At 37.4% G+C, this 57,671-nt stretch carries 34 protein-coding genes, 1 pseudogene and 1 riboswitch (1 of these 36 running past the window's edge); of the genes and pseudogenes, 21 read left to right on the top strand and 14 right to left on the bottom strand.

Translation table 11 applies throughout. The features are described from left to right. Nucleotides 1-149 precede the first annotated feature (149 nt). From PKC55_RS10835 to PKC55_RS10870, 8 genes are all read right to left on the bottom strand, one after another. The gene (locus PKC55_RS10835; RefSeq protein ID WP_291128349.1) at nt 150-1,313 is read right to left on the bottom strand and encodes an acyltransferase family protein; all 1,164 of its coding nucleotides are present in this window, start codon (nt 1,311-1,313) and stop codon (nt 150-152) included. Nucleotides 1,314-1,346: 33 nt separating this feature from the next. Then, on the bottom strand, nt 1,347-3,422 hold the full coding sequence (locus tag PKC55_RS10840) for a glycoside hydrolase family 20 protein (RefSeq protein ID WP_324372990.1): 2,076 nt from the start codon (nt 3,420-3,422) through the stop codon (nt 1,347-1,349). A 29-nt stretch (nt 3,423-3,451) separates the two neighbouring features. Continuing rightward, nucleotides 3,452-7,060, bottom strand: a complete 3,609-nt coding sequence (locus PKC55_RS10845; RefSeq protein WP_291128148.1) for a glycosyl hydrolase — start codon at nt 7,058-7,060, stop codon at nt 3,452-3,454. Nucleotides 7,061-7,114: 54 nt separating this feature from the next. Then, nucleotides 7,115-9,409 carry a GH92 family glycosyl hydrolase gene (locus tag PKC55_RS10850; RefSeq protein WP_291128145.1) on the bottom strand — a complete coding sequence of 765 codons (2,295 nt, stop codon included), beginning with the start codon at nt 9,407-9,409 and terminating at the stop codon, nt 7,115-7,117. 76 nt (nt 9,410-9,485) lie between these two features. Beyond that, nucleotides 9,486-11,021 carry a RagB/SusD family nutrient uptake outer membrane protein gene (locus PKC55_RS10855; protein ID WP_291128142.1) on the bottom strand — a complete coding sequence of 512 codons (1,536 nt, stop codon included), beginning with the start codon at nt 11,019-11,021 and terminating at the stop codon, nt 9,486-9,488. A 33-nt stretch (nt 11,022-11,054) separates the two neighbouring features. Continuing rightward, nucleotides 11,055-14,381 carry a TonB-dependent receptor gene (locus PKC55_RS10860; RefSeq protein WP_291128139.1) on the bottom strand — a complete coding sequence of 1,109 codons (3,327 nt, stop codon included), beginning with the start codon at nt 14,379-14,381 and terminating at the stop codon, nt 11,055-11,057. A gap of 215 nt (nt 14,382-14,596) precedes the next feature. Further along, on the bottom strand, nt 14,597-15,595 hold the full coding sequence (locus tag PKC55_RS10865; protein ID WP_283687241.1) for a FecR family protein: 999 nt from the start codon (nt 15,593-15,595) through the stop codon (nt 14,597-14,599). A gap of 110 nt (nt 15,596-15,705) precedes the next feature. Further along, nucleotides 15,706-16,278 (bottom strand): RNA polymerase sigma factor, encoded by a 573-nt coding sequence (locus PKC55_RS10870; RefSeq protein WP_283687242.1) that lies wholly within the window; start codon nt 16,276-16,278, stop codon nt 15,706-15,708. Between the two features lie 498 nt (nt 16,279-16,776). On the opposite strand from PKC55_RS10870, the gene PKC55_RS10875 reads away from it, so the two are divergent. The 5 genes from PKC55_RS10875 to PKC55_RS10895 are packed head-to-tail and all read left to right on the top strand — an operon-like array spanning nt 16,777 to nt 26,472. Then, nucleotides 16,777-19,863, top strand: coding sequence for a SusC/RagA family TonB-linked outer membrane protein (locus PKC55_RS10875; RefSeq protein WP_291128136.1), 3,087 nt, complete (start codon nt 16,777-16,779; stop codon nt 19,861-19,863). 3 nt (nt 19,864-19,866) lie between these two features. Continuing rightward, on the top strand, nt 19,867-21,471 hold the full coding sequence (locus PKC55_RS10880; RefSeq protein ID WP_283687244.1) for a RagB/SusD family nutrient uptake outer membrane protein: 1,605 nt from the start codon (nt 19,867-19,869) through the stop codon (nt 21,469-21,471). Between the two features lie 11 nt (nt 21,472-21,482). Further along, nucleotides 21,483-22,592 carry an FISUMP domain-containing protein gene (locus tag PKC55_RS10885; RefSeq protein WP_291128131.1) on the top strand — a complete coding sequence of 370 codons (1,110 nt, stop codon included), beginning with the start codon at nt 21,483-21,485 and terminating at the stop codon, nt 22,590-22,592. A gap of 16 nt (nt 22,593-22,608) precedes the next feature. After that, nucleotides 22,609-24,321: a right-handed parallel beta-helix repeat-containing protein gene (locus PKC55_RS10890; protein WP_283687246.1), complete on the top strand. Its 1,713-nt coding sequence runs from the start codon at nt 22,609-22,611 to the stop codon at nt 24,319-24,321. A gap of 12 nt (nt 24,322-24,333) precedes the next feature. Further along, complete coding sequence (locus PKC55_RS10895; RefSeq protein WP_283687247.1) at nt 24,334-26,472, top strand: SusE domain-containing protein; 2,139 nt, start codon at nt 24,334-24,336, stop codon at nt 26,470-26,472. Nucleotides 26,473-26,825: 353 nt separating this feature from the next. Here PKC55_RS10895 and PKC55_RS10900 read toward each other — a convergent pair whose 3' ends face one another. Continuing rightward, complete coding sequence (locus PKC55_RS10900; protein ID WP_324373000.1) at nt 26,826-30,776, bottom strand: hybrid sensor histidine kinase/response regulator transcription factor; 3,951 nt, start codon at nt 30,774-30,776, stop codon at nt 26,826-26,828. Between the two features lie 330 nt (nt 30,777-31,106). Between PKC55_RS10900 and PKC55_RS10905 the strand changes: the two genes are divergently transcribed. The 6 genes from PKC55_RS10905 to PKC55_RS10930 all read left to right on the top strand — a co-directional run bounded on the left by PKC55_RS10905 (nt 31,107) and on the right by PKC55_RS10930 (nt 39,587). Beyond that, nucleotides 31,107-32,957, top strand: a complete 1,851-nt coding sequence (locus PKC55_RS10905) for a right-handed parallel beta-helix repeat-containing protein (protein ID WP_291128123.1) — start codon at nt 31,107-31,109, stop codon at nt 32,955-32,957. A 5-nt stretch (nt 32,958-32,962) separates the two neighbouring features. Further along, a complete protein-coding gene (locus tag PKC55_RS10910; protein ID WP_291128120.1) occupies nt 32,963-34,540 on the top strand; it encodes a beta-N-acetylhexosaminidase in 1,578 nt (525 codons plus the stop codon). A 9-nt stretch (nt 34,541-34,549) separates the two neighbouring features. After that, entirely contained in the window at nt 34,550-36,406 is a 1,857-nt protein-coding gene (locus PKC55_RS10915; protein ID WP_291128118.1) for an alpha-1,3-galactosidase-related protein, read from the top strand. A gap of 9 nt (nt 36,407-36,415) precedes the next feature. Continuing rightward, nucleotides 36,416-37,546 (top strand): glycoside hydrolase family 43 protein, encoded by a 1,131-nt coding sequence (locus PKC55_RS10920; RefSeq protein ID WP_291128115.1) that lies wholly within the window; start codon nt 36,416-36,418, stop codon nt 37,544-37,546. Then, complete coding sequence (locus PKC55_RS10925) at nt 37,546-38,748, top strand: GDSL-type esterase/lipase family protein (protein WP_324373004.1); 1,203 nt, start codon at nt 37,546-37,548, stop codon at nt 38,746-38,748. Before PKC55_RS10920 ends, PKC55_RS10925 begins: the two co-directional genes overlap by 1 nt. Before the next feature lie 422 nt (nt 38,749-39,170). Further along, nucleotides 39,171-39,587: an NUDIX hydrolase gene (locus PKC55_RS10930; RefSeq protein WP_291128109.1), complete on the top strand. Its 417-nt coding sequence runs from the start codon at nt 39,171-39,173 to the stop codon at nt 39,585-39,587. A gap of 64 nt (nt 39,588-39,651) precedes the next feature. Here PKC55_RS10930 and PKC55_RS10935 read toward each other — a convergent pair whose 3' ends face one another. Then, on the bottom strand, nt 39,652-40,005 hold the full coding sequence (locus PKC55_RS10935; RefSeq protein ID WP_324373007.1) for a winged helix-turn-helix transcriptional regulator: 354 nt from the start codon (nt 40,003-40,005) through the stop codon (nt 39,652-39,654). Between the two features lie 78 nt (nt 40,006-40,083). Between PKC55_RS10935 and PKC55_RS10940 the strand changes: the two genes are divergently transcribed. Beyond that, entirely contained in the window at nt 40,084-40,629 is a 546-nt protein-coding gene (locus tag PKC55_RS10940; RefSeq protein WP_324373010.1) for an NAD(P)H-dependent oxidoreductase, read from the top strand. A gap of 135 nt (nt 40,630-40,764) precedes the next feature. On the opposite strand, the gene PKC55_RS10945 is transcribed toward PKC55_RS10940, so the two are convergent. From PKC55_RS10945 to PKC55_RS10955, 3 genes are all read right to left on the bottom strand, one after another. Beyond that, nucleotides 40,765-41,988 (bottom strand): GNAT family N-acetyltransferase, encoded by a 1,224-nt coding sequence (locus tag PKC55_RS10945; protein WP_291124981.1) that lies wholly within the window; start codon nt 41,986-41,988, stop codon nt 40,765-40,767. A gap of 136 nt (nt 41,989-42,124) precedes the next feature. Further along, complete coding sequence (locus tag PKC55_RS10950) at nt 42,125-42,997, bottom strand: endonuclease/exonuclease/phosphatase family protein (RefSeq protein ID WP_291124978.1); 873 nt, start codon at nt 42,995-42,997, stop codon at nt 42,125-42,127. A gap of 199 nt (nt 42,998-43,196) precedes the next feature. Next, nucleotides 43,197-44,498 carry a cobyrinic acid a,c-diamide synthase CobB gene (locus PKC55_RS10955; RefSeq protein ID WP_324373013.1) on the bottom strand — a complete coding sequence of 434 codons (1,302 nt, stop codon included), beginning with the start codon at nt 44,496-44,498 and terminating at the stop codon, nt 43,197-43,199. A gap of 110 nt (nt 44,499-44,608) precedes the next feature. After that, nucleotides 44,609-44,804: riboswitch (cobalamin riboswitch) on the top strand. A 49-nt stretch (nt 44,805-44,853) separates the two neighbouring features. On the opposite strand from PKC55_RS10955, the gene PKC55_RS10960 reads away from it, so the two are divergent. The 9 genes and pseudogenes from PKC55_RS10960 to cobM all read left to right on the top strand — a co-directional run bounded on the left by PKC55_RS10960 (nt 44,854) and on the right by cobM (nt 57,448). Further along, nucleotides 44,854-47,049: a TonB-dependent receptor gene (locus PKC55_RS10960; RefSeq protein WP_291126637.1), complete on the top strand. Its 2,196-nt coding sequence runs from the start codon at nt 44,854-44,856 to the stop codon at nt 47,047-47,049. Between the two features lie 8 nt (nt 47,050-47,057). Then, nucleotides 47,058-48,188 carry an ABC transporter substrate-binding protein gene (locus tag PKC55_RS10965; RefSeq protein WP_291126639.1) on the top strand — a complete coding sequence of 377 codons (1,131 nt, stop codon included), beginning with the start codon at nt 47,058-47,060 and terminating at the stop codon, nt 48,186-48,188. After that, complete coding sequence (locus PKC55_RS10970; RefSeq protein WP_291126641.1) at nt 48,185-49,120, top strand: sirohydrochlorin cobaltochelatase; 936 nt, start codon at nt 48,185-48,187, stop codon at nt 49,118-49,120. The genes PKC55_RS10965 and PKC55_RS10970 overlap by 4 nt, the downstream gene beginning before the upstream one ends. Before the next feature lie 220 nt (nt 49,121-49,340). Next, nucleotides 49,341-49,616: pseudogene (locus PKC55_RS18220) on the top strand (TonB-dependent receptor plug domain-containing protein); the annotation flags it as partial. A 99-nt stretch (nt 49,617-49,715) separates the two neighbouring features. Continuing rightward, nucleotides 49,716-51,515: a TonB-dependent receptor gene (locus PKC55_RS10975; RefSeq protein ID WP_414647294.1), complete on the top strand. Its 1,800-nt coding sequence runs from the start codon at nt 49,716-49,718 to the stop codon at nt 51,513-51,515. Between the two features lie 2 nt (nt 51,516-51,517). Further along, nucleotides 51,518-53,020, top strand: a complete 1,503-nt coding sequence (locus PKC55_RS10980; RefSeq protein WP_291126645.1) for a PepSY domain-containing protein — start codon at nt 51,518-51,520, stop codon at nt 53,018-53,020. 1 nt (nt 53,021) lies between these two features. Beyond that, the gene (gene cobJ, locus PKC55_RS10985) at nt 53,022-54,431 is read left to right on the top strand and encodes a precorrin-3B C(17)-methyltransferase (protein ID WP_291126647.1); all 1,410 of its coding nucleotides are present in this window, start codon (nt 53,022-53,024) and stop codon (nt 54,429-54,431) included. Nucleotides 54,432-54,441: 10 nt separating this feature from the next. Next, nucleotides 54,442-55,665: a precorrin-6y C5,15-methyltransferase (decarboxylating) subunit CbiE gene (gene cbiE, locus PKC55_RS10990; RefSeq protein ID WP_291126649.1), complete on the top strand. Its 1,224-nt coding sequence runs from the start codon at nt 54,442-54,444 to the stop codon at nt 55,663-55,665. Then, nucleotides 55,631-57,448, top strand: coding sequence for a precorrin-4 C(11)-methyltransferase (gene cobM, locus PKC55_RS10995; RefSeq protein WP_291126650.1), 1,818 nt, complete (start codon nt 55,631-55,633; stop codon nt 57,446-57,448). The genes cbiE and cobM overlap by 35 nt, the downstream gene beginning before the upstream one ends. A gap of 7 nt (nt 57,449-57,455) precedes the next feature. On the opposite strand, the gene cbiD is transcribed toward cobM, so the two are convergent. Further along, nucleotides 57,456-57,671 carry the 3' portion of a cobalt-precorrin-5B (C(1))-methyltransferase CbiD gene (gene cbiD, locus PKC55_RS11000; RefSeq protein ID WP_291126651.1) on the bottom strand. It continues 1,608 nt past the right edge of the window, so only the last 216 of its 1,824 coding nucleotides appear in the window; its start codon lies beyond the right edge, outside the window; it ends in the stop codon at nt 57,456-57,458.

The following is a 57,671-nucleotide window of genomic DNA, read 5'->3' on the forward strand; positions in this document are numbered from 1 at the left end:
AGTCAAAAAAGGCTTAGCCGTGGGACTTGAAAATCGAAAGAAAACATCCCACGTCATCAGTATCTAAATCATGGACAAAGAAGCTGAGACTCAAATTTTGTGACAGCTTCTTTGTCTTTAATATTAATATATATCAACAAGATCAAATATCAGAGCTTTATATATATATTCTTTCTATACAAAAAATGCGCCAATCCCCAACAAACCGCAATGAATAGTAAAGCCAAAGAAAATGAAGCCAGATAAGGGTCTATATTCCTTGCTAGAATTGCATATAACCAACTTTTAAAACCAAATCCAGTATTATTCAAAGGAATAGAATCAACTAAAACAGAGACTATACCCGCAAATAAATAGATTGCAAGAGGATTAACTCCGAACGATTGAAAGAAAAGACTCCACGATTTATATTCTTTCACATCAATAATCCAGATCAACAATGATAGCAACAGTGCTCCCGATCCGCATGTAGTAAGGACAAAGGTGGGTGACCAGATTTTTTTATTAATCGGACAACCATAGTTGAACAAAAAGCCCAAAAACAGAAGTATAGTTCCACATAAAAACAGATTTAACATGCGGTCTTTGTTGTCTTTGATTGTTATCAACATTTTACCACATAAGAAACCGATCAATACATGGCAAACAGATGGAATAGTACTCAAAATACCTTCGGGTTCTATTCCGTGCTCTGTATACATGTGTTGTTCACCCAAAATATAGCGATCTATTATTCCTAAAATATTACTTTCGTCGGGCTGAAATCCATTCCCAAAAATAAGAATCAAGAAATAGCAGACAAGGCCTATGGCAATTATGTATGGAATGTACCTATGCTTAACGAATATAATAATCAAAGATGCCACTCCATAGCAAAGAGCTAATCGTTGCATTACCCCCAATATGCGAAGATGTTCAAAGTTCGTTACCGAAAGTTCCAGAAGATGAAAGAATGGCAAACCTGTGCTTTTCAATTGAAAAAAAGTGGAAACAGATAGCCCAAGCCATGCTAAAAATAATCCGACAAAGAAAATAAGAAATGTTCGTTTCAATATTTTGCTAATAACCTGTTTAGTAGGTTCAAAATCGAATTTACGCAGCGAGGCATAACAAGATATTCCCATTATAAACATAAAAAAAGGGAAAACCAGATCGGTTGGCGTTAGCCCATTCCAATCTGCATGCCTCAATGGAGCATAAACGTATTCCCATGATCCGGGATTGTTTACCATAATCATACCGGCAATGGTTATCCCCCTCATTACATCTAAGGATAAAAGTCGATTATTTAAGTTTACAAGTTTTGTTGACATTGATTTACAACTTGATTTAGTTATTGAAATAGATTATCTTACAACGATTTCATCGGTAAAGATAAATCCTACTTTTGTATTGCTTTTGTCCGGATTAGCAACATACCGTATATATCGAGCTTCTACATTTCCTTTCCATGCAAATTCTTTCAGAAAGAAACCTACCTGTGTAAATGGTATATCATTTGTAATATTAGAAAGCAATGTGAAGTTTTGACTGTCTACCGAAGTGTATATTTCCACATCTTTGGGCATCCAACACCAACCAAAGACATCTTGCATGAAAGTAGCTTGTATTGAATGAACGGTCTGCGTAGTTTGCAAATCGATAACAACATCTATCCCATTGTTTATAAAACCTTGCCATCGGTTATTATCACACGACCATCCCCCTTGTAAACCATTTACTAATGCATCTTTTCCTCCTGCCGGATACTCATCCGAGAATGGCTGTTTATATTCAACAGGCTTTCCTATGGCCAGATGTTTCAGCGTATCATAATATTCTTTGCGCTCACCTACTTCATCCTTCAGATCAAAGGGATTATAGCCCTTGTCTTTCAGGTACTCGACTGCATTCAATGCATTTTCTTTAAATCGGCTGAACAATTTTCTATCCGGTTGTGTCCAGCCAGTTTCAGCGATGGCTAATGCTCTCGGCCAGATCATCATTTCGGCGATATTTTCTGTTGGTATATATTCCGTCCACACATTCGCTTGTACACCCAATATATGTTTCTTCTCTTCGACATTCACAGAGTCTGGTACAGGATTGTAAGAGTAAACCTTCTCAATAGGTGTATATCCTGCCCAGGATAGCACATGCGATTCAGGGGCATCCTGATAGAAGTTGAAATAGCAATATTTTATAGGGGTCATAATGGCATCATGCCCCGCTTGTACAGCTTTTATACCATATTCTTCGCCACGCCATGACATCACTGTTGCATTTGGGGCTAATCCTCCCTGCATTATTTCATCCCATCCCAAAAGTCTGCGCCCGTTTTTGTTTAAGAAGGTTTCGATATGATGAATCATATAGCTTTGCAATTCATCTACATCTTTCAAACCTTTTTTTTCCATTAAATCTGCGCATTTAGAACAGGATTTCCAACCCTTTTTCTCTGCTTCATCTCCACCTATATGAATGTATTCGGAAGGAAACAAAGCCATTATTTCGGTCAATACATCCTCTAAGAAGATAAATGTTTTTGGATTACCTATACAAAAATCGCTATTGACATAAGCTTTTCCGGTACATGACAGTTGAGGAAATACAGCCAATACTTCTTCACTGTGCCCCGGCATCTCTATTTCGGGAATCACTGTAATATATTTGCTCGAAGCGTATGCTACAATTTCTTTTACATCTTCCTGAGTATAATAACCTCCGTAGGCGTTTGGGCTTTTTTCACAATATTGCCGTTCTTTATCAGACCACTCCACAAGATTTTCGTATGGGCGCCATGCTGCCTGCTGTGTAAGTTGAGGATATTTTTTTATCTCTACACGCCACCCCGTACCATCGACCAAATGCCAATGAAAACGATTCATCTTGTAATAAGCCATCAGATCCAATTGTTTCTTCAGAAAATCTTTAGAGAAGAAATGACGAGATACATCTATCATTAATCCGCGATGCTTGAGATACGGTGCATCCTGGATTGTTAGTGCCGGAATATTCTGAACTCCGTATTGTTCCGCAAGTTGAAGTAGAGATTGCAAACCATAGAAGATTCCCACGCTTGCTGACGCCTCAATTTTGATACCCGAAGGGCTGACTGTCAAATGGTAAGCCTCAGTAATATTCCCTTTGTTCTCTGTAATAATCAATTGTAGATCTCCCTGTTTTGTATTATTGGTCTCATTACTCAACCGAAGAGGAGATTGCTTCACAAAATCGAGAATCAGCTTTTTCTCTTTTCCTTCAAGATTTGTATAAATGGGCGTAGCTGATGTCATACAAAATTTCCCTTTATGAAGGATAATTTCCTGAGGGAAGGGTATAATCTTAATAGAGCCTGTATCTTCTATTTCAGCTCCATAACAAGTATAAAGACTGATATTCATCAGTGCGAAAATAAAAAAGAACAATTTATATTTATTCATGATTAATTGTTTTTTATAGTAATATACAACTAGTTATATATCTTTATTTTTACGGGGCCTATTAGTCCGGCTTCGGGAGTACTGCGATATGGAGTCGGTATAGTTTGGTAATGATTAGCCAAGGTACTATAGACCAATATCTCAACTTTATTAATACCCGGTAACAAGTAAGGTGTAATATCCACTTGATAAGGAGGACTCATCAATATTCCAGCCGACTGACTATTTATCTTAACTTCACAAGTCGCAATCACATCTGTGAGATCTAGCATAGCTTTCATATTCCCAGACAAAGAGTCTAGTAAAAAATCCGTTCTGTAATACATTCCCCCCGAATAATATTTCAAAGCTCCGGTTTTAGACCAATCTCCTATTTTCATAAGTCCCTTTGCAGTTCGTAATTTAATTGGTTCGCACAACACAGCTGTCCCTTGATATCCTGTTTTCCGTTCGACCGAAAACGCAACACACCCTACTTCCTTTTGTATATGAGGTAAGGTAACCCGATAAATATTACTTCCTTGCATGTCTTGTTTAAGTAACCGGATATTCTCTTTAGGGATAGTTACTCCATCAATCCATACTTTCAGGTCGCAACCAGCTATCTTAAATTCCATTTCATAGAGACCGGGAACAGAACGAAAACGGTAATTCCAACGCTTATATTTACCTCTATAAGGATCATATATCAAATGCTTTGTGTTCAGCCAGCGCATAGAAACGGAAGATAAATAAGATGAATCTTTCGTTGGCAAGACGACTGTATCCGGAAATAATATCACAGCACTTCTATCTCTAAAGTCGTGGAGGGCACCTCTTTCCATTCTGTAATTTATTTGCTTAGTATCAGCATATGCAATCAATAATTTATGCCAACCTTTCGCAAGTATGAAGCGATCATCCACCTTTTTCTCATCTATCAAAATCGTATATGGTCTTGTTCCGTCTATCTGAATTTTATATATGCCATTGTGGGGTGCATAAATGTACGTCTGATAAATCTGATGACCTCCGCTGTTTAATATAAAAAAGCGGTCGTCAACTTTCCCTTTCAGCCCGTGCATACCCTGCGAACCGGGGTTATCCCAAACTCCATATTGCCATGAGAAATTATAAAGGACGCTCTCTTTTTCTTTTGTCTGATGAATCGCATCTGTTATAGAAATATCTTTTGACACAGTGTCGAGAAAAGCCTGTGGCCCATAACCATAGATGTCTTCCGGCCAGTGGGAATCGTCGAAATCCGATTTGACCCAATCGGTCTTTGTATTTGTAGCTGGACTATTACGAAAAGACCTTGCTTCAGCACTAATCAACTCTTCAGATGCAGGTAAACGAAAATCCCCCCACTTATTATTCATCGTAGGTAACAGTTCTACCTCCCATTTTCCATCCAATAAAATCTCAGAGGTTAATTGATCTTCTTTCTGCACTTTATTTGCAAGTATAGGTTCTCCATGATAGAAGACGAATAAGTATGAATTTTCAGGCTCTTTTTCTAGCAATAAATAGGTTCCATCTTTTGTTTGACGAACAACGGGATAATCTTGCATATTGCCTGTGTGGGCATCCCAAAGTTCAACTTTTCCTGTTGCCCTAAAAAAACATTCTGTATTTCTAGGGACATCCATTACCATGTATATATCACGGTCTCCAACTTTGCGATGAAGTACTTTTCCTTTATTTCCATTTGGTTTGAAATCCGGAACAATCAATGACTGCACAACAGAATTTAAAGAGTCCATATCAGACAGATACAAACCTACTCCATTCGCTGAATTTGTCTGTTTACGAGCAGTTTTTCCTTCATATGCTTGAGCCGATGTAAGACCGAATATCTCTTTTACAATAGCATCAACTTCGTTGCTGTTTTCTCCAGACAGAGTGCTTGCTTTAGGCAGTTTTCCTGTAGCTAACACAATACCTCCGGCACGGTAATGCTCTAATATCTTCAAGAGTGAACTGTGATGTATTGCCTCCATATCCGCCAATATTATTACTTTATATTTTTCATCGGCAATAGATATAGATTGTTTTTCGATAGTAGCTTTCTGCAAAAACGAATAGTTGACAAAATCGTAATCGAGTCCTCCGTCACTCATTTTTTGAGCTAAATCAAATACTTGCTTAGGAGTCGAGGTCGAATATGCTTGCATCGATTCGGTAGGGTACATGAGTGCTATATCACACACATGGTGTCCTTGACTCATAAGATAACTCAACCGTTGGGTGTATTCGAGCCATTTTTTCATATGAGGCCAATAAGGCATCCTGAAATGAAAACAGGGCGGCGCCCACTCCCACCAGCCTCCATGGGTAGAATAATAAAGACCATGCATGCATACAAGATTGCCACCTGCCATAAAGTGATGATCAATCTGATGGGTAAGCCATGAGCCCGAACTCCCCCACCCCATACTATGGAATGCTTCGAGCCAGGTGCGAGGACGTTTGTTAAGATGAGCTATCGAACTCGAGACCTTTGTAGACATAAAACTCGACCCCCTTGCCGGAGCATCGTTACCCGGTGCTGTATACCAACTGTTTGCTCTGAAATAATCAACATATGCTAAAGGGTTTATACCTCTTTCCAAGTTATCGCAACCGTATATTAATCCTCTTTCGGCATGCCAGTTATATATTGGTTTGAAGTATCGGTCTTCTGCCAAATCCATTAAAACGTCGCAATAATCGATACGTACCTTAGGTGTTATATCGCCTATATTTTCTTTTAAAGCCGGTAGATAGAGCAGAATATCATATCCTTTTCTTTTCTCAAACTCGTTTCTGAAATCTTCCGACCACGAACCAATTTCGATAGGATACGACAATTCGTCCTGAAAGAAATAATTCATTCCTGCCTTTGCCGCATCTCCCACTTTCTTCTCAAAATCAGCAAAGTATACATCAACGAGTTCTTTCCCATAATCGGGGTGTAATGCATAACTGTTACTTGTAGTTATAATATATACTTTACAGGACTTTCCGTTCGGAGTTCTCCACAGCAATCTGCCCTCGTTAATATATTTACTCAAATCTATTTTTCCCGGATAGGCAACAACTGCGAGTATATTTGGTGGAATTTTACAATTAAGGGTACTATCCTCTTTTATCGCTATGGATTGTATTTCGAGTTTCCCTTTATAATTTTTAAATTTGGAATCTTCTACTAGTTTATCAGGATAATATCCGTTGCCGATCCACCCTATTGTATAGTCGTCTAGTCCCACGCCGAGACCTTTTTTGGCACATTCTTGGGTAAACCATTTCCATATTTGCCACCATTTTTCCGAAAAGATCTTAGGCTCTCCCGGTTCGGTTTTGCCGAACAAGCCGAAACCATTCTTATGAGCCTTAATGTCTACTTCAGGATCTTGATGGATATAACTTACAGCAAACCCGTCTATAGCAGCCGAAGAGAGTATATCGAGCTGGTCTTTGAGTCTTTCTGTATTCAATACGTCGCCATTCCACCAATAGAAAGGAACATTTCCATATCCTTTTGGTGGAGACTTGAATTCCCCAAGCACATCAATATCAGGTCTCTGCGAAGGGTATCCTTTATACTTCTGTGTTTGTGATTTGATCTGAAGAATACAGATTGAAGCAAAAAGAAGTAATATTATTCGAGTCTTCATGGTCATAATATTCTTAATACTAAAAGAATGAAATATCATTTTATAGAGCAAAATTCATTGTATTGACTGAGGCCTATCGGTTGTTTTTACACCAAATATTTCAGATGGAATGCTTCCCATTTCAAATATAAGCTCACCGCCTGCAATAATATCTGCATGATTAATATATGACTTCGTATAAGCCTTTCCATTAAGTGAAACTTTCTGTATATATATATTCTGAAGGCTATTATTATTCGCCTTAATGACAAATGTTTTTCCATTTCCCAGATCAATGGTAGCTCTTTCTATTAGCGGACTACCGAATACATAGGTGCCTCCGGCCGGAGCAAGGGGATAAAATCCTAAAGCAGACATAATGTACCATGCCGACATTTGTCCAATATCTTCATTTCCACAAATACCATCAGGACGATCGTGGTAGAGAGTTGTCATTATTTTACGGACTTTTTCTGCTGTTTTCCATGGCTGACCTACATACGAGAACAGATATGGAATGTGATGGCTTGGTTCGTTCCCGTGTGCATATTGTCCTATAAGTCCGGTTATATCCATCGAAGCACTGGGTCCCATATCTCCCTCGATGACAAATAATGAGTCAAGCTTTTGTATAAATTCATTTTCGCCTCCGAATAAGTTAACTAGCCCTTCTACATTTTGGGGAACTAACCATGTATACTGCCATGCGTTGCCTTCGGTATAATCGTTCTCTTTATGCGCCGATAAAAACGGATTTAACGGCTCTTCTCTAAATTTACCTTCAGACATAATGCCTCTCATAAATCCTATTTTTTTGTCAAAATATCGAGCAAAAGAATTACTTCTTTTCAAAAAATAATCATAGTCGTCTTTCATATCCCTTTCTTTTGCAACTTGAGCCAATGCCCAGTCTGCAAGAGCATATTCCAAACCTTTTGCAACAGATTCTTTCATCTTGTCGCAAGGTAAATAGCCTAATTCTTTGTATTCTTTCAATCCTCTTTCGTCTAATAGAGCCGATGTTTTCATAGCATTATAGGCTAGGTTTTTGTCAAACCCTACTATCCCTTTGAGATATGCATCTGCTATAACCGGAATGGCTGGATTACCAACCATAGCATCAGTTTCGTTTCCTACCAAATGCCAAACAGGCAGTTTCCCCTGTTCTTTATAAATCTGAAGCATAGTATTAATTATATCCGGCATCATTTCGGGATGAATAATTGTCATCAACGGATGAGCAGTACGGTAGGTATCCCAGAGAGAGAAAGTTGTATAGTTGGTAAAACCTGTTGAATAATGATTTTTAAGATCGGCTCCAAAGTAGCCCCCATCAACATCACAAAAAACAGATGGAGCTATCATAGTATGATAAAGTCCGGTATAAAAATTGCGTATGACGGTCGAATCGTTCGTCTTTATATTTATTTTATTTAACTCTTTATTCCATGCTCTATTGGCTTCATCTTTAACCTTGACGAAATCCCATCCGGGTAGTTCTGCCTGTAAGTTTCTTTTAGCACCCTCTATACTGACCGGAGAAATAGCAACTTTCACTAATATTTCTTTCTTTTTCGTAGAGGATGCAAAGAATACTTGTCCATATACTTTCCTTGCGGTTAAAGAGATTCCATCTTTTGCAGAAACAGAGTCTGATAGGGAGAATTTGTTGATTGGCTCTGAAAACACAGCGGTAAAATAGACTCGTTGATCTTTTGCCCATCCTGTAGAAAGACGATAGCCCGAAATAACCGTATCGTTTTCTTGTATTAAATATCCTTCAGTGGGGCTATCCCAGTCTATGCCCGCTTCGAGATTTATGATAACACGAGGATCTGATGCAGCCTTGTTCTTAAATATATATTTATGAAAACCAACTCTTCTCGTGGCTGTGAGTTCAACATCAATATCGTATCTATTGAGATGCACAGCATAATACCCGGGAGTTGCCGTTTCTGTACTTCTGTTAAATAAAGAATACATGCCCGAAGATTGATCGCCATGTATCCCTTCTCTTAATTTTACATATCCTGTAACCGGCATCAATACAATATCTCCTAGATCTCCTGTACCAACTCCACTAAGATGCATATGAGCAAAACCGAGAATTGTGGAATCGGAAATATGGTAGCCTGAACACCAATCCCAACCATGAGAAATATTTGTAGGGCCTAACTGAACAGCGCCAAATGGGACATTAGCCCCCATAAAAACATGTCCATGAGCACCTGTTCCTATATATGGATCAACATATTTCGTGAGGTTATACTCTTCGGTATAAGTGCTTTGACTTTTACAAGAGGCCTCCATTATAAATAAAAAGCATATCAATACCAATATCTTGGTATAAATACATATATCTGACTTCATGGAATATTGTTTTTGATTTTAAACAGGAGGGTTCTCTTATGGAAGCCCTCCTGTTTTGAGTATGATCCTATAACTCTTACTGAGGTTCGGATCCTGGGTTTTGTGTAAGATTTTTATTTATTCTTAGTTCCCTATATGGTATAGGTAATATAAGATTCTCTTTTTTGACATTATATGCTCTTGACGAAACATCCTTATCTATCGATTTGATATATGCTCCATCCGCTGTCATAACATCTATTGCTTTGCCTGTACGTACCAAATCGAACCAACGGTGATTTTCAAAAGCCAATTCATGCTTACGTTCATTGGCTACAACATCTGCTGTAACAACCGATACAGAAGGTAATCCGGCGCGTGTCCGTACTCTGTTTACGAATGGAACAGCTTCCGCTCCGCGATTTTGATCGACAAGGCATTCTGCCATCAACAGTAACGCATCTGAATAGCGATAAACCGGCCAGTTATCGTCAGTATTGAAAATATTGGTATGTGTGTGACGATATTTGTTTACGAAAGGAAGTGCAGTTTCATAATTATTTATGCGTGGGTCTCCTACTTTGAATACATTTGCAACTACCAATGCATCGTTCTCTATTGTCCCTACTGCGATGGCCACAGATGGGTCGAGACGCAAATCATTTGGTTCGTATGAATCGATCATGGCTTGTGTAGGTACATTCCATCCTCCGGTGGATGTTGTATTGCTGAACTCCACACCAGTAATGAGTTCCCCTTCTTTTGTGCGAGGCATAAAGAGATAAAGCCAGTTACTTTCCTGTCCTTGATTTCCCATCTGATACTGTACAGAAAATATGTGCTCAACGCTATTTTTCTTTGATGTATCGAACACATCTGCATAATGAGGCAATAAGTCGTATCCCATTTTGTTTATGACATCATCTAATTGACTTTCAGCAGTTGAGTAATCCGGGCTTGGTTTGGTCATTAATACATATGCATACAGCATTTTTGCCGCCCCTTTTGTTGCAGAGCCGTCTTGTGGAAATTCAACTGTTTCGAGTTTGTCTATTGCGTCTTTTACATCATCGATAATAACCGCATAAACTTCCTCTGGTGTAGATTGTACGGGAAAAGCCTGATCAGCAGTTTTTACTTCAGTTAATTGTATTGGTATGCGAGCATAACACTGAACCAGTTCGAAGTAAGCCCAAGCTCGCATAAATTTGGCTTGTCCGATTATGCGGTTCTTGAAAGTATCCGACAAATCAGTGGCGTCTAAACGTGCTAATATTGTATTTGCTTGGGCTATTGTATTGTAACATCCGCTCCATAGTTCCGAAACCGTATAATTCTGACTCGTAACTAAAAAGTTAGCAACATCTTCACGGAATGAATTACTATCCATTCGTTCATTGTTGTTGCGTGTATAATGGGTATTGTCAGATCGCATTTCGCCAACAATGTAGCCAATGTTTATAATTGTGCGCATGCTTGCATATGCAGCATTTATAGCCTGATTGAAGTGGTCTTCTGTTTTATAAAACGATGCTTCTGTAGAACTACTTTCGGGATTGAGGTTCAAAAAACTCTCATTGCATGAGTAGAATAGCAACATTACAGATAGGCATGCTATATATATTTTATTCATAATCAATAATTTTGAATACTAATTTGTATATTATTAAAAAGTAATATCTAAGCCGATAGTAAATGTTCTTGGAATAGGATATGTAGTCATATCAACACCCATTCCACTCCAGCTAAGACCCTTTCCGGCCTCATTATTGTTTATTTCGGGGTTTAGTCCAGGATAACCGGTTACAGTGAATAATTGTTGTCCTGAGAAGTATATACGAGCCTTTGATATATATTTGTTCGGTTTGAACGGAATTGTATATCCTAATGTAACATTTCGTAAGGTCATATACGATGCATCATATACCCATCCACTATGTTTTAGACGGAATATCTCAGTTGTACCAGTTAGTGTTCTAGGCACTTTACCATTTCCTGGATTTTCGAGCGAACGCCAACGATTTTTAACTTCACGATCTACATTGAATACACCATCAAGATTGAACGAATTGTCGGAAGAACCTAAAAACACATCACCCCCAAGTTGACCGCTGATCAATACTCTTAAATCAAAATTTTTCCACGAAAACTCATTTGTAATACCATACAGAACATCCGGATTTGGATTACCTATGATTGTTCTGTCATTTTCGTCTATATAACCATTTTTGTCAACATCCTTCATTCGGGCAGTACCAACCTCCGATGACCAGTGTTTAGGTTGAGTATCAAATTCTTCTTGAGTCATATAAACTCCGTCGAAAACATATCCGTAGAATACACCGATCGGTTGTCCTACTTGTAATCTATTCCAGTCGGCATAACGTTCGTCCCCTCCTATAGGTGTATTGTTGGTACTTAATTTTACAACTTTATTACGGGGTATTGTTATATTGAGGTTTGTTTTCCAGTTGAAATCTCCTACTATATTTCTAGATTCTAGCGTAAACTCATGTCCCCATGTATCGAATCGGCCAACGTTAGCCGAAATATCGCTGAACCCGGACGACCAAGGGATATCTATCTGATATAGCAATCCGTCTGTAATCTTGCTATAATAATCGTACATGAAGAAAATACGGTCATTGAGAAATCCGACATCAACACCCAAATCTAATTGTTTTGTTTCTTCCCATGTAAGGTCATTGTTGCCTATGTTGCCTAATGATTTTCCGGGTGCTAGTGTTCCACCGAGTACATAGTTATTTTTATTCAATGTAGCTATATAACTGTAGTCTCCAATATTGTTATTACCTGTGACACCATAGCTAGCTCTTAACTTCAGATAGTTCATTACTTTGGTCACCGGTTTCATAAAGGATTCTTCCGAGGCAATCCATCCTCCCGAAACTGAAGGGAATGTAGCATATTTGTTCCCTTCTCCGAATCTGGAACAGCCATCCTTACGAATTGTAGCTTGAAGTAGGTAACGGTCTTTATATGTATAATTGGCACGTCCGATAAGTGAGGCCACAGTCCATTCGGTGGTCGAACTCGAACCTTTTGTTGTGGCTGCGGCATCGAGCCAAGGTACCTCATCGTCAGCAAAATCAGTTCCGGTGATAGTGCTGAATTCCGAATTTACTTTTTGGGCGGAATATCCGAGCAAGAGACTAATCGCATGATTTCCGAATGTTTTGTCGTAAGACAGCATATTCTCTATTGTCCAGTTATAGTATGTTCCAGTATCATAAGAGCCTTCAGCCTTTACTGGAGGTGGTGTAAACAACCCACCACCAACAAGAGATGATGCCCATTGGCGATTTCGAGAGTAGCCTATATCGGTTCCAGCCTGAAATTTGTATTTCAATCCGTTCCATATATCAATGTTCGCATAAGCGTTGCTTATCAAGGTTATGGTTCTCGTATTGTTTAATCGTCCGTCCAGATAGCGAAGCCAGTTTGGCTGTCCAAACATTCCCGGCGATTCGAGTGATACCTTCAGACTTCCATCTTTATTATAAGGACTTTGGCATGGGTCAGCTATCAAAGAAGCACTTAGAATCTCGCGGTATCCATCAGTGTTTTGGTTATTGTATATTTGAAATACAGGGGCTACATTAAAGCCTAGTTTAACTTTTTCGTGCAATGTGAATTCATTGTTGACACGTAGGTTGTAGCGTTCGAAATTAGAGTTTCTCACTACTCCTTCTTGCTTGAAGTATCCACCTATTACAGCTGTGGTCATAAAATCATTTCCGCCGGATACACTTAAACTATAACTCTGAATAGGAGCCGATCTTAATAATAACTTATACCAATTGGTACCTTCTCCGTACTGCTCGGGATGCTGATACATTTCAGGCACAGGGTCTGTTGATCCTTCGTATTTAATTTGATCTTCATAAAACTCCTTCTTGAACTGGGCAAACTCTCGGGCATTCATGACATTCATTTCCTGTAATCCATTAACAGATTGAACGCCGTAATTTGCGTGTAGAGTAACTTGTGTTTTTCCCTTCTTCCCTTTTTTAGTAGTAATGAGTATTACTCCATTTGCTGCTCGAGATCCATATAAAGCCGTAGCAGAAGCATCTTTGAGTACCGAGAAAGTTTCTATTTCATCGGGGTTTATATTATTTAATCCTGTTGATATTGGAATTCCATCTACAACAAATAATGGTTCACTTGCATTACTGATAGATGCAGCGCCACGTATACGAAATGCCATACCTTGTCCGGGAGCTCCGGATGTTTGATTAATTTGCACACCGGCTACCTGACCTTGAAGTTTTTGTCCTATTTGGGCTACCGGTATATCAGTCAAGGCATCTCCTTTTATCGTATTGATGGCACCTGTTATGTCTCTTTTCTTTTGGGTTCCATATGTTACCACAACTACTTCATCCAGATACTTTGTGTCTTCATGCAAAATAATATCAAATTTGGTTTGATCATTTATCGGAAGTACTTTTTCTGTAAAACCCAGAAAGTTAACTTTTATAGAATTACCAGTTGTAACAGATAGGTTAAACGCTCCGTTTTCATCAGTAGCAACCCCATTCGTTGTACCTTCGACAACAACACTAGCACCAATAATCGGTTCTCCTTTAGCATCTCTTACAGTTCCGCTGATGGATTTCTTTTGTTGTTGTTGAATCTGCTGTTTCAACTCTTCTTTCTTGTTAGAATCAGCTGGATAAATCAGAATAAATTTTCCATCTATTTCATACGCCAAACCCTTGCCTTTAAGGGCAATGTCTAAAATATCACTTATAGTACGATCTTTAACTGAAAGCGTTACTCGACTCTCATTATCAAGTTCATTGTTATTGTATAAAAAAGAGAAGTCGCTCTGCTTTTTAATCTCATAGAAAAGATTCTTCAGTTTGACATTCTCAAGTTTTAAACTCATTCTCATATTTTGAGAATAGCTGTTTGATGCTGATAATGAAAACACAATTGCAACTGTAAGAAATAGAGTCAGTTTCATAATTCTAAAAAGTCTTTTGTGGTAAAAAAGAGGTGCAAAAAATGTTTTTCTAAAATAATTTTTCATACTTTAGCATTAGTTTTAGTTAATAATTTTGAGATAACTTTATTGCGAAAACTTACTGAATCGGGAAATGGAGCTAACATTTTCCGATTCTTTTTTACATTTATGAGGTATTCATGCTCTTTAGTGTTTTTATTATTAGTTATTAGATCTTAGATTTCGTATATTTCTATTACATTTCCAGCTTGTCTATAATCGAATTTCCGATGTTTTTTGAATAAATCGAGAATTTGTTGAATACTCTCACCTCTGTCGAAGACTCCCGAGAACAGCTCCTTTTGGAGTTCGGATGATTTTATGTCAATCCTAATATTAAAGCCTCTTTCAAGTTTTTTTACAATATCGGAAAACGTTTCGGCATCAAAGTAGTAACTACCATTCCGCCATGTGGCATACATAGAAGCATCAACTTCATTTATATTGACCGATCCGGATAGTCTATCAAATATATATTGCTGATTCGGAGACAATATTATAGACTGTTCGTTTAGTAAAGAATCTGTTTTCTCAACTTTCACTAAACCTTCCAATAAAGTTGTGATTATCTTATTATCATCAGAATATGCCTTAACATTGAAATGAGTACCCAGCACTTTTACATTAATACTATTAGTTTTTACTACGAAAGGTTGTTGTTTGTTTTTTGCTACATCAAAATATGCCTCACCCTCTAATACCACCACTCGTTCTTTTCCTGAAAAGGAGTTTGGATATCTCAAGACCGATCCGGAGTTCAATTCTACAATGCTGCCATCACTGAGCGTTATTTTTGATTTTGAGCCATATTCACATTTAGTTTCTACATAGGATATATTTTCATCTGTAGATTTTATTGTTGAAAATAAACTTAGACCACCAATGATGATAAGAAGTGCAATTGAAGCGGCAGATATATATTGCCATATTTTTGTCTTTCTCTTATATGAATATTTAGAAACTCTGTTCTGAATAATATTAAATATTCTTTCTTTAGAATCATGAGCATGCTCAAATGATCCGTTATATCTTATCTTTTGTAATTTTTCAAAAATAGCATAGTTTCTTTCGTCTTCTGAAAGCCAGTTATCAACTAACATCTTTTCTTGATTAGTTGCCGTCTTATTTATTACAGCCACTATCGCAGGCAATATTTCAGGATTGTCTTTTATCATTGTATCGTGGGTTTATATTAATATAGAGTAAAAAAAAAAGAAAGACATCTAAGCCTTTCCTTGAAAAAAGTATCTTTTTATAGAAAAAATATATAAAAGGGAGAAATTACTTATATAATAGCTAGAAAAACAATCAGTTTTTTCTTCAAGATATAAGCAAGTTTTTTAATAGCTATTACGATTTGTGCATTTACGGTTTTTTCCGAAATGGATAAAATCTCAGCTATTTCTCGGTATTTCAAGCCTTCTTCTTTGGCCATCAGAAATATCAGTTTACATCGTTCGGGTAATTCATTTATTGCACTCTGTATAGCCAAAACGAGTTCTTCATTAATATAAATCTCTTCGGGAGTCAAATCACTCGAGGCCATCCCCAAAGGGATATCATCGATAATTAAGGATTCGATATTCTTTGATTTGTTGATATAATAGAGAGCTCTATTGCGGGTTATAGTAAAAAGATATGCGACAATATTCTCTATATTCAATAATTCTAATCTGTTTTGCCATATACTAAAAAAAACATCAGAAATGATTTCCTCTTTAGTTTCATTATTTTTTATAAAATAACTGGCAAAACGATATATCTGAATATAGAACTTATCATAGAATAAACGAAAGGCATAAGGGTCATTCTCAGATATCTTTTCCAGAATAGCATTGAGTTCATTAGAGTTATTCATGCTAAAATTGTTTAAGCCTCACAAAAGAAAAGTCAAACGTATAAATTTTTTTGCATAAAATTGATTAATTACGATAGAAGAACTTCAAAATTTCTTTTATTCATCTAATTTCATTAAAACGAAGTATGGAGTGATCCGAAAAATATAAAAAATTAGAGCTTTTATTATATGAGGTACTGTTTGGCTTATAAAGAGTATATATTGTTGGTAATATATTTAAATAAATTGGCGGATGAATTCAACTACTGATTCGCATTAATAAATTAAATAATCGAAATATTAACAATATAAAAATCGTTATCGCTTAAATCTATCATAGGATATATATATGTTTACACTACATATACATTTGTTCTTTTCCCCACCAATGTCTATTTGCAGATTTGTAATGTATAAAATAAAAACAACCATATAAAATAATATTTCACGTAATACCTACTTTAGCAGTTGAAATCACTCGAAATGATTTGTTAACTATAAATTTAAAACGATGGACAAATGAAAATTCACATCAACAGGCATTTACAGATTTGGTGGATTCTATTGTTTATAGGACTGTTCCATGCACAATTAGCATCAGCCCAAACGGGATCTACAATCCTTGTACAAGGAAAGGTTTTGGATGTAGAGAATATAGAGATTATTGGAGCCGTTGTCAAAATTCAGAACAGACAAATAGGCACAACTACGGATGAAAAAGGAAAATTCTCCATAAATGCCCATATAGGCGAAACTTTGGAGATATCATTTATGGGCTACAAAAAACAGATAGTCAAAGTCACATCATCTCAACCACTAACTATTGTTTTAGAAGAAAACAGCATCGAACTGGGCAATGTTGTAGTCGTTGGATACGGAACAACAAGCAAAGAAAAATTGACAGGTGCAGTTGCCAATGTATCTACCGCCGACTTCAAAAATCGGCCTATAACAGATGTATCATTAGCTCTTCAGGGCAAAGTTACAGGAGTACAAGTAACACAAAATTCGGGACAGCCGGGTTCGGATGGTGGTACAATCACAATCCGAGGCATAGGTACTCTAAACAATTCTTCGCCATTAGTCATCATCGATGGATTCGAATCTTCATTCGATAAAGTAGACCCTAAAGATATTGAGTCTATGACGGTACTAAAAGATGCCGCTTCGGCAGCCATCTATGGAAACAAGGCTGCAAACGGTGTTATCCTTATTACTACAAAAAAAGGTAAAAGCGGAGGAATGTCGATCGAATACAATGGCTACCTTGCTGTTCAGGATGTTACCCGCTACCCTTCCCTGCTCGGCTCTGTCGATTTTCTGGAATTATATAATGAAGCCCGAATCAATTCGGGAATGCAAAAATTATATAGCGACGAGTATATAAACAATTTCCGACGAGGTGATGATTTGGCTGCATATCCTGATCGCAATTGGGCTGATTTTTATTTCAAACCTGCTGCTCAACAAAATCACTATTTGAAACTAAATGGCGGAACAGAAAAATTGACATACACCCTATCGCTTGGTTATTTAGATCAGAACGGAATATTACAGGGAACAGATTACAAAAAATATTCTTTCAGGTCGAATGTAAACACATCCTTCCTAAACGATAAGTTAAAAATAGCCGCTAACATATCAGGTTATGTAGGCGATCAAACCGATTTGGTCGATGGAACAGAATCGACATTGGCTCGTGTGGTTCAAATGCACCCTACCGTTGTAGCCAAAATGGAAGGATATGGATGGACTTCATGGTTTTATAATGATGCCGTGCGCGAAGCCGGAGGTAAGAAAGGATTGGATAAAAAAAGCTTTACCGGAAATCTGAATGCAATACTTCAAATAACTAAACAACTGAAACTGGAAGGAGCTGTTAGTTACGACTACAATATGGAATTCGGACAAACTTATGCTCCAAATATTAGCTTGTATACAATAGAGACCGGATCGAATGGCGAGCAGACAATCGGTAAAAATTCATCGCGCGAATCGATGATAAGAGAGAGTACCTATCGATATGGCACAACATCGAGCTATGCAACCCTTTCTTACTGGCTGAATGTAAACGACGACCACCACTTCAAGTTATTGGGAGGAGCACAGCAATCAGAGTGGGAAGGCAAATATTATCAAACACAGCGTAGTCGCTTAACAGCCAACCTGCCAACCCTCGAAGTAGGAGATCCTGCCACACAGAAAAATAGTGCGTGGGCTTCCACTGTCAGATCGTTGTCTCTATTTGGGAGATTTAACTATGATTATAAAGATAAGTACTTATTCGAAGCCAACATGCGTTACGACGGATCTTCCAAATTTGCAATAGATAATAAGTGGGGGCTATTTCCTTCTTTTTCCGCCGGATGGCGTATATCGGAAGAACCTTTCCTCAAAAAAGGCCTACCTTGGGTAAACGAACTCAAAGTACGTGTATCATGGGGGCAACTGGGAAATGAGAAAATATGGAGTTCTTATGCCGGAATAGATATTCTATCGGTAGGAACAGCTAATTATATATGGAATAAACAAAGTGTAACAGGATCGGCAGTATCATACATTGCTAACAAAGACCTGACATGGGAAACGACAACACAGAAGAATGTAGGATTAGATTTCACTATCCTCGACTCATTTTCGGTGTCGGCCGACTTCTATATTAAGCAAACAGACAATATTCTAATGCAATTACCGGTATCCAGTACTTTTGGATTTACTGAAGATCCTTGGCAGAATGCAGGTAAAATGCGCAATGTGGGATATGAATTCACATTGGGATATAACAAAGAACTATTCAAAGGGTTCGATTTTAATGCAAATGCGACTTTGTCATTCAATAAAAATAAAATATTGGATCTGAAAGGTATGAGCCCTATCCTCAACGATACAAAAGGTATTTTGTTACAAGAAGGCTTACCCATCAATACTCTATATGGTTACGAAGTGGAAGGTATCTATCAGAACGAAGAAGAGATTCATAATCAGCTGAAAACTTTCGACCGATACGGAAACCCTGTCAACTCATACTCAGGACTTGTAGCCGCTCCGGGCGACATCCGCTTCAAAGATCAAAATGGAGATGGCATTATAGACAAAGACAACGACCGTGTTGCTCTTGGTGATCCATCACCCGACTGCTTGTTCTCGTTCTCTACAGGAGCCAGATACAAAGGATTCGACTTCACTATCTTCCTGCAAGGCGTATTGGGTGGCGAGGGTTGGAGCTCAGGCGAACTGGTTTCGCCATTTTTCAACAACTACAATAGTGCAGGATGGATGATAAATCGATGGACTCCCGAAAAGCCGAACAATACCTATCAGCGGGTATTTATAGATAGCCAACGATCGGCCATCAAGTCGGCGTACTATGTAGAAGATATGTCTTATTTGCGTTGCAAAAATATAGAACTAGGTTATACTATACCAAGTTCTCTGCTAAATAAGATAAGCATTACAGGAGCCAGAGTGTTTGTCAGTGGACAAAATATGTTCACCCTCACCAAGTATAAGGGATTTGATCCCGAAAGAGCAGGGATAGACGCAACCAATATCTACTCCTACCCTTTAGTTAAGACATTTACAGCAGGTATAAACGTAACATTCTAAGTCATGAAAAAGAACTCATTAAAATATATTGTAGCAGTATTGCTTCTTTTGTCGGCAAGTTCTTGTTCCGATTACCTGAATACTGTCCCTACCGACAAAGCATCTCCGGATACATTCTTGAAAGATATAGATCAGGCTAAAAGCTTGTTGGCTGGTATTTATTATTGCTTATACGACGAAAGCCCGAGCTATATAACGCCCTACACATGGGAAAATATGTCGGATAACTCATTCAATCCCAATACATGGGAGTTCTCTGCCGAATTTGCCAAAGGCACGCAAACAGCAACAAGCTGGTGGGCCGAATATAAATGGACAAGGGACTGGCAAGCTATTTCGCGCAGCAACTCGTTGCTTCGAGGTCTGGCATCGAACAAAACACTGTCGCAAACAGACAAAAATTCGATTATGGCCGAATCCCGATTCCTAAGAGCCTTATTCTATTACGACTTGATTTGCTTTTATGGAAGAGTTCCTCTTCTGGACGAAAATTCACCGATGGAAAATCAGCCTCGCGAGGAAATATCTAAAGTATTGGCATTTATGAACGATGATATAGATTTTGCAATCGACAATCTAAAACACTCATTTGGAGGCGAATCAGCATCTAAAGGCGCAGCTTATATGCTGAAGCTACGCATTGCTCAATATGAAAACAACAATCTGGCAGTAATAGATGCAGCTAAAGAAATTAAGAAATTAGGGTATACTTTATATCCCAATTTCTCAAAATTATTTCTAGAAGAAGGTACAACGGATACATCTAACAAAGAGATCATCTTGAAGATAAATTATGCAACCGACCTTCGTTCCAGTTATATGACAATGCTTTGGTATCACTGGAATTCTTTTCAGACGACTTTGCCTATGGTAGAGTGTTTCTTCACCGCCAATGGACTTCCGATCAAGACACTGGAAGCGGACGGCGGCGGTTCTATACCTAAAGATGCGTCTTATGATCCCGATCATCCTTTTAGCAATCGTGACCCTCGCCTGCATATGTCCATTCTTTGTCCCGGATCGGAATATCGATTAGACGCCGAATCTCGTTACCAGGCAAATTGGGTACCTGCCAGTTGGGCTAATATATCGGGATTCCGTCCTAAGAAAGGAGCCAACGAAAAACTGGCTAATACACAAAACGATGGTTGTGACAAAATAATAATGCGATATGGCGAAGTGCTATTGGCATGGGCCGAAGCCGAAAACGAACTAAACGGACCGGCCAATGTATATCCGTTGATAGACGAATTGCGGAACCGTGTGGGGATGATTACGCTATCGGAGTCTCTGCCAAATCTGACTAAGGAAACAATGCGTGCTTTGATAAGAAACGAACGCCGTGTCGAACTTTTTCACGAAGGACAACGCTGGCTCGATATTCGCCGTTGGAAGATTGCCGAAAAAGTAATGGTAGATGCCATTGGCTTAGATGTGTCTAAACTAAAATGGTACTGGAATGGAAATGTTACCTCCGATTGGAAATACGAATCTATAATTATCGACAAACGATCTTTTAATAAGGATAGGGACTACCTTTGGCCAATCCCTCAAAAAGAGATAAATGCCAACCCTATGATCAAAAATGATCAGAATCCGAATTATTAATATGTGATGATATGAAAAAGATAATACAATATACAGCAATATTCGCACTGATACTACTTACTGCCTGCGAACAAAAAGTAGAGAATGTGAATCCTACATGGGCACGGGCAATCTATCCGAACGAAGGAGCAACTGTAAAAATCGATTTTTTCAAGCCCGATGCACTTCAGACTTTTACTTGGGAGACAAGACCCAATTCTACTTACAAGATATATTTCGATACGGATATGCATTTTCAGAATCCTTATGTTTTCGACGTAGGATCCAAAGATTCATTGAAAGTAACAAATCAGGAGTTTCTGAATGTATTACGAGAGGTATGGCCCGATTTTACAAGTATCAAAAGATTTTTTTGGAAAGTAGAACAAAACACCAACGGAGAAGTATTTACCACATGGCGATACTTTAATGCAATACTGGCAGTAGAAAGTTTTGTAGACAAACGGGATGGTGAAGAATATGAAGCCCGACAGTTCGTCTTGAACGATGGATCGTTGATGACCATCATGGCCGAAAACCTACGGGCAAAAAAATATTCGGATGGGACACCTCTTCCTCTTCCATACAAGGGGGCTTATACCAGCGATCCGATATACAATGCTAAGGCCGGAGGATATTATTCGTGGGCGACAACCGTTCGCATATCATGGGATGAAGCTAAAGCAGCAACACTCAATAAAGAAAATATACAAGGAGTATGCCCCGATGGTTGGCATGTACCTTCGTTGGCCGAGTTTGATAAACTACGAAGATATTTAGGAACCGAATCGGGAGGGAATCTGGTAAAAGATCCATCTTATTGGAAAACGACAGCCAACATAACCAATATTACAAAGCTAAACATTATAGCATCTGGCTACTATTGGCACGAAGGCGTCGGGTTTATAACACAGGGGCTGGACGATGGAAACCCTTTCACCGGATTCTGGAGTTCTACGCCATACCTCAAAGGACAGCAATTTGCATGGGGTGAAGCGGCATTGGATGAGGATAAGAATAAAGCAACGCTAATGTCTATGTACGATGATGTAGAAGGCATTTATCTGCAAGGCTATTCAGCTATTCCAGGTGTAGAAAACCGTTGCTACCCGATAAGATGTATTATGGATGAAATAAAGTAACCTAAAAAAGAGCAAGATGAATATTTACAGACTAATATATGTATGCTGGTTATTAGCACTACCCTTGTTTGCAACAGGGTGTCATGATTCTTCGGTCGATAATCCTGATCCCCAGGAAATAGATAATAGCTTCTATCCAAAGCGGTTCTACATCGATCCCGAAAACGGAGCTTATTATAATACCGGACATTCGCCATCGCAACCTTGGGAAAGCGTAGACCGCATTCTCGAACGGACATGGACACCGGGAGATACAATATTGATAAAAAGAGGAACCGTATATAATGGTACGATTACCCTAAAAGGAAATGGAACACAAGAAGCTCCTATTGTTATCATGTCATATGGAGACGAGAAGCTGCCTCTACCCGAAATAAACGGAGGTGGCACTAAAGACGAAACAATCCTGATACGCAATGTGCAATACTGGGAATTGCATAACCTGAAAATAACCAATAAGGGGACGCAACCTCGTGCCAAAAGCGTTGGTATCCGCATTGTTGCCGATAATATACCAAATGGAATAATGAATCACATACATATAAAAGGGTGTACTGTACAGGATGTATACGGTACTAAGACACACCATCTGGAAGGAGGCGGAGCAGGTATTTTTTATTACAATGTATTGGAAGGTAATATTCCCAGCAGCTTTAATGATATTGTAATAGAAAATTGCCATATCAAAGATTGTCAGCGTGATGGATTGACAGGATATGTATCAACCGGTGATCGTAGCAAAAGAAAAGCAAATACGAATTTCATTTTTAGAGGTAATCTATTCGAAGGTATTCCCGGCGACCAGATTATTGTAAACAGTTGCGACAAGGCAATTGTAGAAAACAACATCGTACGCAATTGTGCCGAAGGAGGATGGTCACCCGAAGGGGCTTCGTTCCGAGCCGAAGCATCAGCCGGATTGTGGTGTATCCATAGCGACGAAACAGTGTTCCGCTACAATATAGTACAAGACCACAAAGCCACATGGGACGGACAAGCATTCGACTGTGACCAAAACTGCCAGAATACACTTTTCGAATATAATATCTCATACAACAACGTGGGTGGATTCTTCTTGCTTTGTCCTGCCGATGGTGCTTTCGATAAAGGTTATGCTACCCATAAGGGTACTATTGTACGATATAATATAAGTATCAATGACGGCACGCGCGACTATGTAAAAGAAAATGGGTTGACCATATCGTCTGCCATCGATGTAGTAGGACGTGTAGATGGTACATATTTCTACAACAATACAATAATTAAAACAAAATCGGCAACACAAAATGCCGATAATAGTGCCATTACTTTCGACAATTATACCAACATCCCTAATTCGTTAGTATTTGCCAACAATATATTTTACAACACAACAGGTATAGCCAATGAGTTTTGTAAACTAAACGTAGGTTCTCTGAGCTCGAATAAAGGAGTCATTTTTCAGAACAATTGTGTATATGGATATTCTACACCTATACCGGGTACAGGCTCTTACAACAGTGGAAATATAACTATCGATCCTAACTTTGTTAAACTAGTTACCGACTTTGTTAACTCGAACAATCTGGTAGATAAAGATCAAATATTGAATGGGCTGAAATTGGCTACCGGCTCCCCTGCTATCGCCACCGGAACCACCGTTTCGGACGGAGGATTTTATCCCGTAACGAATGATTTCTGGGGTGTTGCTGTCGGATCAAGTAAAAATATGGGAGCATATAACCACTAAAAAGACAATATCATGAATAAAATGATAAGAAATGCAATTTTGGCAGTTACCGGTATTCTCATAGTATTGGTAAGCTGCAATACCGAAAACGATTTTTATGAAGTTGGGCGACAACCTGTTTTTCTCAAATACCCTTCAAAGGATACCACATGGGTATTAAATTACCAAAAGCCCGACTCGCTCTATCGTTTTTCGTGGGAGTCGAAGCGAAACTATATTGAATACAACCTTGTATTCAGCCTGAGCGAAGATATGAGTACTCAGAAAGTAGAAGTAGCAGCAGGAATTAAAACAGACTTCTATCTCACAACCATGCAAGTAGATTCTATACTAAGTTCGATGAATATTGGTATAGGAGAACAACATACAGTCTACTGGTCTATAGATGTTGTAGATCAGGAAGCCGGCTGGTGTGACGAGATCAGGAAGTTGACGATAACCCGTTGCGATTTACCTACAAATGTAATCATGTTGGATAGTCCCTCCAGTTTGGCTGAACTGACATTAGACAAGGCTAATCCAGAGAATCTTATAACATTTAGTTGGACTTGCCAAACAGAAGTGAAAGATTATGTTCTGGAAATGAGTTTCGATAGCAATTTCGATAATGTGATACAAATAGAAAATGGATCAGAAAAATCACATGAATTCTCAAATAAATATTTCGATGACATGCTCAAAAATCATGGAGTAGCACTAGGTCAGAGTATTCCGCTCTATTGGAGAGTTAAAGGAACAGGGAATTTGAACAATCCAATTGAAAATAGTGCCGAAAGAGAGATTTCGATAAGACGTTTTGCCCGCGATCCGGCTCAGGTGACTTTGACAACGCCTGCTGAAGGCAGTACAGTATTACTTGCTTTAGAGAGTGCTTCAGATATGTTCCAGTTTAAATGGTCATGTGATACCACAGGAGTAAGCTACAAAGTGAAAGTATATGACAAAGAGTTGAATGTATCGGTGGAATTCGATGCCGGAAGCAATAAATCATATTCAATTTCACAAATAGATTTTGATCAACTATTAGAACAAAAATTTGAAATGGTTGCATCACAAAAAAAGAAAATGTATTGGGAGGTTATTCCAAACGATCCTTTACGCGCTGTTTCGAAACATACCGGAACTTTTACTGTAAGACGCTTTTTGGCGGTAACGGCTGCTCCTAAAATCAAATTGACAGCATTACCTACTGATGCAACGGCCTATACTCTCAATGTATCGACACCGACAACAAACCTTACTACAGTTAATTGGGATTGTTCGGCAACCGGAGTTACGTATGCCATAGAATACAGTTTGAACGCTGATATGACGCACTCGAAAGTGAAGGAACTAACAACGAACAAAACAGTCGGTTTCACTCACAGTCTGCTTGACGATATGCTATCGGACTTAGGAGCTTCGTATTGGACCAAAACTGTTTATTGGCGAATAGTAACAACTGTAGCTGTAATGACCGAACCATCGGACATACATAACATGAAATTGACAGGTATGATAAAACCATTGGTAGACAAACGAGACGCCTCTTTTCCACAAACATATCCGGTGACGAAAATAGGGAATAACTTCTGGATGGGAGCAAACTTGCGAGCTACCAAATACAGCGATGGCACAGCCTTCACTACTGTAGATTTGGCTTCGAAAACCTATACGGGAGGTGCTGTAACAGATGCGAATGTGATTGGGCAATATTATACATGGCCTACAGCACTGCGTACGTGGCAGTCGGCAGGTTCGAGCGAGAACAGTATTATACAAGGTGTGTGCCCTGATGGATGGCATGTATCCACACTTGCAGACTGGAATGCCTTGATAAGCACTTTGTCTCCGAATCCGGCCAAGAAAGTGAAATCGACACAGTATTGGAATAATCAATGGGAAGTGACAAATAGTAGCGGTTTGAATTTAGTTCCCGGAGGGGTATTCTGGCATGGCAATGTAGGTGCCCCCGACAACGCCGACAGTGGAGGCAAATCCGGATATTGGACAACGACTGTAGGCTCTTCTACGACAGCCTACATGGTAGAGGTATTTGATTGGAATTCGGATGACATTGTTCCATGGCACTATCTGTCTCGTCCATGGAGCGAAGGAGATGGCACAGCTTCGAAAATGGTGAATGTGCGTTGTGTAAGGAATACGAATTAACGATCTTATAAATAATAGAAGATCCGTTTTCTTCAATCTTTTTTGCAATAAGGATTGAAAGAAAACGGATTTTTTTTATCTATACTAAAAGGCTTTTTTGATAGCGATACGAAAAAAAGTAACAATAAAAAACATGCTGAAAAGTGTCACTTTTGTCACCTTTTTTATATTCGTCTTTTAGTTCTGTTATCTTGTAAGTGATAAACTGGCTGATAATAAGGGAGGTAATTTAAACTACATCAGGGTTACATGAAAGTGTACTTTTCGGGCGAACGATTCTTTTCTCCTACAAAAAGAAAGAGATTCTTCGCTACGATTAGAAGGATACAGATAATAGAATAACTAATAACTGTTTACTGCTGTTTACGGAACTCGCTAGGAGAAACACTGTAGAACTCCTTAAATTGACGGCTGAAATGATTCGGATTGCAATACCCCAGTTTGTATGATATTTCAGATGAGGTTAGATCGGTGGACAAGAGCAGATGCTTAGCATTGGTCATCTTAATATTCAGTATAAACTGAGAGGGCGTTTGATCTATCAACCGCTTGATATTCAGATATAATTGAGTACGGCTAATGTTTGTATGCTGTACTAGTTGATGAACCGAAAGATCGGGGTCGGTGAGGTTTTCATTTATATATTCGGTCAGCTCCTTTATAAATATCTCGTCTGCATTATTAACCTCTGTCTTATCGATAGTTAATTGATTAAGACCCGAATAATAATCGCGAAGAACATTTTTTCTTCTCAATATATTATCGAGTCGCAATATCAATTCCTGAATATTAATTGGCTTTTGCAAGAATGCATCCGCTCCCGATTGAAATCCCTTCATCCTGGCCTCGCCGGATAGCTCGGATGTGATTAGAAATACTGGTATATGCTGAGTCTTCGGATTGCTCTTCACCTGACGGCAGAAGTCATATCCATCCATTTCGGGCATATATATATCGCTGATAATAAGATCCATATTCTGAGATTTCAATAACAACAGAGCCTCTTTGGCGGTGGATGCTATCAATACATGAAAATAGTCTTGTAATTTCTTTCGAAGCATTTTTCGTGTATCGCTATCATTATCAACTATTAGTATCTGAAATTTCGTAGAGCTGTTTTCATTGAACAGGTTAGTTTGTTCCTCTATATACATCGTATTATCTATAATCTGATCCAGAATATTATTTCCGTTAGACGACGTGCTAATCTCCATTTTATCATCTTGGCTAATAGGGATCCTCACTCTGAATATATTCCCCTCGTTTTCTACAGCCAATACCGACAGTTCTATATTCAGCAGTTTGGCAATACTATTTACAATAGCCAGACCTATACCGCTATTGGGATAAGTACTGGAAGTATCTGTACGATAATAGGGCTCAAAGATGATGGATTTTTGCTCATTGGAGAGACAAGCTCCACTATTGAAAATATCGATAACTACAACGTTTTCTTCTCTTTGTATTTTCAGATAGCACCTTCCTCCTTGCTGAGTATGTTTGAATGTATTACTCAACAAATTGCCGACCAACATTTCCACCTTGTCGGCATCAAACATCATAGGGAGAGAGTCTATTTCGGTTACAAATTGATGATCTATTTCCTTATGTTTATATAGCGGAGTAAAGGCCTCATAAATACCTTCGACAAAAGTTATTATATCGTATTTCTTTATCTTTATCGAAGCATGCTGAGACTCCATATTGCGGAAATCCATCAATTGATTGATCAGATATTCGAGACGTTTTACATTCCGCTTGAAGATATTGCTGTCGCTATCCGGCTCGTTACTAATAGGTATTATTTCGTTTTGGAGTGTCGAGATAATGGCTAACGGTGTTTTGAATTCATGAGAAATATAAGTAAAGAAGTCTAACTTCAAAGAGTTCAATCTGGTCAATTCGTCTTGTTTGCGTTTAGCTTTGTTGATAATTTCTTTCGTTTGCCGCTGCCTCTTAACAAATCCACTTATAAGCCATAAAATACCAGATAATAGGATGATGTATAATACAATCATATGCCAACTAAGCAGGAATGGAGGCCTTACATTTATTTCTATTTCCTTTGTAGCCAAAGTTTCTCCATCTTCTGTTATTAATTTTATATGAAGGATATATTTTCCTGTTGAAAGACCGGTAAAAGTAATTTCGTTTGATGCCGGATTTACCTCATACCAATCACTGTCAAGATTTTTGAGCATGTATACACACTTGTAGGGAATGCCCTGATCAGGAGTGAAGTCGATGCTGGAAACGAGGAATGAAATAAAATTTTGATGGTTATTGAGAGTTATTTTCTTCGTGTTATTTATATGCTTTTCCAATATATCCGATTCTCCGGGTATAACCGAGTTTTTGAATAGACGGAAGTCTGAAATATAAAGCTCGGGGGGCTGTTTGTCTTGTATAACTATATCTTGAGGACGAAAATTAATTAACCCATCTGTCGTGCCAAAGTAGATAACTCCATCTTTGTCAATATAAGAAGACCGTACATTAAATTCATTCTCTCCCAATCCCCATGCCAAATTTATTCTTCTTACTTTTTTCTCTGGCGTAATTCGAAATATTTCATTACCTGAGGTCAACCACAGATTTTGACTACGATCTCCTTGAATGTTGGAAATACTATTATAGAGCATCTTTTTGTCTGAAATATAAGTGGTGAGAGTGTCATTGTCAAATAACAAAATTTCCCCTTTGGCCGTACCAATCCACAAACGACCTTGCCGGTCTACATAGCTACACTGAAACTGATTGTCCTGATATTGTGGATAATTGAATTTTTCGACTTTACCCGATTTTATGTCGAAACGAAAAAATGAGTACAGGTCTGTTATATAAATATAATTTCTATATTGGTAAATATCCGAAAATGCATAATCTTGGGATGTAGCACCTACTATATTGGAGAAAATATTTTTACCATACATATATACGTCTACACCTTTGTTGCTGGCAACAATCAGGCTATCGCTATTGAGTGAATATAGGGCATATACTTTGCTACCGACAAGCGATGTCTGATCGTTTTGCTGATTGATATAATGAGTTATATTTCCACCCGATCCAATTTTGTATAACCCTGTGGATAGCGATCCGGCCCAAACATTATCCATCCCATCCAATTCAAGAGAAACAATGTTGTCATTTATTTGAGCATTACTATGGTTTATATGCTTTATCAGTTCTCCTTTTGCATCCAGAAGACTTATTCCCATGCAATTGGTTCCTACCCAAAGACGATTGCTTTTATCTTTTACGATACCATTGGCTGTGACGACCCCCGTCTTTTTACTGAAGTCGGCAAGATTACTGAACTGTATATTGGAGTTTAGTTCTTTGATATAAAAGAATCCTGTAAAAAAGGTTCCGAGAACCATATTCTGATCTTTCGTCTTATATATATTTGTTATAGTTGTGGTCAAGGTTATATTATAGCTATTCTCAAGCATATAGTTTTTGAAATAGTTGTTGCTATAGTCATACACAGCTATGCCGCTATTGTGCCCAATCCACAGGCGGTCGTATCTATCCTCATTTATACTGCCGATATTCTCTACTTCGTTGATATTATAGGCCGACATCAAGTTTTCTTTTCTGAAATCATCAAAAGCTCGATTATACCGATAAAGCCCATCTTTTACAGTACCAATCCATATCGTTCCTTTCGAATCGGGGTATAAGCAGATTCCTATCAATGGAGAATGGTCGGAACTCGTAAGTTTATAGGATTTTATAATATTGAATTTTGTGTCTATTTTATAAACCATTTCGCGATGTAATGCCCACATACTACCAAATTTGTCTACACTCATTATATGGTATGGCACATTCTTCTTTATCAGACTCAGCTTCCCATCATCGAAACTATAAATAGAACCATTGGCTACAAGTATAACCTGATCGTTGTACCGAAAAATAGATGATGTATATTCTATATCCTTTTCTTCACATGTTATACGCGAAAATGTTCCTAAATCATAATTATATGCTTCTACATATCCTTGGGTTCCAATTAGCATTTCCTTACCTGTATCATACAGCGAATAGATATACGAACCCGAATATCGCTGAATAGTAGTAAGATGATTACTATCGTATATATTCAAGCCTTTGGCTGTTCCTATCCATATCCGCTTATAGATATCATCTGATATAGTGGTCACATTATTATTGACTATGCCATCATTTTTGCTAATATGGATATAGTTCTTTATCACGTCATCTACCTGAGCCGATAAGCAAATAGTGAGACAGAAAAAGAAGAGCGTAATGCAATTTCGGAAAATTATGATCTTCATGTAAGTAGGTTAAATGAACAAAAATGCATTCTTACTTATAACCCGACTAAAAATCGGAAAAGAGAATTAAAAACAGATATTGTATGTACAAAATCTTAGGTACTAAAGATAGAATATAGATTCGGAATACATAAAACACATTTATATATATTTGTTTAGAGTAGGTGCATATTTGTTTAATTTACACATACCCCTATATTACACTTAGTTTTATATATACTTTTTATACTCATAGGTATAGAGTATAGGGCGTTATGTAAATACATTTGTTTCCGAAGCTTAGAGAAAACTCAAGTATACATTATAAAAAACCTTAGAGTAGATATAATCATGAATAACAAAAAAAACAGGATTGTCCTGACCGTTTTTTTTCTTTTAGCCGGCATATCTATCCATGTAAGTAGCCATACTATAAAGGTTTCGGAATATGGTATTCGACCCAATAATAAAGAAAACTCAATCCCTCTTTTAAAAAGACTTTTAGAAGATAACAAAAATCACAAATCACTAACATTGATATTCGAAAGGGGACGATACAATTTCTATGCAGACCCAGTCAACCAGAGTAATGACAAAGCTACAATTGCATTCGATTTGGAGCTGATGAAAAATGTTACGATAGACGGAGACAGTGCCGATTTTATCTTTCATGGAAAAGTAATGCCTTTCTATATCTATAAGTCCAGTAATATCCATCTAAAGAATTTCAATATAGATTGGGACCGTCCATACAACTCTCAAGCTAAGATAATAAAAACTACAGACGAATATATGGATGTGATTATTGACAAAAAGGAATATCCTTACGAAATAGTGAATGATTCTATCTGGTTCTTGGGCGAAGGATGGCGCAACGGAATTGTACCTCAATACACCAATCTGTATGATGAAGATACTAAAAATATTATTTATCAAACTCGCGACCGTCCCTTGGGAAATGATCTATACAATGCCAAAGTTAGCTGCTTAGGTGAAAATGTGGTTCGCTTCCATTTCAAACCCTTGATAAAGCCCAAAAACGGAACGATAGTTGTGTTTTTCCACGGCACATATATTACAAATGGAATAGAGGTGAAAGAAAGTATCGACACCAAGCTGGAAAACATAAACATATACCACACTCTGAGCTGCGGTGTACATGGATATAAGAGCGAAAATATCAGCCTGCTAAATGTGCACATCATAAATAATGAAACGAAAGGCAGAGCCTTTAGTACCATAGCCGATGCAACGCACTTCAACGGATGCAAAGGCCATATACTCTTCGATAATTGCTCGGTGAGTGGTGCGGGTGACGACTTTATGAACATACACGGAATGTATGCAAAAGTATCTAAAATACTAGACAGTAAGACTGTCATGGTTGCCCCTAATGGAAGATATATAGGCTTCGACCTCAAAGCGAATGCATGGGCTTTAGATTCTGCTACAATGCAGCGTAATTATAAGCTAAGAGTGATGACACAGCATCCTCAATATGATGAAAAAAACAAACTGGAAGGCTACATTCTTACATTCGACCGCTCCATAATAGGCAAAGTAAAAACAGGTGATCTTCTGGAAAATAAAGACCGCACCCCTACCCTTACTGTTCGCAATTGCAAAATGCTAAAAAAGAATCGTGCACGATCGATTTTAGTAACAACACCGGCGAATATACTCATCGAAAATAATTACTTCAGTTCTGCCGGAGCTGCCATTCTCATCGAAGGAGATACAGATTTGTGGTTCGAATCGGGTGCTGTAAAGAATGTGGTGATCCGAAACAATGTATTCGAGGATTGTTATACATCGGGCAATAATATTCTAGACAATCCATGGGGATGGGGCGAAGCCGTTATATCTATAACTCCTTCAGTTCGTCCATCCGGAGATGATTTTCCTGCATATCATCATAATATACGTATCGAGAAGAATATTTTTAGACATTACGACTATTCTATTCTATTTGCCCGTTCGGTCAATAACCTTAGCTTTATTAACAATGAATTAATAAAGACAAGTACTTACCCTCAATTCTATCGGAAAACAAACTTGTACCTCGATGGCTGTCGCAAAGTAAAGGTTGGAGGCAATAGATTCTCTAACGATTTTCCGGGGAAAAATATTACGATAAAACACATGCGTCTTACGGATATTTCTCAATTCGGAACTAAATTGACAATAACAGAAGATAAATAAATGATATGAAAAGAATATTACTTTCAATTCTATTTCTTTTAACCATGGTGATGGCTAAAGCAACAGATGTAGACATAATTCCCTATCCGCAATCTATAAAAATGAAAGATGGCATTTGCAATTTAGCTCTTGGCTTTAATATTAAAGGAGAAAAGCAAAATCAAGATTATCTGAAGAATTTACTCATCTCAGATTTTGCTCTATCACCCAATACCATAGGAATTGCTATAGAGCTAAAGATAAGTGATAAAATAGATAGGAATAACGAGGCATATCGGCTAACGATATCTCCAAAGAAAATCAAGATCGAAGCTTCTACTCGAAATGGTATCTTCTATGGTATCCAAACTCTGAGACAATTGATAAAGAATAAGCAATGTCCATGTTTAGTTATCGACGATAAGCCTGCGTTCCAATGGCGTTGCTACATGCTTGACGAAGCCAGGTATTTTCAGGGAAAAGAAACCGTAAAGCAATTACTGGACGAAATGGCCTTACTCAAACTCAACAAATTCCATTGGCATCTGACCAACGATTCAGGTTGGCGTATCGAGATAAAAAAATATCCTCTTCTGACCGAAATAGGATCTGTACGCGATAGTTCGCAAGTAAACAATAATGGCAAAAAATGGGCTAGCGAAATTTTTGATGGCAAAGTTCATAAAGGCTTTTATACTCAGGAAAACATAAAAGAAGTCGTCGATTATGCGAAGAAGCTATACATCACTATTATCCCCGAGATCAGCATGCCGGGCCATGCTTCGGCGGCAGTTGCAGCTTACCCTTGGTTGGGCACATTGAATGAAAAGATAAAAGTTCCCGAAAAATTTGGAGTCCTACAAACCGTATTCAACCCTGCTGATAGCCGAGTAATCGGTTTTTTACACGATGTTTTGAAAGAGGTCTCCGCCCTATTCCCCTCAGATGTAATCCATATAGGAGGTGACGAAGTGAAATATGATCAATGGATAAACTCGCCGAAAGTGACCCGATATATGAAAGAATATAACTTAACCACATATAGCGATGTACAAGTAAAATTTACGAACGACATATCCAATTTCATAGCTGATTCGTTGGGCAAACGTATGATGGGCTGGAATGAAATATTAGGAGCTAATGTACACGATTGGTCTACAGCCGAAAATGCCAAAACAGAGCTATCACCACAAGCTATCATTCATTTCTGGAAAGGAACTCCCGAAAATCTGTATGAAGCAATCAGAAGAGGCTATCAGTTGGTCAACTCTAATCACGAATATACATATCTGGATTACACCTACGAACTGATAGACCTGCCCAAAGCATACAGCTTTAACCCAGCGCCGGATACTTTTACAGCGAAACAAAAAGAGCAGATATTAGGATTAGGCTGCCAAATGTGGGGAGAGTGGACTCCATCAAAAAAGGAAGTGGAATATCAAACTTATCCACGTATAGCTGCATATGCCGAAGTTGGCTGGACTAGCAACGATAGAAAGAACTATGATCGGTTCGAAAAAGGATTAGATTTTTTTATTAGCAGATGGCATAATAAGGGGTATAATATCGCTCCATTATCTGAAGTAAATTCGAAAAAATAAATATAAGGTATGAATAAGGTTTTAGCGTTAATAATTTGCGTTTGCGCGAGTCTGGCTGCTTCTTGCTCACAAAGGGTAACTGTTGTAAAAATACCACTCGATGGCAGAAATGATTACACGTCTATTGTTTTAGAGGTTCTGCAACAAAATAAAACAGGGAATCTGCTTCTTGAATTCGAAAAAGGAGTGTATAATTTCTATCCCGAAAAGGCAAAAGGAATGTTTGTCAGCGTTTCGAATAACGACAATGGATACAAAAAGATTGCCTTCTATCTCAATGAAATGAAAAATGTCGAAATCAGAGGAAATGGCACTGAATTTTTGTTTCATGGATCAATTGTGCCATTCTACATCAATAGATGCTCTGATGTGTCTGTTTCGGGTATTAATATCGATTACAATACTTCATTTATACTCGAAGGTAAGGTTGTGGCAAACAATCCGATCAACAAAAGTATCGATATAAAATTAAGAGAAGATATCAAATATGAAGTAAAAGGAACACGAATGTTTTACAACGGTTACGATTGGTCTCAACCATTAGGGCAAAATATTGTCTTCGACCCGACAACAAACGCTCCCTACTACTATACATCTAAATATTTACATCTCGACTGGAAAAGAGAACTCATAGCCCAGGATTTAGGCAATCATACTATCCGTCTCTCTGGTTTTGAAGCGGCCGAAGTACCACCAATTGGTTCAATCTACATAGATAAAGGCCCATACAAGAAAAACAGAATAGTGCCGGGCATAATATTGCATTCATCATCTGCCATCAACTTATTCAATATAAATATTTATATGGCAGGAGCAATGGCTCTGATTGGAGAGAATACTGAAAATGTGACACTGAAACAATTCAATGTAAAACTGCGTGAAGGCTCGGGGCGTTATATATCAGCATCGGCTGATGCTACACACTTTGTGAATTGCCGTGGAACCATCCGGTTCGACGATTGCATCTTCGAGAATATGCTGGATGATGCCACCAATGTGCATGGAACATATATGATCGTAAACGAATTTCTGGCGGACGATTGCATTGCCCTACAATTCGGACACTTGCAGCAAGAAGGATTCTCATTTGCTTCAATTGGCGATACACTACAATTGGTGGATCGTACGAGTCTATTACCGGTGAGCCGATTCGTTGTAAAGGAAGTAAAAATTATAAATGATGACTATTGGACAATCCGATGTGAAACGCCATTGCCCTCAGTAGACAAATCTATGCATCTGGCCGTAGAAAATCTAACAAATACAGCATCTTTAGTGATGCAACGCTGCACAGTGAAAAATAACAGGGCGCGAAGCATATTAATATCTACGCCAAAACCGGTTTTGATAGAAGACAACTATTTTGATTCGATGATGGCAGGAATCCTTATTGCGGGTGATGCCAACTCTTGGTTCGAATCGGGATATGTAACTGATATCGTCATCCGAAACAACACATTCGTGAATATGGGCAAAGGTGGTGAGGCGCCACAATCGGTATTGCAAATTTCGCCGGAAATATCGAAATCCGAAAGGTCTAAAGGCTACTATCATGGTAAAATTGTATTCGAGAACAATCTGATAAAAACATTCGATTCGCAGGTTATATATGCCCTGAGTGTGAACGAACTTATAATAAAAAACAATAAGTTTGTAGAAACTAACGATTACAAACCGATCTTTGAAGGTTTATCATTTATAGACGTTCAAAACTGTAATAGTGTAGCTATTGAAGGCAATTCATTCGAAGGTAATCGAGATGTAGAGGTAAGTGCTTCGAAATGTAAAAACGTTGTTCTGAAGAAGCAAAAAGGTTTCAAAAAAGATATTGTGAATAAACCCAATACGTTCTTTTACCAACAATAATAACTAATTATGAAGAAAACCATATATACAATCACGATTGCTGCTTTAATATTATTTTCGGCATGCTCAACTAAATCTGTAACTAACAAACACTTCACCCCCGGCGCAATATGGCTGGACAACAACAATATACATATCAATGCGCACGGAGGAGGTGTTCTATTCGATAATGGTGTATATTATTGGTTTGGAGAGCATAAAACCGAAGGAGAAAATGGTAATTTGGCAAATGTAGGAGTACATTGCTATTCATCTACGGATTTGTATAATTGGACAGACGAGGGCATAGCTTTGGCTGTAATGCCTTCCTCGTCGGGCAGTGATATAGAGGAAGGTTGTATTCTCGAAAGACCCAAAGTAATAAAAAACAAAAAGACAGGAAAATATATAATGTGGTTTCATCTCGAGCCTAAAGGAAAAGGATATAAAGGTGCTCTGAGTGGTGTTGCTATAAGCGATAATGTAACAGGGCCGTATACTTATATAAAAGCTGTACGCCCTAATGCGGGTCATTATCCATTGAATGTTCTGGATATACATAAATTGGACAGTCCAGCTCTCAATCTGAGTTTCGATGGAGGAAGCTTACCCGGAAATGTCGATACGCTCAATATATTAGGAAGAGATATGAAAGAAGGACAGATGGCTCGCGATATGACTTTATTTGTTGACGATGATGGCAAAGCATATCATATTTACTCTTCGGAAGAAAACAGCACTTTACATATTGCCGAACTATCGGATGATTATTTGTCTCATACAGGTAAATATGGAAGATTCTTTGCAGGACGCTTCATGGAGGCTCCGGCAATGTTTAAGCACAAAGGCAAATATTATCTGATGATGTCGGGATGCACAGGTTGGAACCCCAATCAAGCACGTTCGGCCGTATCAGACAATATATTCGGAGAGTGGAAGGAATTGGGTGATCCTTGTATAGGAGATACAACACAAACGACCTTCCATTCGCAAAGCACCTATATTCTACTAGTTCAGGGCAAGCCTGACACCTATATCTATATGGGTGATAGATGGAATCCAAAAAACGCGATAGATGGAAGATATATATGGTTACCCATTACATTTGACGGAGACCGTTTCACTATCAGATGGAATGATAAATGGAAAATAGAAGAGTAATGAAATACCTATATCAAGTTTTTATAGTTGCCTTATTGTTGTTGGCATTACCGCAAACAATAGATGCTCAGGACAAAGTAAAGATTGGTGTACTGACCAATGGAGAAGGCAGTAATATTAATTGGACAACCTCCTTGCCCGAATTTGATGTAGTTGATGCCAGCGTCAAAAGTTTCCTTGTTAGTCAACAAGGTTGGGAATTGGACAGAAGGCTTCTGCGAGAGAAACCCGAATTCTGTATTCTATACGGGGGACTGCCTGATATACTTTTGCAGCTTTCGGTGAAAGATATATCGGGAGCATACAAATATTTATGCTCTGAGATGATAAAGAACAATATTAAGCCAATTATAATAGCTACGCTTCCTGTAAGAAATCATTTAGCTATCAACTCCTATATATATCAACTGAACAGAGAATTACAATCTTATGCAGCGCAAAACGAAATATATTATTATTCGGCAGACAAGGGGCTGACTCATGAAGGAGAATTACTCCCGGAAATTTCAGATGATGGATTTATACTTAATAATAGCGGTCTCTCACTATTCGTTAATAATATAGCTGCATTTATAGATGATGTTATTGCACTGAAAGAAAACAGGCTTGTACCTCTGTCTACCGCACACAACCTAACCAGTAGTGCTATTGACAATATAATGAAAAACTCTCATTCAGAAATAAAAATTGTGATGCTAGGAAATTCCCTTACAGCAGGCGGAGGAAATTGGAATACCCGACTGAATAGAAAGGATACTCATAATGCCGGTCAAGGAGGATATACAACAGGACAGATGCTATGGCATATGGATAGAACCGTTATTGATACGCACCCCAAAATATGTTTTGTGATGGCAGGCATAAATGATTTGTTCAACAATATAGCACCCGATGTTATATATCAAAATCAAATACAGATCATTAATAACTTAATAAAAAGCGGAATAAAACCTGTGATACTACTAACGCTTTATACACACAATAATCTATCTTTGGCTCAAAAGATAGATTATATCAACAATAGGATAATTAGCTATTGCGAGAAAGAGAGTATCGACGTAATCAATTTGAATCCCCTCTTAGCTTCGGAACAAAGCTTAAAGGCTGAATATACAACAGACGGCACACATCTCACCGAGGCTGCATATCTCATATGGTCAAAAGAGTTGGTATGCTATCTTGCAATCAAAGGCATAAAGTAATTGTAAAACATCACTAGCTAATAAAAGCTTCAATATGTTCTTCTCCTTTGACCATGTTTATGGCAAACGGAAGAAGTATATCTAACCGCTTCATTGTTTATTTTTTATATTATTTACTGCTATTAAAGTTTTGTAGCCGATAATATTTTCAAAATCTTTTCCGAGCATAATCATACCACCTTTAGTACCAATAAAGAAGATCGCAACCATATTGGTTCTGCTGAACATGTCAAAATAATAGCTAATTTTGTAAGAACAATAAAAACATTGAAACCCGAAATACGTTATTTCTGTGATCCTGTTATGGGTGATATTGACAAAGGATAGTACATGGGATCGGATGTTCCGAAATAGGCAAACAGTCCTGAAGGCAATAAATTATAATTTCATCTCAGAAATAAAACAAAAAGGGTTAGAGAAATATGTGTAAAATAAAATTTATTCGTACTGTAGGGCTTCTTGTTATAAAAAATAACAAGCTACTCCTAGCATATAGTAATAATAAAAGAGCATGGTATTTGCCCGGAGGAAAAATTGAGACGGATGAATTACCTCAACAATCTTTACTGAGAGAGATATGGGAAGAACTAACCCTCAGAATAGATGTTAAGTTGCTAAAATTCTATTGCCATATTACTGCGCCTGCATATGGTGAAGACGAAAATCTGATAATGGAGCAAGATTGTTATTTATACGAATTACACGAAAATATATCGCCGAATAATGAGATCGGAGCTATCAAGTTTTTTGATAGTTATAGCTATGAACAGGAACCGGCACAAGTTATAGGTGTGCTTCAGATATTTAAAAGACTAAAGGCTGATGGATTAGTAAGCTAAAGAGAAGTTCTTATCAGAAAATACTGTTATTATAAAGAGATGAATGTACTAAATACAATATATTCTAATCGACAGCCTCGCACTTTTCTCTGACTACGGTATGTCCCCAGTTGTTAATCGCTTCGAGAGCAGGCATGAAGGTATGTCCAAATGGAGTGAGTTTGTATATAACTTTTATTGGAGGCTTTTCTCCATATACAGTTCTTGATATCAATCCCACTTCTTCCAGTTGTTTCAATTGGAGGCTCAATGTCATCTCGGTTATATCCGGCATTTCCTTTCGCAATTGGCTATAACGCTTTTCTCCATCTTTTAAGTAATATAATATCACTACTTTCCACTTTCCTCCAATCATATCCATTGCCAAACTGACTGTGCAATGATACATTTTTCCATTAAATTCAATATTCTTTGCCATATCTCCAACCTATCCATTATGATAGTTATTGCAAAGGTAAATCACTATAATTAGTTTTGCAACTAAAATTATTATAGTATGGCATTACTTATTTTAGCTCATCCCAATTTTAATAAATCGATAGCAAATAAAACTATTGTAGAACGATTGCAAAAAAGTAATTTGGATATAGAAATTCGAAACTTGCACGCTCTTTATCCTGACTTTAGTATTGATGTGCAAGCCGAACAGGACGCTTTGTTGAGGCACAATACAGTCGTGTTTCAGTATCCATTTTACTGGTACAATATGCCTGCAATCTTAAAGCAGTGGTTTGACTATGTGTTTGTTCATCAGTTTGCTTATGGTTCACAAGGCGACAAACTGAAAGGAAAGAATTTTGTACCGAGTTTTACGGTAGGTGCATTTGAAGACCAGTATAGAACACTTGAAAAGCATCATTTCCGAGTTTTAGAATTTTGTAAAAATATGGAACAGACAGCATATTTTGCACAAATGAATTACATTGACCCTGTATATTTTCATGGAACATCCGGTGTGTCCGGTTATGGTGAGTATGAAATAAAAGACAGGGCTGAAAGACATGCGGAAAAACTAATAGCTCTATTGTCTGAAATGCAGTAAAAAAGTTTAGCAACTCTATATGCAAAATAGAGAATGAATCTTGTCAGGTCTATTGCTTAAATCACATCTCATAGTGTAATAGAAAGCAAGTCAAGTAAGAGATATAAAGCTTCAATTATTATTATAGAAAAGTAATTAAAAATAATCAGAAAAATACGGTTGATTATCTGGTATTATTTGTTCTAGGACTTCAACGATATCATTATCTGCCTGAAGTCGTTCAATCCGATGCAGATATGAAGGACTACGATACGACATAAGCATAGTTGTCAATGTTTGAATATCGAGATATACGGGCTTACCTACAGCTTCACTTGTATGAGTAAGCCTGCCTTTATCATTTTTAACTAAGCCAAACGCTCCCCTATTCCATTCTGCGATCGAATCGGAAACTACAAAATGGAAAGGAGTAAATACATCCAGGTTTTTAAACGGAAAATTATTAAGAAATTCAATCACATCAACTATTCTAGCCATATAATAAGGTTCGATTGTCTCTTGTATCTGTCCATCATCCAAAAAGAAGTGAAGTGGATCATTCTTGTATATATTTCCTTGTACCTCTTCTATCATTGAGTAATGAGCATAAACAAAATTCCATAGGCCTATTCTTGCTTCTTGATTTAGATATATAATATCTTTGATATGAAATATATCTTCTTCTATCCAATATAAGATATATCCTTGCGGAATGTCATCTTTATCATAATAAACAGCCGCGGTTCTTTCCTCTTCATTTTCCCATCTCCAATATTCCTCCCACTCTTGTGTAGCTCGTATTAAAGCCCCGTGGTTGCTCCGTGCAAATTTATCATAGACAGAGATTACATCAGGATGGTTAACAGATAATCTTTCAGCAAAGCCTTTTACCGCAATGTTTTTGGGTATCTGGCTATCTTTTATTGTAAAAGTCAAATGATCGGACATTATCTCCCACCCTTTACGCCGATAATAAGGAATAGAATAGGGACAGAGATAAGAGATCCATTGTCCTTTATTTTTCATTATTTGTAGACCTGATTTTATGAGATCATTCATCAAACCAAGGTTTGCATATTCAGGATATGTACCTACTCCTGTTAAACCTCCCATTGAAAATATTTTTCCATGAATATTTACTTGACAAGGATAAATACATAATTGAGAGACTAGCTGATCATCATTAAACCATCCAATAACATCTGCATTCTTGAGAATGGGACGTTTAGACTTTACAATCTCGCCATCCTTATATCCACTTTGTAGGATATCGTTGTTGGTTACCTGAAATACATAACGCAACAGTTCATTAAATTGGTCTATATATTCTAAGCCAAAAGGTTTTAAGATTAAACGCTCCCTTATTTTGTTTCTTTCCATAACTGGAATTATGTTATTTATACAAAGATCTTAAGTCTTCTTATTTAACAGGATACAGAAAAAAAATGTTTACATTATATCTACACTTGTAAGAGCACAGAAATAAATATTCCGATCTCTTTCCTTTAAACTTAGCCTAATTAGCCCATTCTGCATTTACTAATATCGGAAAATGATCTGATGGAAATTTACCGATATTATAAGTATCAGTTAACATTCCCCATCTTTTTGTCTTAAAGTGCTTACTGAAATAGATATGATCCAATATTTCGTTGTTGCTTATAATAGCTCTATCTAAATTGTCTAATTCTTGAAGAGGCTTTCCCCAAGCATTATATGACGAGTTATTGGCATACGGTTGTTCAACATCATAATAGGTATCTCTTAAGACTCCCGAGTTATTAAGAAGCTGAGCCCAAGAACTATCCATTCCTCCATTTAGGTCTCCCATAAATATCACGGGATTATCCCCTACTATTTCTTTGATTTTAGTCAATATCAATTTACTACTTTCGTTGCGTGCATAATCTTTTTCATAATCATAATGAGCACTGAAAACGAAGAAGCTCTTACCTGATTTGATATCCTGTAATTCAACCCATGTACAAATACGATTGCAACAAGGAGCATCCCAACTTTTAGAAGGCACATCAGGGGTTGCAGACAACCAGAAGTCTCCATTACTCAGTAATCTGTATTTGTCTGTTTTGTAAAATATTACGGAATGCTCCCCTTGTCCGTTACCGTCTCTTCCCTCCCCGTAATAATCATAACCGGGTAGAGCAACTTTCATATCCTTTAATTGATTCGGTAAAGCTTCCTGAGTTCCAAAGAAATCAAAATCGTGATACTGTACTAACTTTGCAATATATGGAAAGCGATCTTTCCACATATTACCCACATCGGATGAATTGTCATTTCTAACATTATACGTTCCGACATTAAATTTTTGTGCATTTAGAGTAAGGGCAGTCATGAATAATACTGCACTAATAAAAATTTGTTTCATTATTAAATTAATTTGAGAATTAAAGGTAATAAGTAAATATAATTTCTTGATGATATATTCTCAGATTATAACTTTCTATAACGGTTTATGCAATAGAACTGATAAAAAAACTTATATATCGATACATATGATAAACTATGTTATTATGAGTTGTAACCAATCATCAGAGTTGGTGCACTTGATACAAACTACACTTTTATCACTTAAATAAATGTAACAAATCCTCCATCTCAGCCCAATATATATGAGTATATCCTGCAATTACATTTTTGTAGCGTAATAGCTTTGTATCCACTGGAACCTCCTTTGCATTATACTGCTGTGTTATACTTTCCATGTTATTTTCAATATGTGAATAATGAAATTCGTGTCCTCTAACAGCTATACAATTATATTCAAATTGACGGTATCCTAATTTAAGTTTCATGTTTTCCATTGAAGCCTTTTGCTTGAAAATATCTACCATTGGATATTCTATCCCATCCTTATCTGCGATAGATGAAGACAGATACATCATTCCACCACATTCTGCAAGAATATTACCTCCATTTTCCGCATAATCCATAATAGCCTTATGTAGCAGTTTATTTTCGCTTAGCTGTTTTGCATATAATTCAGGATATCCTCCCGGGAAATAAACAAAATCTGACTTTGGCAAATATTTGTCTGTTAAAGGACTAAAGAAGGTCACCTCTCCTATTTTTCTTAAATATTCTATATTTTCATGATACATAAAATTGAAGGCTTCGTCGGCTGCAACTGCTATTTTCAGATCCCGAGAAGCATGTTCGTTAATTTGCTGCGGTTCTGAATTTCCTAACTCAACTTGCGTATGTGATAACAATATATCAATATCAATATGTTTTTCCACAATTGATGCGGCAATATTAGCAAAGTCATCTAAAAGAAAATCTTGATCGATACTTAATCCTAAATGACGTGAAGGCACACTGAGATTTTCATTTTTAGGCAGATAACCTAGTGGAACTATACCAACATCGTGGCAAGCATCCGAGAGAAATTTATAATGGCTTTCGGATCCTACATAGTTAAAAATTACTCCTATAACATTTATCTTTTCATAAAACTTTTTGAATCCATACAATAATGGAGCTGCTGAATATGCCATAGATTTGGCATTTATAACCATAACAACAGGGATATCCAATAATCCTGCAATTTCGGCACTACTTCCTTTCATTTTGTTATATCCGTCAAATAGCCCCATCACTCCTTCAGTAATGCAAGCATCACTTCCTGATGCGTATTTTGAGTACAGATATCTGACGTGATTCTCTGATGATAAGAATAAATCCAGATTGACAGATTTATTGCCAGAAGCCATATCGTGATATTTCGTATCTATATAATCAGGTCCGCACTTAAATGGTTGTACCTTAAGACCTCTATTCTTTAATGCTCTTAATAAGCCTAAAGTAACTGTTGTTTTTCCTGAACCTGAGCTTGGCGCAGCTATGAGAAAACTGGAAATCACTTTCATGAGTAATCTGGTTTTATTTTCAGCAAAAGTATAAAAAGCCATCAATGAAATGAATTTTACCAAGAAAATATATTTTTTAAGAATTCTTTTTAATCCTATTTTTTTTCAATTACCTTTGAAGCCGCTTAGGTGATGTATTCAGACATTCGTCTGTTGCATAAAAGGGAATTCGGTCAGAATCCGAAACAGTGCCCGCTACTGTGAATTCCATAAAATTTTGAGTATCACCACTGCCACTGTCACAATGATGGGAAGGCCTCTCAAAATGGAACAAGTCAGGAAACCTGCCTAGCATAAATTAATAGATATTCCCGGGGTCAGGAATATAATTAACTAACATTATACTTCTTTTTTAATGAAACTAAGAATTATGCTAACAGCATTGCTATGCTGTATTGCAAGTATTTCGTTCGCTCAGTTGAGCTTGCGCGGAAGAGTCGTTGATGAAAATGAAAAGCCGATCGCTGGTGCCAGCGTATGGATTGAGTACACAACCATTGGAACATCCACAGATTTGAAGGGTGAGTTTAGTCTTGAAAAAATCCCGGAAGGTAATAATCTTCTAAGAATTAGTGCACTGGATTATAATGGAGCTCGTGAGACAATAAACAGATCTAATGACAACATCCTTATTCGGATGAAACATTCTCCTCTTAAACTGAATGAAGTAGTAGTAACAGGTACCGGCACAATCAACAAACTTAAAAGCTCACCCGTTGCAATAGATGTTATTTCTCAGAGAGAACTCCAAAACACGAATATTCCTACATTCGAAAACGCTATGATTGCTCTGAATCCTTCCATGTCATTTACTCCTAATGCAATGGGATCGTACATGCAACTGAATGGATTAAGCAATAGATATATACTTGTGTTAGTTGATGGTAAAAAACTTGGTGGCGATGTCGGAGGTAACGTAGACTTAAACCGCATTGATATGGGAAATATCAAGCGGATAGAAGTTCTGAAAGGAGCTGCTTCTTCTTTGTATGGTTCGGATGCAATAGCGGGAGTTATTAATATTATAACCAATAAACCAAAAGACTTAGTGAATTTTTCAACCGAGACACGCTTCTCAGAGTATGGACAATTTACTCAAAATGCTAACCTATATCTGAATGTAGGGGGCTTCTCTTCGTCTACTTCTTTTCAGCGGAATCAGGCTGACGGATGGCAACTAAATAAAAAGGAAATAATAAACGATAAAGAAATAGATACGGATAAACAAGCTATGTTACGCTTCTATTCCGATGTTTTTAGCCAACGTTTTGGTTATAAGGCGACAAAAGAATTGAGCATGTATGTAGAGGGAAGCCTTTTCGACAAAAAATTTAAACGCCCCGTAAGTGCTTATGGGTTCGATATGAAATACGTCGACTATTCGTTTGGTGCCGGTGCAAAGTATTTACTGAAAAATAATGGTTTGATTACATTAGACTGGAATACCGACCGTTTCGAATATTTTAAAGCTTACCTGAAAGAAACCAAAGACAAAAACGGTGTCACATTTATGCCCGGAGATGAAGAATTTGTGAGAAGGCAGAAGTACAATAATATAAATCTGAAAGGTACATTCAACGCCGGAAAGTTCAATAAAGTAACTGTCGGTTCGGAGTACAAGGTAGACAACCTATATGCTCCGGCAGATAGCATCGGAGGTTCCAGAAATGTTTATACATTGGCTTTTTATGCTCAGGATGAAATAAATCTTTTCGGAAAGCTGAATATTGTTCCCGGAGTCAGATATATATATAATGAAACCTTCAAAAACAGGGTTACACCTAAAGTCAGCGCAATGTATACTCTTCATGATTTCAATTTCAGAGTATCATATGCTACAGGTTTCAAAACTCCTGAATTGAAGCAGCTATTCATGAAAACTGAAGTTACGAGCAAAGGTAAAACCACTTTAAGTGTAGGGAATAAAGATCTGAAGCCTGAAAGTTCAAACTATTACTCTGTCAATGCTGAATATATAAAAGATTTCCTTTCATTGACTGTTACAGGCTATATTAACAATCTGAAAAATAAGATCGATACATATGAAATCGAATTAACACCCGAAGAAATAGCTGAAGGATATAATAAGAAATCATCGTATCATAATATCGGAAGATCTCGTATTCAAGGCGTAGACTTTACTTTTAATTCATACCTTGGTTATAACCTTACTTTAGGAGGAGGGTATAGTTATGTGAATGCCAAAGACCTCGATACAGGAAAGCGTCTTCAACGTATAAGTCGTCATACAGGAAATGTTAACCTGAATTGGTTTAAAGATTTCGGGTTATTCAAGTCAAATTTTAATTTAAACGGACGCCTGCAAAGCCGTAGATATTATGACGATGGTGATGATGCACGTGCTTATCAATTGTGGAACTTTGCTACACGTCATACATTCAAGAGTATAAATGGCCTTGTATTTGAACCGGGTTTAGGTATTGAAAATATCTTTGACTTTGTAGATGATAAACCTTTCAACCGCAATTATGCGACTTTATCTCCCGGACGTACATTTTATGCCAGCCTGAAAATTAAGTTTAGTAAGTAAGACTGTTTATGAAATCTTCAAACTTATTATATCTCTTTGTTTTCTGCTCAACTCTTTATTCCTGTTCTTCGATCGGGAATAAGGAGAATGAAAATGTTGAAAAATATCAGCTAAGACATGCTCGTGGATTCAATGTAGAACAATATGAAGATTACAAATTGGTAACCGTACGTGACCCTTGGGATACTGTGCGCACTCTCTATCGATATATATTAATTGATCGTGATAAAGAAATTCCGAAGAACCTGCCTGAAGGAACTATAGTAAAAGTACCATTGCAAACTGTGATCGCTTTTTCTACGATTCAATGTAGTATGTTGCAAGAAATAGATGAACAGCATCGTATAACAGGGGTCTGTCAGGCCAAATATATAGACCTGCCTTATATCCAAGAACGATTGAAAGCCGGAAAGATTATAGATTTGGGAAGTATGCACAAACCGGATGTTGAACAATTAATCAATCTGATGCCATCTGCACTTATTGTATCAGCGATGGAAACCGGCATGGGCTATTTGGATAAGTTAAGAATTCCTATCATTGCTACTACTGACTATATGGAAGATACTGCTCTCGGTCGTGCCGAATGGATACGCTACCATGCATTGTTTTACGGAAAAGAAGCGCTAGCCGACTCGCTTTTCCAAGAAACAGAACGCAGATACAATGAAATAAAAGATAGGGTAAAGAATTCATCTAATAAACCAACAGTATTCAACGACCTGAAATTTGGTAAAACATGGCGGATTGCTGGAGGAAAAAGCTATCTGGCAAATCTGATACGTGATGCCGGAGGCGAATACGTTTGGAATGATGATAATTCAACCGGATCGACACGCTTGTCTGCCGAAATGGTACTCGACAAAGCAGGATTGGCTGATATCTGGCTGTTGAAGTACAACCGAGAAGAAGATTTCACATATAATAGGCTGAAACAAGAAGATAAAATATATGCCCAGTTTGGTGCTTTTAATAAAAAACAGATATGGGGATGTAATACCGGCAAAGTCCATTATTTTGAGGATTTGCCGATTCATCCCGATTCTATATTGAAAGACATGGCAAAAATATTTCATCCGAATTTATTCACAGATAATAAATTAAGCTATTTCAAATCATTAGATGAAGAGATATTATGAAAAGGATTTTACTATATATTATGATACTATTTACCACTGTTGCAACATTTGCACATAGTGGAGGTAGTTACAAGCATTCTGATATTTTTAAAAGTATGCAGGCAGACGATAAAGCAGCTATTCTCATAGTTCACTTTGGTACTACTCATGACGATACTCGTGAACTGACAATAGAAGCATTAAATAATCAGGTGAAACAAGTTTTCCCTTCTATTGAAGTAAGAGAAGCATATTCTTCACGTATTGTTATCAAAAGGCTTTCGGAACGTGGTACCTATAAAGTGAATCCATTAGAAGCTTTAAAACAACTTCATACTGATGGATACACACATATATTAATACAATCTTCCACTGTTATCGATGGAGTGGAAATGGAATCTTTGTACAAAAATGTAGAAGAAGTGAGCGGACTGTTTAAGGATGTACGTATAGGTATGCCATTGCTTTATTCTCCACAAGACTACGAAGATGTTATAAAGGTCTTAACCGCAGATAATAAAAAAGATGTGGCATATATATGGGTCGGACATGGAACTTATGATGCTACTACAGCCCAATATGCGATGCTCGATTATATGCTTAAAGCCAAGGGACATACAAACTGCTTTGTAGGAACTGTAGAAGGCTATCCCGAATTTGATGATGTTTTAGCACAATTAAAGGCTTCGGGCTTGAAAGAGGTTGTTCTCATGCCATTTATGTTTGTAGCTGGAGAACATGCAAAAAATGATATTGCCGGAGATTGGGTCGAAAATCTCAAAAAAGAAGGTCTATCTGTAACCGAAAATCTTCAGGGGCTAGGAGAAAACCCTAAAATCAGGGAAATATATTTATCTCATCTACAATTTATAACTACTCATCGTAAAATCGATATAATGGAAAAAAAATCCATATATGAAAAAACGGGAGAAAAGATAACACCTGAATACTAAAGGTTTATCTATAGAACACTTAAAAAGCTAATATTTTTTACTAATATTTATGAAACGTATACTTTATATAATAATTATCATAATGGTTTCCGTAAATACTTTTGCTCAGAACAAAAGTATGACCGATACTGTATATTCTATCAAAGAAGTTGAGATACTCGGAGCATCCAAAAAGAAAGTAGAGATAGGAAAACTGAATGTTCCTTTACAATATCTACCAATGTCAGTAAGTACAGTTTCTTACAAAGATCTCGAAATAAGAGGAATCTCAAATATTGAAGATGCTGTGAAATTTTTACCCGGTGTAAGAATGAACACCAGCTATGGAGCCTTCCAGACGCTCTATGTACGTGGTATGACTTATACACCTATTATGATTGATGGGGTTAGAGATGAGCGTACTATGATAAATTCGTATCCCTTTTCTGATCTTACCAATGTAGAATCTATGGAACTTTTGAAAGGGCCAGCTTCTGTATTGTATGGGCACTCTGTATTGGGAGGAGTATTGAATATTGTAAGAAAATCTCCTACACCCCAAACTGTAGTTAATATGAAAATGTCGTATGGCAGTTGGAACAACAAGCAGGCAAATATGGATTTCGGAGGTAACCTTGTCGGTCCGCTGAATTACCGTGCAAATTTTAATTATGGCGATCAGAATGGATGGCGTGCTACAGGTAACAAGCGGCTCTCCGGATATTTAGCTCTTGGTGCAGATATCGATGCGACAAGCAGGATTGATGTAAGAGGTAGTTTTCATCGCGACTGGTATGGTACTGAAACAGGACTTCCTCCTGTAATGATGGCCGATGTATATAACGCAGACGGTACTCTTTACTTGAAGGCAGGGCAAGAAATCCCCAGATTAAATGAAAAGAAGAGATATAATAATGAATCTGATTTTCTTAAAAACAACGGATGGGATATATCTGGAAAGTATGAGAAAAAATTTAGCAAGTATATGAAACTAACAAATTATTTATCATACAAGTACGATGACATAAATTATCTGGGAACAGAAGAGCTCAGCTATCTGTATAGTATGGATCCTGTATATAAACATTATATAGATAAGGGGACTTACAAGATGTATATAAATCTCGACTCTGTTCAGCTTACATATCCTTTGCGTTTTTCTCATATAGCTAAAACTTTAGGTAATCAACTAGAATTATCCGGTGATTTTTATACAGGGAATATCAAACACAATTTCTTAGGAGGCTATTCATTTTCTCAACTGTTTCGCAATTCATATACAGGATACAATAATGCTCCGGAAAACGATAAATTCAATAGCGAATATGATATCTATGGCCCCGGAATATATTCTGTTATAGCTGTAAATAACCCTCAGAGCATGGGGTATATGAAATCAAAGTTTAGTAAAGCAATTATAACCAAAGATTATACACACGGAATCTATTTTCAGGATTTAATAGAGTTTCACGAAAAATTCAAATTATTGCTGGCTGCAAGATATGATATGTACAAATATATGCGTACAGGGGCAAATACTTATGATGGCATACGTGAATATCACAAATCAGGGCAAACTCCATATAGTATTGCGACCAATTCTGCATTTACATACCGTGCCGGAATGGTATTTCTACCTATATCTGAGCTTTCTATTTATACATCGGTAGCATCATATTTTCGTCCTTCTCGTACATTCCCTGCTGCAAATACAATTTATCTGAACAAAAATGGTAGTGAAATAGATATTGAAAGCGGAAAAGGGATCTTCGATCCGGAAAAAGGTTATCAGTTTGAAGCAGGTACCCGATATACTTATAAAAGCATTTTACAGGCATCAGCCAGTGTTTTCTACATTCGTAAGAATGATATTGTTAGAAGTTTCGGGCGGTTAAGTGTCGGCTCAGATGCAAACGGAACTCCTGTAATGAAGTCAATCATTGGACAGGTAGGAAGTGAAGAATCCAAGGGATTCGATATTGAAGTGGCTATTACGCCAACTCATTTTTCTTCTTTCAGTTTGGGATATTCTTATACAGATACAAAAACTCTTGATATACAACCCAACAAGTATGTAAGCATCGATACTCAGAATATAACATTGGTTCCTCACAATACATTTTATGCATACGGAAGTATTGTTCTTCCGAAAGGAATTTTCAGAGGTTTGTCATACAATCTGAGCGTATCTTTTATGGATAAGGTATATACGAATTATGCTAAAAGTATGTCTTTCTCATCGTACTGGCTGACAGATATGGGTATTTCTTATCCTTTAAAAAACGGTATAAGACTTTCGGGAAATGTAAATAATGTATTTGATAAGAAGTATAGTAATCAGGCTGTCTATGGTACACAACGTGTTCCGGGCATGCCTCGCAATTTTATGCTATCATTGGCATATAGCCTTAGATAATTATGTTGAAAAGAATATTATACTCTACACACAGAATACTGGGGACTATTCTCAGTATTCTGTTCGTTGTTTGGTTCCTGTCCGGATTTGTCATGATTTATCATACATTTCCTCGTGTATCCAATATCGATAGATATGCACATATGGATATCCTACCCCGGAATATTCTATCTCCAGATTCACTTGTAAAATGTTTACCTGAAGGAACAACATTCACCAAACTATCGCTAAGATCGTATGCCGGAAAAGCTTTTTTTGAAAGCATATCGAAAGAAGGCACTGCCCAAATATCTGCGGATAGTGCAGCCGTATCGAATAAGATAAAAATAACTCCATCTTTTCCTCAGATAGAAGAGTATGCTAAAAAATGGTGTAATGCAGATATTGTAAAAGTAGATACTCTTCGCGAACTTGAACAATGGATTCCTTTTAGCTATCTAAAGAAAGATTTTCCTATTTATAAGTTCTATTTTGGAAGTCTAGATAAACATCAACTTTATATCTCTTCGCAAACAGGAGACGCATTGCAATTTACGAATAAAGATAATCGTTTCTGGTCATGGCTGGGTGCAATCCCACATTGGGTATACTTTACTTCATTAAGGCAAAATACAAAACTCTGGACTAATGTTATAACTTGTTTATCCGGCATAGGCTGTTTGGTCTGCATTGCAGGTATAATTATAGGTATACGTTCGTACATCATACAGTATCGTAAAAAAAATAAATGGGAAAGCCCATATCGAAAATTTGCATATAAATGGCATCATATCATGGGCTTTGTTTTCGGGATATTTGTTTTCACATTTACCTTTAGTGGAATGATGTCTTTAAACGATGTTCCTGATTGGATTGCGAAAGTGCACAATCCATCTATTGAGGAAAATATGCTTCTACCCCACCCTGTTATTCTTCAAGACTACAAACTGAATGTTCAAAAAGTTGTAGAGGCTTATTCAAGAGAGATAAAGAGTGTAGAATGGGCTTATTTCGGACAAAAACCATTATACAAGGTTATCGTAGGAAAGAAACTGTTAACAATAGATGCTTCGGAAGATAGTCTTAAACTTTTAAATCTTAAAGAAGTAGATATAAAAGATTATATAGTTCAGACGCACAGTGAGCCGATGAAAATATCATTAATGAGCAAATATGATAACTATTATGTTGGCTTAACAGACCATCTACCATTACCCATATACAAAGTGGAGGTGGCTGATGCTGATCACAGTACTTATTATATTAATCCTAAAAATGGGAATATTCGATATTTTAATACCAACAGTAAGGTTCACAAATGGACTTATCAGGCATTGCATAGTTACAAAACCGGATTCTTTGCAAAACATCCTATTCTGTGGAACATTACAATGTGGATAACATTGATAGGCGGTACATTCGTTTCTATTACAGGGGTATGGCTAGGAATAAAATATATTATAAGAAAAGTAAGGAAGTTGAGGAAATCTCTTTGTATCAAAGAAAAAGAAGAAAAATCATTTTAATATGTCGACAGGAAAAATAATAGTTGCAGGGATAGGTCCAGGGTCGAAGGAAGATATAACCCCGGCTGTATTGGATGCCATTCGTATATCGGATGTGATTGTAGGTTATAAATACTATTTTCAGTTTATAGAAGATATTATTAAGCCCGACAGCCTCTGTATCGATACAGGTATGAAAAAAGAAAAGGAACGAGCTAAAGAAGCTTTCCGATATGCAGAGCAAGGTAAAACGGTCTGTGTAATCAGTTCGGGAGATGCAGGCATTTACGGAATGGCTCCTCTTGTTTATGAGATGAAGAAAGAGAAACAAAGCCCGATAGAGATTGAAGTCTTGCCGGGTATTAGTGCTTTCCAAAAAGCCGCCGCTTTATTAGGAGCTCCTATAGGACACGATTTCTGCATCATTTCACTATCCGACCTAATGACGCCCTGGGATAGGATAGAAAAAAGAATTATAGCCGCAGCTTCTGCTGACTTTGTTACAGCAATCTATAATCCTAAGAGTAATGGACGCTACTGGCAGATAAACCGCCTGATAGAATTATTCAGAAAGGAGCGTTCGCTCGAAACACCAATTGGCTATATCCGTCAGGCCGGACGTGACGAACAGCAGATTAATGTGACAACTCTGGGTGAGTTTGATTCCCAAGAAATAGATATGTTTACCATTGTCATTATCGGTAATTCTCAGTCTTATATTTTCGGTGAAAATCATATTGTAACACCCCGTGGATATTACAGAGAAGAAAAGAACGAAGATGTAGGCATCGGACAGGATATAATGATACGTAGTTTCCGTACTATTGAAGGTGAATTGAAGAATAAGAACATCTCATTAGATAAGAAATGGGCTTTACTTCATGCTATTCATACGACAGCTGATTTTGATATGGAAAATATCCTATATACGGATGTAAGAGCGGTTGAAAAGCTTCATTCTGAATTTGTAAATGGTAACGTAAAGACTATTATTACTGATGTTACGATGGTTGCCTCGGGGATTCGCAAAGGGGCTTTGGAGCGATTGAGTATAGATGTAAAATGTTATCTGCATGACGAACGAGTGGCTGAATTGGCTAAGCTGAAAGGTATAACTCGTACACAAGCAGGTATTCGTTTGGCTGTGGAAGAATATCCTAATGCTCTCTTTGTATTCGGAAATGCACCGACTGCGCTGATGGAACTATGCGAACTAATACGAAAAGATAAGGCAAAGCCTGCGGGAATAATAGCTGCTCCCGTTGGCTTCGTCAATGTATGTGAATCAAAGCATATGGTCAAGCCTTTTACCGATGTGCCCAAGCTAATAATTGAAGGGCGTAAAGGTGGAAGCAATCTGGCTGCAACATTAGTAAACGCCATTCTTACTTTTGATGATGCGGAACAATTAAAACCGGGAAGAGACGTATAAAGAGATAGTTATGAAATTCTATGTAATAGGTATAGATGATAATCAAAGCCAATATTTCAATCCTGAAATACTGGACATTATTAATAACCATTCTGTTTTTTCAGGAGGGGCAAGACATTATGAGATTATTAAGTCTCTTTTGCCCGAAGGCTCGTCCTGGATAAATATAACAATACCTTTATCTACTGTTTTTGAACAATACAGTAAGTATAAAGAAATTGTAGTTTTCGCTTCAGGTGATCCCTTGTTTTTTGGCTTTGCAAATACAATTCAACGGGAGCTGCCGGATGCCGAGATTGTTATTCATCCGTTTTTCAATTCCTTGCAATTATTGGCACACCGTTTACTGATACCTTATCAGGATATGCATATTGTCTCACTAACAGGTCGAGCATGGGATAAATTCGATGAAGCCCTAATTCTGGGATATAATATGATCGGTGTACTGACAGATAATAAAGAGCATACTCCATCTGCGATTATTCAACGAATGCTTGACTATGGATATAATAATTATAAGGTAAGTATTGGGGAATTGTTGGGAAATAAAGAAAAAGAGAAGGTTACAACATGGGAACTAAAAGATATTTTAGATAAAAAATTTTCATTTCCTAACAATCTTATTCTACAAAAGACAACCAGCCATTACCGTCCTTTGGGTATTCCTGAAAATGATTTCTATCTTTTGGATGGACGCGCAAAAATGATAACCAAAATGCCTATACGCTTGTTGTCTCTTAGTCTGTTGGACTTGAGAGATAGATCTGTCTTTTGGGATATCGGATTTTGTACAGGTTCTGTCTCTATCGAAGTAAAGATGCAGTTTCCACACCTTAAAGTATTAGCTTTTGAGAAGAGAAAGGAAGGCAAAGAGTTGATAGAAAGTAACTCCTACAAATTTGGTACTCCTGGTATTCAATCTTTTATAGGAGACTTTACGGATATAGATATTACAGCTCTGCCAACACCCGATGCGGTATTTATAGGAGGGCATGGAGGTAAGATGAACGAGATAATGAGAGGGGTATCTACTGTTCTCAATCCTGAAGGAGTGATTGTTTTTAATTCCGTATCGGTAGATAGTAAAGAGATGTTTCTTCAAGCTATAGAAAATAACAATCTGCAATTGGAACAATGTATTGCTATCAAAGTTGACGACTTTAATACGATAGAAGTAATGAAAGCTAAAAAATATCAAAATGAAGAATGCTATAATATTAACATCAGAAAGTAGTTTGCAAATAGCTAGAACTATTCAAAACGAACTAGAAAAAACTGTAATATTCACCAAAGCCGACATTGAAGGAACAATTCAGATATCATCTATAAGTGGTTGTATAAGTGATATTTTTGATAAAGTAGAATCAATTCTTTTTATCGGAGCAATGGGAATCTGTGTGCGGAGTATTGCTCCATATATAAAAGATAAGCATACCGACCCTGCCATTGTAAATATAGATAGTACCGGAAAATATGTTATCTCTGTTCTTTCAGGTCATGTAGGAGGAGCAAATGACTTGACTCAACGTATTGCTCATATATTGGGGGCTGAGGCTATTATTACTACTCAGAGCGATAATACCAACTTGTGGGCATTAGATACCCTTGGCGAAAAATATGGATGGACAACAGCTTCAAATACTGCTGATTTCAATGAGCCATTGACTACTTTTGTCAATAAAAAAACGACAGCTCTTCTACTGGATATAAATGATGAAGGAACTCAATATCTTGAACGCACAGTCCCTGAACATGTAAAGTTATATTACAACTATAAGGATATTAATCTATCTGAATATAAGCTTCTAATCGCCGTTACACCTTATCTCTACCCGCAAACAGATATTCAGACAATTTATTATCATCCGAAAGTTTTACACCTCGGTGTAGGTTGCCGTAAGGAATGTAATCCTATCGGTATCAGTGAATATATAGCAGAAGCCTTAAATAAAAACAATATAACTATAGTTTCTATTAAAGATATTTCATCGATAGATATAAAGAAAGATGAACCTTTGCTGGAAGTACTTCAATCTCATTTTAAAAATATTCCTGTAAATATTTACACAGCAAATGAATTGAGGGATATTGAAGTTGCTAATCCTTCCAAAAAGGTTGAAGAAGTAACAACAGTGGCAGGTGTAGCTGAATCTTCGGCTATAAAAAGTGCAGGCGGAGGCTATCTTATATTAGAAAAACAAAAGGGAAAACTAAGCGATGGAAATGACTTCACATTTGCTATAGCAATAGATAGAAAGGCTATTCGTCAGGGGCATATTGAAATTGTTGGAGCAGGTCCGGGTGATCCTGATTTAATTTCAGTAAAAGGACGTCATTTCCTGGAAGCAGCCGACTTGATTCTATATGCGGGAAGCCTTGTACCTGTAGAACTGACTTATTGTGCTAAGCAGGGAGCGACAGTGCGGAGTTCTGCTTCTATGGATTTAGAAGAGCAGTTTGAGATAATGAAAAAGTTTTATGATAAGGGTAAACTCATTGTCCGTTTACATACGGGAGATCCGTGTATTTATGGTGCTATTCAAGAGCAAATGGCTTTCTTCGATAAGTATAATATGTCCTACCATATTACACCCGGCATATCTTCTTTTCTAGCTGCTGCCGCTGCCTTAGAATCTCAATTTACTATACCGGAAAAAGTACAGACAATCATTCTGACAAGAGGAGAAGGACGAACTCCTATGCCGGAAAAAGAAAAGTTACATTTGCTGGCACGTTCACAAAGTACAATGTGTATTTTCTTGAGTGCGTCAGTTGTAGATCAGGTTCAGCAGGAACTTATGGAACATTATCCACCCGAAACCCCTGTTGCGGCTTGTTATAAGCTGACATGGAAAGACGAAAAGATATACCGTGGAGAATTAAAAGACTTAGCTAAAATTGTCAAAGAAAATGAACTAACCTTGACAACAATGATAGTTGTAGGAGAAGCTATCGGAAATCGCCAGGGATTGTCTAAACTTTATTCACATCAGTTCAAACACTTGTTTCGGTCTTAGATAAAGCTCATTGCCTGATATTACCGAACTCATCAATTAATAAGATATCTAATGTGCCATTGGGAAATAAAGGAATACATACCTGATGGCATCTTCTTACTATCAGTGAAAAGAATGTAGCTTCTGTTTCGGGAATAACATCCCATAACTGTCGTGCCATGGTTATTTGTTGTATAGCGTCTATTGTAGTCTCTGAACAACGGGCTTCTTTCGCTAATGTCGA

Source organism: Dysgonomonas sp. (assembly GCF_035323175.1).
Lineage (GTDB): Bacteria > Bacteroidota > Bacteroidia > Bacteroidales > Dysgonomonadaceae > Dysgonomonas.

Bases quoted from the DNA above. Each gene is read 5' to 3' on its own strand.
- PKC55_RS10835 (WP_291128349.1), bottom strand. From the start codon at position 1,313: ATGTCAACAAAACTTGTAAACTTAAATAATCGACTTTTATCCTTAGAT.
- PKC55_RS10840 (WP_324372990.1), bottom strand. From the start codon at position 3,422: ATGAATAAATATAAATTGTTCTTTTTTATTTTCGCACTGATGAATATC.
- PKC55_RS10845 (WP_291128148.1), bottom strand. From the start codon at position 7,060: ATGAAGACTCGAATAATATTACTTCTTTTTGCTTCAATCTGTATTCTT.
- PKC55_RS10850 (WP_291128145.1), bottom strand. From the start codon at position 9,409: ATGAAGTCAGATATATGTATTTATACCAAGATATTGGTATTGATATGC.
- PKC55_RS10855 (WP_291128142.1), bottom strand. From the start codon at position 11,021: ATGAATAAAATATATATAGCATGCCTATCTGTAATGTTGCTATTCTAC.
- PKC55_RS10860 (WP_291128139.1), bottom strand. From the start codon at position 14,381: ATGAAACTGACTCTATTTCTTACAGTTGCAATTGTGTTTTCATTATCA.
- PKC55_RS10865 (WP_283687241.1), bottom strand. From the start codon at position 15,595: ATGATAAAAGACAATCCTGAAATATTGCCTGCGATAGTGGCTGTAATA.
- PKC55_RS10870 (WP_283687242.1), bottom strand. From the start codon at position 16,278: ATGAATAACTCTAATGAACTCAATGCTATTCTGGAAAAGATATCTGAG.
- PKC55_RS10875 (WP_291128136.1), top strand. From the start codon at position 16,777: ATGAAAATTCACATCAACAGGCATTTACAGATTTGGTGGATTCTATTG.
- PKC55_RS10880 (WP_283687244.1), top strand. From the start codon at position 19,867: ATGAAAAAGAACTCATTAAAATATATTGTAGCAGTATTGCTTCTTTTG.
- PKC55_RS10885 (WP_291128131.1), top strand. From the start codon at position 21,483: ATGAAAAAGATAATACAATATACAGCAATATTCGCACTGATACTACTT.
- PKC55_RS10890 (WP_283687246.1), top strand. From the start codon at position 22,609: ATGAATATTTACAGACTAATATATGTATGCTGGTTATTAGCACTACCC.
- PKC55_RS10895 (WP_283687247.1), top strand. From the start codon at position 24,334: ATGAATAAAATGATAAGAAATGCAATTTTGGCAGTTACCGGTATTCTC.
- PKC55_RS10900 (WP_324373000.1), bottom strand. From the start codon at position 30,776: ATGAAGATCATAATTTTCCGAAATTGCATTACGCTCTTCTTTTTCTGT.
- PKC55_RS10905 (WP_291128123.1), top strand. From the start codon at position 31,107: ATGAATAACAAAAAAAACAGGATTGTCCTGACCGTTTTTTTTCTTTTA.
- PKC55_RS10910 (WP_291128120.1), top strand. From the start codon at position 32,963: ATGAAAAGAATATTACTTTCAATTCTATTTCTTTTAACCATGGTGATG.
- PKC55_RS10915 (WP_291128118.1), top strand. From the start codon at position 34,550: ATGAATAAGGTTTTAGCGTTAATAATTTGCGTTTGCGCGAGTCTGGCT.
- PKC55_RS10920 (WP_291128115.1), top strand. From the start codon at position 36,416: ATGAAGAAAACCATATATACAATCACGATTGCTGCTTTAATATTATTT.
- PKC55_RS10925 (WP_324373004.1), top strand. From the start codon at position 37,546: ATGAAATACCTATATCAAGTTTTTATAGTTGCCTTATTGTTGTTGGCA.
- PKC55_RS10930 (WP_291128109.1), top strand. From the start codon at position 39,171: ATGTGTAAAATAAAATTTATTCGTACTGTAGGGCTTCTTGTTATAAAA.
- PKC55_RS10935 (WP_324373007.1), bottom strand. From the start codon at position 40,005: ATGGCAAAGAATATTGAATTTAATGGAAAAATGTATCATTGCACAGTC.
- PKC55_RS10940 (WP_324373010.1), top strand. From the start codon at position 40,084: ATGGCATTACTTATTTTAGCTCATCCCAATTTTAATAAATCGATAGCA.
- PKC55_RS10945 (WP_291124981.1), bottom strand. From the start codon at position 41,988: ATGGAAAGAAACAAAATAAGGGAGCGTTTAATCTTAAAACCTTTTGGC.
- PKC55_RS10950 (WP_291124978.1), bottom strand. From the start codon at position 42,997: ATGAAACAAATTTTTATTAGTGCAGTATTATTCATGACTGCCCTTACT.
- PKC55_RS10955 (WP_324373013.1), bottom strand. From the start codon at position 44,498: ATGAAAGTGATTTCCAGTTTTCTCATAGCTGCGCCAAGCTCAGGTTCA.
- PKC55_RS10960 (WP_291126637.1), top strand. From the start codon at position 44,854: ATGAAACTAAGAATTATGCTAACAGCATTGCTATGCTGTATTGCAAGT.
- PKC55_RS10965 (WP_291126639.1), top strand. From the start codon at position 47,058: ATGAAATCTTCAAACTTATTATATCTCTTTGTTTTCTGCTCAACTCTT.
- PKC55_RS10970 (WP_291126641.1), top strand. From the start codon at position 48,185: ATGAAAAGGATTTTACTATATATTATGATACTATTTACCACTGTTGCA.
- PKC55_RS10975 (WP_414647294.1), top strand. From the start codon at position 49,716: ATGGATTTCGGAGGTAACCTTGTCGGTCCGCTGAATTACCGTGCAAAT.
- PKC55_RS10980 (WP_291126645.1), top strand. From the start codon at position 51,518: ATGTTGAAAAGAATATTATACTCTACACACAGAATACTGGGGACTATT.
- cobJ (WP_291126647.1), top strand. From the start codon at position 53,022: ATGTCGACAGGAAAAATAATAGTTGCAGGGATAGGTCCAGGGTCGAAG.
- cbiE (WP_291126649.1), top strand. From the start codon at position 54,442: ATGAAATTCTATGTAATAGGTATAGATGATAATCAAAGCCAATATTTC.
- cobM (WP_291126650.1), top strand. From the start codon at position 55,631: ATGAAGAATGCTATAATATTAACATCAGAAAGTAGTTTGCAAATAGCT.